The 57,671-nt window shown below is 40.3% G+C and carries 54 protein-coding genes and 1 rRNA gene (1 of these 55 running past the window's edge); 19 read left to right on the plus strand and 36 right to left on the minus strand.

Translation table 11 applies throughout. The features are described 5' to 3' along the window. Positions 1–153 (minus strand): 16S ribosomal RNA (locus BLP92_RS06610); the annotation flags it as partial. Positions 154–1,355: 1,202 nt separating this feature from the next. Beyond that, on the minus strand, positions 1,356–2,246 hold the full coding sequence (locus BLP92_RS06615; RefSeq protein ID WP_090841844.1) for a nucleotidyltransferase-like protein: 891 nt from the start codon (positions 2,244–2,246) through the stop codon (positions 1,356–1,358). Positions 2,247–2,633: 387 nt separating this feature from the next. Here BLP92_RS06615 and BLP92_RS06620 point away from each other — a divergent pair, with 387 nt between their 5' ends. Further along, positions 2,634–2,996, plus strand: a complete 363-nt coding sequence (locus BLP92_RS06620; RefSeq protein ID WP_090842365.1) for a YgzB family protein — start codon at positions 2,634–2,636, stop codon at positions 2,994–2,996. A gap of 66 nt (positions 2,997–3,062) precedes the next feature. Here BLP92_RS06620 and BLP92_RS06625 read toward each other — a convergent pair whose 3' ends face one another. The 4 genes from BLP92_RS06625 to BLP92_RS06640 all read right to left on the minus strand — a co-directional run bounded on the left by BLP92_RS06625 (position 3,063) and on the right by BLP92_RS06640 (position 5,366). Continuing rightward, the gene (locus BLP92_RS06625) at positions 3,063–3,443 is read right to left on the minus strand and encodes a Fur family transcriptional regulator (protein ID WP_425284441.1); all 381 of its coding nucleotides are present in this window, start codon (positions 3,441–3,443) and stop codon (positions 3,063–3,065) included. A 203-nt stretch (positions 3,444–3,646) separates the two neighbouring features. Then, on the minus strand, positions 3,647–3,946 hold the full coding sequence (locus BLP92_RS06630; protein ID WP_090841847.1) for a cyclic-di-AMP receptor: 300 nt from the start codon (positions 3,944–3,946) through the stop codon (positions 3,647–3,649). Positions 3,947–3,962: 16 nt separating this feature from the next. Continuing rightward, entirely contained in the window at positions 3,963–4,913 is a 951-nt protein-coding gene (locus tag BLP92_RS06635) for a D-2-hydroxyacid dehydrogenase (protein WP_244516697.1), read from the minus strand. Positions 4,914–4,937: 24 nt separating this feature from the next. Then, entirely contained in the window at positions 4,938–5,366 is a 429-nt protein-coding gene (locus BLP92_RS06640; protein WP_090841850.1) for a hypothetical protein, read from the minus strand. 305 nt (positions 5,367–5,671) lie between these two features. Here BLP92_RS06640 and BLP92_RS06645 point away from each other — a divergent pair, with 305 nt between their 5' ends. Together BLP92_RS06645 and BLP92_RS06655 are read left to right on the plus strand one after the other, a co-directional pair. Continuing rightward, positions 5,672–6,961: a glutamate-1-semialdehyde 2,1-aminomutase gene (locus tag BLP92_RS06645; RefSeq protein ID WP_090841852.1), complete on the plus strand. Its 1,290-nt coding sequence runs from the start codon at positions 5,672–5,674 to the stop codon at positions 6,959–6,961. Between the two features lie 280 nt (positions 6,962–7,241). Then, positions 7,242–8,321: an FUSC family protein gene (locus BLP92_RS06655; protein ID WP_090842369.1), complete on the plus strand. Its 1,080-nt coding sequence runs from the start codon at positions 7,242–7,244 to the stop codon at positions 8,319–8,321. Between the two features lie 718 nt (positions 8,322–9,039). On the opposite strand, the gene BLP92_RS06660 is transcribed toward BLP92_RS06655, so the two are convergent. The 11 genes from BLP92_RS06660 to mutY all read right to left on the minus strand — a co-directional run bounded on the left by BLP92_RS06660 (position 9,040) and on the right by mutY (position 20,444). After that, the gene (locus tag BLP92_RS06660) at positions 9,040–10,287 is read right to left on the minus strand and encodes an ABC transporter permease (RefSeq protein ID WP_090841856.1); all 1,248 of its coding nucleotides are present in this window, start codon (positions 10,285–10,287) and stop codon (positions 9,040–9,042) included. After that, positions 10,280–11,182 carry an ABC transporter ATP-binding protein gene (locus BLP92_RS06665; protein WP_090841858.1) on the minus strand — a complete coding sequence of 301 codons (903 nt, stop codon included), beginning with the start codon at positions 11,180–11,182 and terminating at the stop codon, positions 10,280–10,282. The genes BLP92_RS06660 and BLP92_RS06665 overlap by 8 nt, the downstream gene beginning before the upstream one ends. 341 nt (positions 11,183–11,523) lie before the next feature. Beyond that, on the minus strand, positions 11,524–13,263 hold the full coding sequence (locus BLP92_RS06670) for an ABC transporter ATP-binding protein (protein WP_090841860.1): 1,740 nt from the start codon (positions 13,261–13,263) through the stop codon (positions 11,524–11,526). A gap of 89 nt (positions 13,264–13,352) precedes the next feature. Continuing rightward, entirely contained in the window at positions 13,353–13,880 is a 528-nt protein-coding gene (ntdP, locus tag BLP92_RS06675; protein WP_090841862.1) for a nucleoside tri-diphosphate phosphatase, read from the minus strand. A 17-nt stretch (positions 13,881–13,897) separates the two neighbouring features. Then, positions 13,898–14,362 (minus strand): DUF3939 domain-containing protein, encoded by a 465-nt coding sequence (locus tag BLP92_RS06680; RefSeq protein WP_090841864.1) that lies wholly within the window; start codon positions 14,360–14,362, stop codon positions 13,898–13,900. A 152-nt stretch (positions 14,363–14,514) separates the two neighbouring features. Further along, entirely contained in the window at positions 14,515–15,261 is a 747-nt protein-coding gene (gene fabL, locus BLP92_RS06685; RefSeq protein WP_090841866.1) for an enoyl-[acyl-carrier-protein] reductase FabL, read from the minus strand. A gap of 250 nt (positions 15,262–15,511) precedes the next feature. Further along, on the minus strand, positions 15,512–16,042 hold the full coding sequence (locus tag BLP92_RS06690) for a chromate transporter (protein WP_090841868.1): 531 nt from the start codon (positions 16,040–16,042) through the stop codon (positions 15,512–15,514). Then, entirely contained in the window at positions 16,039–16,593 is a 555-nt protein-coding gene (locus tag BLP92_RS06695; protein ID WP_090841870.1) for a chromate transporter, read from the minus strand. Before BLP92_RS06695 ends, BLP92_RS06690 begins: the two co-directional genes overlap by 4 nt. Positions 16,594–16,874: 281 nt before the next feature. Continuing rightward, positions 16,875–18,488, minus strand: a complete 1,614-nt coding sequence (locus BLP92_RS06700; RefSeq protein WP_090841872.1) for a gamma-glutamyltransferase family protein — start codon at positions 18,486–18,488, stop codon at positions 16,875–16,877. A gap of 144 nt (positions 18,489–18,632) precedes the next feature. Next, positions 18,633–19,391, minus strand: a complete 759-nt coding sequence (locus tag BLP92_RS06705) for an SDR family NAD(P)-dependent oxidoreductase (protein WP_090841873.1) — start codon at positions 19,389–19,391, stop codon at positions 18,633–18,635. Beyond that, positions 19,392–20,444, minus strand: coding sequence for an A/G-specific adenine glycosylase (gene mutY / locus BLP92_RS06710; RefSeq protein WP_090841876.1), 1,053 nt, complete (start codon positions 20,442–20,444; stop codon positions 19,392–19,394). A gap of 80 nt (positions 20,445–20,524) precedes the next feature. On the opposite strand from mutY, the gene BLP92_RS06715 reads away from it, so the two are divergent. Then, positions 20,525–21,511, plus strand: coding sequence for a metal-dependent hydrolase (locus BLP92_RS06715; RefSeq protein ID WP_090841877.1), 987 nt, complete (start codon positions 20,525–20,527; stop codon positions 21,509–21,511). 85 nt (positions 21,512–21,596) lie between these two features. Here BLP92_RS06715 and BLP92_RS06720 read toward each other — a convergent pair whose 3' ends face one another. From BLP92_RS06720 to recX, 3 genes are all read right to left on the minus strand, one after another. Beyond that, positions 21,597–21,863: a YfhJ family protein gene (locus BLP92_RS06720; protein ID WP_090841879.1), complete on the minus strand. Its 267-nt coding sequence runs from the start codon at positions 21,861–21,863 to the stop codon at positions 21,597–21,599. 14 nt (positions 21,864–21,877) lie between these two features. Beyond that, complete coding sequence (locus tag BLP92_RS06725; protein WP_090841881.1) at positions 21,878–22,195, minus strand: YfhH family protein; 318 nt, start codon at positions 22,193–22,195, stop codon at positions 21,878–21,880. 148 nt (positions 22,196–22,343) lie between these two features. After that, positions 22,344–23,159, minus strand: coding sequence for a recombination regulator RecX (gene recX / locus BLP92_RS06730; protein WP_090841883.1), 816 nt, complete (start codon positions 23,157–23,159; stop codon positions 22,344–22,346). Positions 23,160–23,247: 88 nt separating this feature from the next. Here recX and BLP92_RS06735 point away from each other — a divergent pair, with 88 nt between their 5' ends. Then, on the plus strand, positions 23,248–24,150 hold the full coding sequence (locus BLP92_RS06735) for a TIGR01777 family oxidoreductase (RefSeq protein WP_090841885.1): 903 nt from the start codon (positions 23,248–23,250) through the stop codon (positions 24,148–24,150). Between the two features lie 47 nt (positions 24,151–24,197). On the opposite strand, the gene BLP92_RS06740 is transcribed toward BLP92_RS06735, so the two are convergent. Continuing rightward, a complete protein-coding gene (locus tag BLP92_RS06740; RefSeq protein ID WP_090841887.1) occupies positions 24,198–25,328 on the minus strand; it encodes a GntR family transcriptional regulator in 1,131 nt (376 codons plus the stop codon). A gap of 990 nt (positions 25,329–26,318) precedes the next feature. On the opposite strand from BLP92_RS06740, the gene BLP92_RS06745 reads away from it, so the two are divergent. Next, positions 26,319–26,537 (plus strand): hypothetical protein, encoded by a 219-nt coding sequence (locus tag BLP92_RS06745; RefSeq protein WP_090841889.1) that lies wholly within the window; start codon positions 26,319–26,321, stop codon positions 26,535–26,537. 46 nt (positions 26,538–26,583) lie between these two features. Here the strand turns inward: BLP92_RS06745 and mmsB are convergent, their stop codons facing one another. The 3 genes from mmsB to chvE form a co-directional block, all read right to left on the minus strand. Next, positions 26,584–27,750 (minus strand): multiple monosaccharide ABC transporter permease, encoded by a 1,167-nt coding sequence (gene mmsB / locus BLP92_RS06750; RefSeq protein ID WP_090841891.1) that lies wholly within the window; start codon positions 27,748–27,750, stop codon positions 26,584–26,586. Beyond that, positions 27,750–29,285 carry a multiple monosaccharide ABC transporter ATP-binding protein gene (gene mmsA, locus BLP92_RS06755; RefSeq protein ID WP_090841893.1) on the minus strand — a complete coding sequence of 512 codons (1,536 nt, stop codon included), beginning with the start codon at positions 29,283–29,285 and terminating at the stop codon, positions 27,750–27,752. Before mmsA ends, mmsB begins: the two co-directional genes overlap by 1 nt. A 106-nt stretch (positions 29,286–29,391) precedes the next feature. Continuing rightward, a complete protein-coding gene (gene chvE / locus BLP92_RS06760; RefSeq protein WP_090841895.1) occupies positions 29,392–30,495 on the minus strand; it encodes a multiple monosaccharide ABC transporter substrate-binding protein in 1,104 nt (367 codons plus the stop codon). A 505-nt stretch (positions 30,496–31,000) separates the two neighbouring features. Between chvE and BLP92_RS06765 the strand changes: the two genes are divergently transcribed. Both BLP92_RS06765 and BLP92_RS06770 read left to right on the plus strand, forming a co-directional pair. After that, positions 31,001–31,231 carry a PLDc N-terminal domain-containing protein gene (locus BLP92_RS06765; protein WP_244516699.1) on the plus strand — a complete coding sequence of 77 codons (231 nt, stop codon included), beginning with the start codon at positions 31,001–31,003 and terminating at the stop codon, positions 31,229–31,231. Between the two features lie 38 nt (positions 31,232–31,269). Further along, entirely contained in the window at positions 31,270–32,136 is an 867-nt protein-coding gene (locus BLP92_RS06770; protein ID WP_090841897.1) for a hypothetical protein, read from the plus strand. Positions 32,137–32,763: 627 nt separating this feature from the next. Here BLP92_RS06770 and treR read toward each other — a convergent pair. The 5 genes from treR to BLP92_RS06795 form a co-directional block, all read right to left on the minus strand. Then, a complete protein-coding gene (gene treR / locus BLP92_RS06775; RefSeq protein ID WP_090841899.1) occupies positions 32,764–33,480 on the minus strand; it encodes a trehalose operon repressor in 717 nt (238 codons plus the stop codon). An 18-nt stretch (positions 33,481–33,498) separates the two neighbouring features. After that, positions 33,499–35,175: an alpha,alpha-phosphotrehalase gene (treC, locus tag BLP92_RS06780; protein WP_090842373.1), complete on the minus strand. Its 1,677-nt coding sequence runs from the start codon at positions 35,173–35,175 to the stop codon at positions 33,499–33,501. A 280-nt stretch (positions 35,176–35,455) separates the two neighbouring features. After that, a complete protein-coding gene (locus BLP92_RS06785) occupies positions 35,456–36,784 on the minus strand; it encodes a (Fe-S)-binding protein (RefSeq protein ID WP_090841900.1) in 1,329 nt (442 codons plus the stop codon). After that, positions 36,781–38,202 carry an FAD-linked oxidase C-terminal domain-containing protein gene (locus tag BLP92_RS06790; RefSeq protein ID WP_090841902.1) on the minus strand — a complete coding sequence of 474 codons (1,422 nt, stop codon included), beginning with the start codon at positions 38,200–38,202 and terminating at the stop codon, positions 36,781–36,783. The genes BLP92_RS06785 and BLP92_RS06790 overlap by 4 nt, the downstream gene beginning before the upstream one ends. Positions 38,203–38,271: 69 nt before the next feature. Then, positions 38,272–39,360 (minus strand): CdaR family transcriptional regulator, encoded by a 1,089-nt coding sequence (locus tag BLP92_RS06795; RefSeq protein WP_090841904.1) that lies wholly within the window; start codon positions 39,358–39,360, stop codon positions 38,272–38,274. A gap of 629 nt (positions 39,361–39,989) precedes the next feature. Between BLP92_RS06795 and BLP92_RS06800 the strand changes: the two genes are divergently transcribed. Then, positions 39,990–41,135 carry a glycerate kinase gene (locus BLP92_RS06800; protein WP_090841905.1) on the plus strand — a complete coding sequence of 382 codons (1,146 nt, stop codon included), beginning with the start codon at positions 39,990–39,992 and terminating at the stop codon, positions 41,133–41,135. Positions 41,136–41,246: 111 nt separating this feature from the next. Here BLP92_RS06800 and BLP92_RS06805 read toward each other — a convergent pair whose 3' ends face one another. The 4 genes from BLP92_RS06805 to nadB form a co-directional block, all read right to left on the minus strand. Continuing rightward, positions 41,247–42,116 carry a methyl-accepting chemotaxis protein gene (locus BLP92_RS06805; RefSeq protein WP_090841907.1) on the minus strand — a complete coding sequence of 290 codons (870 nt, stop codon included), beginning with the start codon at positions 42,114–42,116 and terminating at the stop codon, positions 41,247–41,249. A 95-nt stretch (positions 42,117–42,211) separates the two neighbouring features. Further along, on the minus strand, positions 42,212–43,318 hold the full coding sequence (nadA, locus tag BLP92_RS06810; protein WP_090841910.1) for a quinolinate synthase NadA: 1,107 nt from the start codon (positions 43,316–43,318) through the stop codon (positions 42,212–42,214). Then, a complete protein-coding gene (gene nadC, locus BLP92_RS06815; RefSeq protein WP_090841912.1) occupies positions 43,305–44,192 on the minus strand; it encodes a carboxylating nicotinate-nucleotide diphosphorylase in 888 nt (295 codons plus the stop codon). Before nadC ends, nadA begins: the two co-directional genes overlap by 14 nt. Next, positions 44,179–45,663, minus strand: a complete 1,485-nt coding sequence (gene nadB / locus BLP92_RS06820) for an L-aspartate oxidase (RefSeq protein WP_090841913.1) — start codon at positions 45,661–45,663, stop codon at positions 44,179–44,181. The genes nadC and nadB overlap by 14 nt, the downstream gene beginning before the upstream one ends. 96 nt (positions 45,664–45,759) lie before the next feature. On the opposite strand from nadB, the gene BLP92_RS06825 reads away from it, so the two are divergent. The 3 genes from BLP92_RS06825 (at position 45,760) to BLP92_RS06835 (ending at position 48,075) form a co-directional block, all read left to right on the plus strand. Continuing rightward, positions 45,760–46,902 carry a cysteine desulfurase family protein gene (locus BLP92_RS06825; protein WP_090841915.1) on the plus strand — a complete coding sequence of 381 codons (1,143 nt, stop codon included), beginning with the start codon at positions 45,760–45,762 and terminating at the stop codon, positions 46,900–46,902. Continuing rightward, complete coding sequence (locus tag BLP92_RS06830) at positions 46,899–47,447, plus strand: transcription repressor NadR (protein WP_090841917.1); 549 nt, start codon at positions 46,899–46,901, stop codon at positions 47,445–47,447. Before BLP92_RS06825 ends, BLP92_RS06830 begins: the two co-directional genes overlap by 4 nt. 136 nt (positions 47,448–47,583) lie before the next feature. Then, positions 47,584–48,075, plus strand: coding sequence for a hypothetical protein (locus BLP92_RS06835; protein WP_090841919.1), 492 nt, complete (start codon positions 47,584–47,586; stop codon positions 48,073–48,075). 608 nt (positions 48,076–48,683) lie between these two features. Here the strand turns inward: BLP92_RS06835 and BLP92_RS06845 are convergent. Both BLP92_RS06845 and BLP92_RS06850 read right to left on the minus strand, forming a co-directional pair. Beyond that, positions 48,684–49,148, minus strand: coding sequence for a hypothetical protein (locus BLP92_RS06845; protein ID WP_139148929.1), 465 nt, complete (start codon positions 49,146–49,148; stop codon positions 48,684–48,686). Between the two features lie 58 nt (positions 49,149–49,206). Beyond that, positions 49,207–49,914, minus strand: a complete 708-nt coding sequence (locus BLP92_RS06850; RefSeq protein ID WP_090841925.1) for a YwaF family protein — start codon at positions 49,912–49,914, stop codon at positions 49,207–49,209. 74 nt (positions 49,915–49,988) lie between these two features. Here BLP92_RS06850 and BLP92_RS06855 point away from each other — a divergent pair, with 74 nt between their 5' ends. The 3 genes from BLP92_RS06855 to BLP92_RS06865 all read left to right on the plus strand — a co-directional run bounded on the left by BLP92_RS06855 (position 49,989) and on the right by BLP92_RS06865 (position 51,811). Beyond that, positions 49,989–50,351, plus strand: coding sequence for a hypothetical protein (locus BLP92_RS06855; RefSeq protein ID WP_090841927.1), 363 nt, complete (start codon positions 49,989–49,991; stop codon positions 50,349–50,351). Further along, a complete protein-coding gene (locus BLP92_RS06860) occupies positions 50,348–51,343 on the plus strand; it encodes a Gfo/Idh/MocA family protein (RefSeq protein WP_090841929.1) in 996 nt (331 codons plus the stop codon). Before BLP92_RS06855 ends, BLP92_RS06860 begins: the two co-directional genes overlap by 4 nt. 285 nt (positions 51,344–51,628) lie before the next feature. Then, positions 51,629–51,811, plus strand: a complete 183-nt coding sequence (locus BLP92_RS06865) for a hypothetical protein (RefSeq protein WP_090841931.1) — start codon at positions 51,629–51,631, stop codon at positions 51,809–51,811. A 589-nt stretch (positions 51,812–52,400) separates the two neighbouring features. Here the strand turns inward: BLP92_RS06865 and BLP92_RS06870 are convergent. Next, positions 52,401–52,751, minus strand: a complete 351-nt coding sequence (locus BLP92_RS06870; protein ID WP_090841933.1) for a hypothetical protein — start codon at positions 52,749–52,751, stop codon at positions 52,401–52,403. A gap of 729 nt (positions 52,752–53,480) precedes the next feature. Between BLP92_RS06870 and BLP92_RS06875 the strand changes: the two genes are divergently transcribed. From BLP92_RS06875 to BLP92_RS06890, 4 genes are all read left to right on the plus strand, one after another. Beyond that, the gene (locus BLP92_RS06875; protein WP_090842375.1) at positions 53,481–54,464 is read left to right on the plus strand and encodes a Gfo/Idh/MocA family protein; all 984 of its coding nucleotides are present in this window, start codon (positions 53,481–53,483) and stop codon (positions 54,462–54,464) included. 463 nt (positions 54,465–54,927) lie between these two features. Further along, positions 54,928–55,290: an ArsR/SmtB family transcription factor gene (locus tag BLP92_RS06880; protein ID WP_090841935.1), complete on the plus strand. Its 363-nt coding sequence runs from the start codon at positions 54,928–54,930 to the stop codon at positions 55,288–55,290. A gap of 31 nt (positions 55,291–55,321) precedes the next feature. Further along, positions 55,322–57,433, plus strand: coding sequence for a heavy metal translocating P-type ATPase (locus BLP92_RS06885; RefSeq protein WP_090841937.1), 2,112 nt, complete (start codon positions 55,322–55,324; stop codon positions 57,431–57,433). Positions 57,434–57,594: 161 nt separating this feature from the next. Next, positions 57,595–57,671, plus strand: partial view of an NADPH-dependent FMN reductase gene (locus BLP92_RS06890; RefSeq protein ID WP_090841939.1) — the beginning only. The gene runs 475 nt beyond the window's last position; only the first 77 of its 552 coding nucleotides appear in the window; it begins with the start codon at positions 57,595–57,597; its stop codon lies off the right edge, out of view.

Genomic DNA, 57,671 nt, shown 5'->3' on the forward strand with positions numbered 1-57,671 from the left:
CTGGAAGGCAGGTTGCCCACGTGTTACTCACCCGTCCGCCGCTCATTCCACAGGCGTCCCCCCGAAGGGTTCTGCCTGTTTCCTGCGCTCGACTTGCATGTATTAGGCACGCCGCCAGCGTTCGTCCTGAGCCAGGATCAAACTCTCCAATAAATGGTAGAAGTCTGAACTTCTGACGTTCAAAACTGAATCTGGCTAAAGATTCTTTGCTTGCTTAAAAAAATTGACAGAGAATGATTCATTCTCTTTACCTTCTTCTTCGTCTTTTGTTTAGTTTTCAAAGAGCAAATATGAATGCCGCTCGTTTTTGGCGACTTTATTAATATATCACTAACTTAATATAGAGTCAATAAATTTTATTAATAAATTCCGCTGATCAACTTTGTTAATGTTGTATCTCGTTTGCGACGATTATTAATATATCATAATAATTTTCAGGTTGGCAATAGATTTATAATATTTTTTTATAATTTCCTTGTTTATCAAATTTATAAACAAAAAATTTAACAGCGCAACGATCCTGCCTCCAGTTTGGTTCGAACCTTTCCCTTAAGATAGACTCTTTTTCAGAAATCCTCATTATAAAGTCAATAGATTCTTACGCAAACTTAGTGAAAAGAAGATTCATCTTACAAATTCACTTTTTACGTAAGAGCCCAGTCTGATATCGATATAAAAAAGGTACGTCTGTCAGGGAGAAATCCTTCAGCTTTCCTCTTCTTCAGATTCACAAAAGGGAAAGCGAAACATAAACCGAAGGGCACTTTTTTAGGAAGAGCATAACAGTCATCCTAAAAAGACCATAAAAATGACTTCAGGATCATTTAAACGGCTGCACCAATGTTTCCGGCTTTAATAATTCACCCACCTCGGGAAAAAACTTCGCTGCGGACTCTTCCCAGCGAAGTTTTTTCCCGTAAACGATGAACATTAACAGAGACACTCATTCAAAATTTTTGCACCATGAAGTATGAAAATTAATACTGCTGTGTAACAAAGGAGAGGACGCCCAAAGGACTAGCGCAGTTGGAGAATACAAGTAATCTTCTGTAAGATAACGAAGAATTAGCGGAATCGATGCTGGTTCTTAAAAACATCATGGCGGTCTTCGTCCTGCTGTCTGTGGATCGATGGAAGCCGTGCCTTTAGAGAAATTAATCGAGAACCATCCCTTGGGTAAGTATCTTCGAAAGTTCAGCGGTATTACTTCTTTTTTTAACAAAACTTTATTTTCAAGACAGCTAATTAAAAAGAAACTGTATAAATCGATATAGAGCCTTTAACAAATTTATTTAAGAAATAATTCAATAACAAGGTTAGAAATCACATAACAGTCCTCTATATAAATGAAATTATTATAAAGCAGCATGCTGCATAAATTTATTCACAAAATACTTTCTGTGATTAATAGTTTTCCCTCTGGTTTCTTCAAGCTTTATGTCTACCAGTCCTTTTTTAACAAGAAATTCCAACAGCATGCTTAAGTCCAGAGAATAATCATGAAAAGAAACTCTCTCTTTAAGTTCTTCCACACTCCATGCTTCTTCTTTTTCTTCCATAATCGATAATAAATGCGCGCTGCCCAATTTTAATTTAGTAGCCAGTTCAAATTCATTGGCCAGCAGCAGCAGTTCCAATCTTTTTTCAATAGGTTCCCGGCCTGTTACTAATTCAGAGTATAGCTTGTGAATTTCCGGCTCCACCTGTTTCACCTGCTGCCAAACTGTAACTTCAGGATAATATCCTCTTTCAATAACAGCCAGCCTTGCAAGATGATGAAGTGCATGTACAATTTGATTAAAGGAATCGAGATAATGCCCTTCATAATAAAGAGACTTTCCATCTGCGAATCTGCGTACAAGCTTTGAAAATTCCATTCCTATACGAATTTGTCGTTCATTTTCCGGAAAATGGATCAGTCTTTCTTTAAAATTTTTCATGTACTCATTCCGGTCAAAGATAACCTTGCCGTTCATTAACCAGTTAACTGCTCTTCTATTGGTACTCTGGGAAAGCCATTGCTGAATTTGTGTGGTATTCACAATGTGCATCGCTGCTTTTTGGTCTTTATACTCATAATGCTTTATTTCCCAGTTTTTACTTCGTTCATTTTTAATAACAAGCAGTATCCCATCAAAGTAATCTGTGGCTGCATCTTCCAGAGCACTCTTTTTCACCACAATTACTGCAAGAGTATCCGGGTCTCCTGTACGATCCTGATAAAGCTCGCGCATAAATTCATCCATAGCGCAGCCCCCTTCATTTAAAAACTGTAAAAATTATTAAGGTACTGATATACCCGCTGATTAAAAAGCCTTTGCATTTCATTCGGTTTGCTGTACCGCAGGTTAATAACATATACTGCTGAAACATACCAGGTCTTCATTTGTTCAAAAGTCTGTAAATATAAAGCCTGAAAGCTAAAAAGTTTTGCCCGCATCAGTTTTGAGTTCTCTTTCAAATAACACCATTACTAACATTATTACGACCGTCTGCCTCAAACACTGCTAACTTAAATGTTCGACAGCAGTATTGAAATTCCTGCTGTATCGTAACAAATGTTCAATACTTTTTCATATATTTCACTTAATTTATTATGCTATACTATTCTGGTAGAAAGGCGTGATGAATTATTGTTAAACTTCACAAGTAAAATAAATAAAATACGAACTTTCGCTCTTGTTTTAATTTTCGGCGGTATTATCATTATGTATGTCGGTTTATTTTTCCAAGCTCATCCGTTAGTGATGACTTTGTTTATGCTGCTCGGTTTTCTCGCTATTATTGCCAGTACCGTAATCTATTTCTGGATAGGAATGCTTTCTTCCAAAGCAGTTCAGGTTACATGTCCTGAATGCAATAAACCTACAAAAATGCTGGGGCGGGTAGATGCCTGTATGCATTGTAATGAACCATTAACACTGGATCCTGATCTCGAAGGAAAAGAGTTTGACCAGGCTTATAATTCAAAGAAAAAGAGTAAGGACGGGGAGTAATTCTCCTTCCTTACTCTTTTTAAATATTTAAGGGCTGATAAAAATGCTGCGCGGAAAGGCTCAGCTTTAATTCGCCAGTTTTTTTTGGCAGTCAGGGCATGTACCGTAAACTTCCATACGATGATCACGTACATTGAAACCTGCAATATGCTTAGCTAGTGTTTCAACTTCATCCAGACCTGGATAATGGAAGTCGACAATTTTTCCGCAATCATCACAGATAACGTGATAATGGTCAGAAGTATTACTGTCAAATCTGCTGGAAGAATCCCCATAGGTTAATTCCCGCACCAGTCCTGCATCTTTGAAAACACGCAGGTTATTGTAAACGGTAGCCACACTCATGTTTGGAAACTTATCTTCAAGCGCTTTATAAATTTCGTCAGCTGTCGGATGCTGCTCACAGTCGAATAAAAATTCCAGAATAGCATGTCTCTGCGGAGTCATCCGAACTTTTGTGCTTTTTAATGATTGAAGTGCTTCGCGTAGTTCTGTATTTTCCAATGTTCTCACCTCTCTATTCTCTATGACTCTTCTCTTTCAAGCAGGTGAATTAACGGGATGGCAATAGTAGATATTTAGCAGCAAGAAGAGATTCTTATATAATAATGGTTATAAACAGTATACCGATAACAAGCATATTCTGTCAATTAGTGTGGTTGGGTGACAAAAGGCATACTGTCCTTAACATCTATCATAAATGAAATATATCGGTGTGAGCTGTCTTTCGATTTTCCTCTTTTAGCTTCATAATCGAGACAGATACTTCTCATTTCCTGACTCAGCTGTTCCACATCTTCTTCTGCGACTCCGATTAAAAAGGTCGTACTTCCTTTTTTAAGGAACCCGCCGCTGCTGGAAAACTCTGTCATACGGTAGTTTGCCTTTTTTAATCCTTCCTCCATAATATCCCGGTAACGATTCTCTACGATACATATCATTAACTTCATGGTCTTCTCCCCCTTTTTAATAACCTTTGGATGGATCTACTTTGTTAATGTATTCCCCTTTACCTGAACGATATACCTGCAGGTTATGATGAAAGATTTCCATTGCCCTCGGCTGATATTGAGGAGAGATACCTGATAGATGCGGTGTTACTGTTATCTTCTTATGAGACCAGAAAGGGTGCTCCGGAGGCAGTGGTTCTTCATTAAACACATCCAGTACCGCATGTTTAAGCTCCTGAACATCCAGCGCCCTGAGGAGAGCTTGCTCATCCACTACATTTCCTCTGCCCATATTAATGAAGACAGCTTCACTGTTCATACTTTTAAAAGCATCCCGGGAAAAAATATTGTTAGTTGCTTTCATTTTTGGAAGGACCGAAACCACAAAATCAGCTTTCCCCAGGACATCATGTAAATTTTCAATAGTGCTGATTTCGCAAAAAGGATCAACATTTCTTCCAGATTTATTTACACCAATTGTATACATGTGAAACGCGTTGGAGAGCCTTGCAACTTCAGCACCGATAGCTCCTGCACCGATGACGGCCAGCGTCTTTCCGTGCAGCTCTGTCATTACAGGGGAACGATCCCATTTATGTTCTTTTTCCTGTTCCTGCACTACCTGCATCTGCCGGGCAGTATGAAGCATCATATGAATTGCATATTCTCCCATCGGCACAGCATGTATGCCGCGCGCATTTGTAACAAGAATATGCTTTTCTGCTATTGCCTGAAACGGCATTTCATCCATTCCCGCTGAGACAACCATGATCCAGCGCAGATTTTCCGCTTTATAAATATGATCTTCCGTCAGATCTTCTCCATAAGTAATAATTGCCTCAGCTTCATATAGAGACTCTTCTGCTTCTTCTATATTTTTATACCATCGAAAATCCACATCGCTGAACTTTTCTGTGAAATTTTTAGTAATGCTATATGCAATGTTTCCAGTAGATACTACTATCACTTTTTCCTCACCTTTCAACTGCTTTTAATCGTCTAAATTCAGACTGAACTGATACTGCGCGGATCTGCTTTCCTCTCCCCGCCAATTCACAAGAACCCGGGCTTCTATTTGATTTAGATTAGCACAGGGAAGGCATTCTTCAGAATAATCTACAGTCCCATCAAAATCAGCAAGCTCCAGTTCCTGATAGAAAAAGCCAATGGTAGAGCTGTCTACAAAAAACTCTATGGCCTCTATATCTTCAGGATTAATAGTTTCCTCATTATGTTCCAGTCTGACGCCGATCTTATATTCGTCATTATCTTCGTCCACGTACAATACTGCATTCCAGAAGTCATCTGAACTTGAACTCCTGTATTCAGGATTGAAAGGACCCTCATAATCATCCTGCATAAAATACATTACTGCTCCAACCAGGAGAATAATTAATATAAATGGAAGAAACTGCTTCAAGCAAATCCCACCCTTCTACCACTATATTATCAGACAAACAGCAATATTTCAGGTTTTTTCATTAGCTGCATATAATAAATATGCATATACACAATAATTAACAGTCCCTGTAAATCTGCCTCTTAAAAAACTTTCATTTTGAGGTGATCAACTGAAATTATCACTTGTAAAATTTACAAATCAGCTGCCGATATTAATTTATTTATTGGGAGCTGTGATACAATTTATCTAAAATACTCAGGCTGGCAAAGTTTCCAGTAACATATTCCAGTCTTGTATTAAGTTAATTAAAAGGAGTTTTCTATATGGAATTTACAAAATCTGAACAGTTATACAAAGAAGCAAATGAAGTGATTCTGGGAGGCGTAAACAGTCCTTCCCGAGCATATAAAGGTGTTGGCGGAGGCACACCTGTATTTATGGAAAAAGCGGAGGGCGCTTACTTCTGGGATGTGGACGGAAATAAATATATTGACTATTTAGCAGCATACGGACCGATAATTACAGGACACGCGCACCCTCACGTAACTAAAGCGATTCAGGATGCAGCAGCTGACGGCGTTCTTTACGGCACCCCTACGGTTTACGAAAATAAATTTGCTGCCATGCTTCAGGATGCTATGCCGGCACTTGAGCGTGTTCGATTCGTTAACTCCGGTACGGAAGCAGTGATGACTACGATACGGGTAGCCAGAGCTTATACAGGCAGAAATAAAATCATTAAATTTGCAGGCTGTTATCACGGACATTCTGATTTAGTACTCGTTGCAGCCGGATCTGGTCCCTCAACCACAGGAAACCCTGATTCTGCTGGAGTAACGAAAAACATAGCAGAAGAAGTAATTACGGTTCCCTTTAACGACCTAGATTCTCTGGAAAAAGCAATCGGACATTTTCATGATGAGATCGCTGCCGTTATGCTGGAGCCTATCGTTGGGAACTTCGGTATTGTAGAACCGGAACCGGGATTTTTAGAAGCTGTTAATGATTTAACACATGCAAATGGCTCACTGGTGATTTATGACGAAGTAATTACTGCTTTTCGATTCATGTATGGCGGAGCGCAGGATTTACTGCAGATAAAACCTGATCTTACCGCAATGGGCAAAATCATCGGCGGTGGGCTTCCAATTGGAGCCTATGGTGGAAGAAAAGATATAATGGAACAAATCTCCCCTCTTGGACCGGCGTATCAGGCAGGGACTATGGCTGGAAATCCGGCTTCGATTCGTGCAGGAATTGCCTGCCTGGAAGTACTTCAGCAAAAAGAAACATACCAGGAACTGGACCGGCTTGGACAGAAACTGGAAGAAGGAATTGTAAAAGCAGCTGACAAATATGAAATACCGGCTATTGTTAACCGTCTTCACGGAGCACTGACAGTATTTTTTGACGTTAAAGAAGTTAAGAATTTTGCTGACGCGGAAGCGAGCAGCACAGAATTGTTCGCCTCTTTTTTCAAAAAACTTCTTCAACGAGGGATCAATCTGGCTCCTTCTAAATTCGAAGCACTTTTTCTTACAATTGCTCATACAGATGAGGATATTGATTATACAATCGAACAGATTGAACAGGTTTTCTCCGAAGGTCTTTAATTCCTTCCATTTCCTCCGCACAGCTGCGGAGGTTTTTTTATTTAATCTTTATCTGGCCGCAGAATTGCTTTTCCTCCTGTATTAATAATACATCTGAAAATATGAATTCAGCTGTCTTAACAATGAAAGCGATTCTATGAAAACTATAAAAAATTTCACTTTTCTGATCATATTTTTTAAATTTTTTATCTCCTTGAAATAGAGGGTTAAGAGGTGTATTATACATGGAGACTCTTACCAAATAAAATAATTTTAAATGAAGAAAGGAACATTATTTATCATGAGGCTTGGAGCCCGAATATTTAAAACTGGGTTATCGGTTACATTTGCCCTCTATGTAGCAATGTGGCTGAATTTTGAAACCCCGGCCTTTGCAGGGTTAGCTGCCTTTTTCACAGTACAGCCTTCTGTATACAAAAGTTTAACTTTAATCTGGGATCAAATACAGGCAAATATCATTAGTGCTGTTCTTGCGATTACGTTTGTACTGGCATTTGGCGCGGAACCTTTTGTGATCGGAGCAGTAGTGCTGCTTATCATTGCAATTCATATCAGGTGGAAAAAAGAAGCCATTATTCCGCTGGCAGTGGTGACAGCAATACTTATTATGGGAAGCCCCTCAGATGACTTCTTTAACTTTGCTGCTGACAGATTTATATTAATCATGGTTGGAGTATTTTCTGCATTTGCAGTAAATATGGTGTTTCTCCCGCCGAAACATGAAAATCAGCTTTACCACAAAGTATCCGGAATAAACGAAGAAATTATTCAGTGGATCCGTTTAATCCTTCATCATGAAATAGATTATGGAACACTCAAAGAAGATCAGAATAAAATACGTTCTTCCATTGTAAAGCTGGAGACCCTCTATACGCTTTACAAAGAGGAGCGCAGCATTTTCCGAAGATCGGAATATTCAAGAATGAGAAAAATTGTTTTGTTCCGCCAGATGATCCGTGCAACAAGAAAGGCAGAAGATATTTTAAAAAGCCTCGCAAAGCACGACCATGTTACGCATCAGCTTCCGAATGAAATAGAGGAAATAATTCGTCACCAGCTGGATGATTTAACGAATTATCATGAACGTGTCATTTTGAAGTATGCAGGTAAAGTAAGAGCTCACTCTACCTCTGAATATTATGATGAAGTGATGGATGGAAAAAAGAAATTAGTGCAGATATTTATGACTTATCAATCAGATAAAGAGTTTGATTATGAGGCCTGGATTCACTTCCTCCCGGTCATTGCTCTTGTTATTGAATACTCGGAGGAACTGGAACACATGGACAGACTGGTAGATGGATTCTTTACCTTTCACACCGAAGATAATGAAGTTGATATCGATAAGAAAGAGCTGTAAACGCTATGTTTACAGCTCTTTCCAGGCTGTTGAAAAATATTTTTTCTGTATAAGTATGCGCTTTTATGCTTTGTCTTCGAAGGTACGCTTTCCGGAGGGAACTCTCTCAGCTAACCTGCCTCCGGCAGGTGGATCTTCGAATCGTCCTAAATCCTCCCGGAGTCGACCTTTTGCGACTGCAGCATAATTAAGAGAGGCAATGATTTTTATACGAAACCGCAGAGATACGAACACTTTTTCTTCGGAAATAACTTTTCTCCATAGCGCCCGGCGGTGACAGCGGGATTCAAGCGCAGTCTGTGAGAGAATGCCCCAACGATTTTTCTGGACATTCTCTTAAAACATGAGGGAAGCCAGCCAGGGTTTTGCATTCATCTCGTATGCTTTTTCCGAGATGGATGTGGCTGCGTGGACACATGCTCTTCTTATTTGGTTGTATCCGGCAGGCATTGAAAATAGCTGAAGACCGGTCGGCAAGCTTCCGCCGGAAAGCGGAGGAGAACCCATCCACAGCAAATCATAAATATACAAAATTTCTTACTTTATAAACACTCTGGAAAGAGCTGTAAACACTATGTTTACAGCTCTTTCCAATGAGTATTGAATATCGAACATCTTTAACTATGGATTTAACTTCTTCTTACCTGTGGAAGCTTAGGGGCGTAGACTTTATAAGTTATATAAACAATGCAGTATAACTGAGATGAAAAGATACTGTTTAAGCTTCTTTTTTAGAAAGCCGCAGCGCTTGTTTAATTCCATTTTTAAAGGAAAATTTCCCGTACATCAGTACCCCGCCTTTATAAACGCGTGCAGCAAGGAGGTTAATAAGTACAGCGCTGACAATTAAAATAGAAATAATCACCCATATTTCCCAAACAGGCACTGTTCCCATTCCGATTCTAAGGAATAAAAGCTGCGGAGTGAAAAATGGGATATAGGATAGAACGCGGAATACAGTAAGCTCAGGCGCGTTTAGTGCAACGATCGACAAGAAAAAAGCAATCATCGCTAAGAAAATAAGCGGCTGAATCGCCTGATTTACTTCTTCTGCTCTGCTTACCAGAGCACCGACCATTGCTGCCATTCCCCCATACACAAAGTATCCCAGGAAAATAAATAACAGCGCGTAAAGAATTAAAGAAACTTCAATGACTTCAGTAAAAATAAAGTTGAAAACCTCTTCTCCGCTCATAAATGCTCCAACTGCTACTGCTGCTACTAAAATTAGCAGGTTCAATGCTCCGGCTGCACCAATTCCAAGAAGTTTACCAAACATCTGTGTGACAGGGCTTATACTGGATACGATCAGCTCCATTACCCGGGAAGACTTTTCCGTAGCAACTTCGGTGGCAATCATCGAACCAAAAGTAATCACAATAAGATAAATTGCGAAGACCAGTCCGTACACCATCCAGTAGGAAGAAGAAAAAGCTTCTTCCGGCTCAGCACCTGCTTCTGCAGTAATTTCAGTAGAAAAAGTGACCGGAGCTGCTAACTCATTTACTTCCTGGTCAGATAAACCCAGCTGCCCCGCTGCCGTTGACATCTTAGCAGCCTCCACTTCTTCCTGCACCTGGCTTGTAAGCGCCATGCCTGGGTCTTCTCCGGAAAGTACTGCTTCAGCAGAGGCTGCACTGCCTGATAGCTGAAGTATATATGTACTGCTTTCCTCTTCTATTTCCTGCAGCGTTTCGATAGTATCTCCAGAACGGTTCTCGTAAATTGGATTTATTTGTTCCAGCTCTTCCGCTAATGCTCCATTGAATTCAGTTTCATCCAGTACATAAATGATGCGGTCTCCTCCAGCATCTTCTGAATCATCTCCACTAAATGTATCTATTAGTGTAGGAATATTAAAAATACCGATGATCAGCACTGCCATAATCGCCGTTGAAATTGCAAAGGACCTGGATTTTATTCTTTTTACCACCGTATGGCTGAAAGTCGTCCAGAAATTACTCATTTGATTCACCTCCTGCCTGATCTATGAAAATGTCATGAAGTGATGGCTCTTCAACTTCAAATTTACGAAGGAATCCTTTTTCTGCTGCTTCCCGAAAAATCACCTCTGCGATTTCTTCGCTTTCTACTTTTATATCTGTTTCAACTTTCGAGTTATGTAAATCTAGAACTCCCGGAATATTCTCTAAAAACTGCAGGTCAAAATCGGCCTTAATTTTTACACTTTTCATTCCGTAGGAACGCTTGATGTCCTTTAAGTTCCCTTGCAGCAGTGCCTCCCCATGCTTTAACATAATTAAGTCATCGCATAATTCTTCTACATTTCTCATTTGATGACTTGAAAAAACGATCGTAGTGCCCTGCTTCTGCAGATCCAGTACTGCTTTTTTCAGCATATCGGAATTTACAGGATCGAGGCCGCTGAAGGGTTCGTCTAATATAAGCAGCTCAGGTTTATGGAGCACCGCGGCCATAAATTGGATTTTCTGCTGGTTCCCTTTTGATAATTCTTCTACTTTTTTGTTTTCATATGATTCAATTTGAAAACGTTCCAGCCATTTGCGTAATTCCACAATAATATCCGGTTTTTTCATTTTATTCAGTTTCATTAAATATATGAGCTGATCTTTCACAGTAAGCTTGGGATAAAGTCCTCTTTCTTCAGGCAGATAGCCAATCAGGTGTGTTCTGCTGTAATCTATGCGGGCTCCGTTCCAGGCCGCACTTCCGGAGGTAGGGTCAAGCAGTCCGAGGATCATTCGGAAAGTTGTAGTTTTGCCGGCTCCATTCGAACCAAGCATTCCAAACATCTGTCCTTCCTTTACAGACAAATTTATTCCTTTGACTGCTGTATGTTCGCCAAATTTTTTATGCAGATTTTCCAGTTCCAGTGTCATTTTGCAGTTCGCTCCTTCAAAATTTTCATCTAATGTTCTTAATCATTTATGTACAAGTCAGATACAACAGGCTATTCTTTAAGTAACCTTTAATTAATTCCTATATATTTACAGTAGCACACCAAAAACAGCAGAGCAATAAGACTTCTGTTTATTGTGGTTCACCAGCTCGATAAACTATTACAGTTTTTAAAAACGGGATCTGACGAGTCCCAGGAGATATAATATCTAATTTTGGTATTTTACAAATCATACTTTGGAACATAAAAAAGAAACTGCCTTCGAAAAATCGAAGACAGTCCTCAGGCGGACGAAATATTATTTTTAATAACATTTCCGGATCAGCTTAATTTTTGAATGCTGAATAACTGCTTATACTTTCCTTCCCGCTGCATTAATTCACTATGTGAACCAATTTCAGCGATTTTCCCATTTTCCATAACGATAATTTTATCTGCATGCGTCACTGTTGATAACCGGTGTGCTACGATAAAAGTCGTTCTGTTTTGCGCAAGCCGTTCAATTGATTCCTGAATCAGCTTCTCACTTTCAAGATCCAGCGCACTCGTTGCTTCGTCAAAAATAAGAATTCTCGGATTTTTCAAAAATACTCTGGCAATCGCAATTCTCTGCTTTTGACCACCTGAAAGTTTTACTCCCCGCTCTCCTACTTTCGTTTCATATCCTTCCGGCAGCTCTGAAATAAAGTCATGCGCATTAGCAGCTTTTGCCGCTTCATAAACTTCTTCCTTTGTTGCTTCCGGTTTCCCCATTTTAATGTTAAACATGATGGAGTCGCTGAATATGATATTATCCTGCAGCACCATTCCAATTCTGTCCCGAAGCGAACGCACCTGATAATCACGCACATCTTTACCGTCTACTTTCAGTGCGCCCTCATTCACTTCGTAAAAGCGGGGGATCAGACTCATTATGGTACTTTTCCCCCCGCCGCTCATACCTACAACTGCCACAGTTTCTCCGCTGTAGGCACGGAAACTTACGTCATGCAGGACTTCTTCATTTTCGTATGAGAAGGACACCCGGTCAAATTCGACTTCTCCTTCACCAAACGTATATGGAACAGCGTCTTTTCTGTCGGTAATGTCATAATTTTCGTCAATTAGTTCAAATACACGGTCCATAGAAGCGATGGACTGTACAAGCTGTGTAGAGGAATTCACCAGACGCCGCAGCGGACTGTAGAGTCTTTCCATATACGTAGCAAATGCTACCATCGTTCCCACTGTCAGATCAGCTTGAATTACCATTACCGCCGCAGCAAAAATAACAATCAGCGGTGCCAGGTCTGTAATAGTATTTACTACTGCAAAAGTTTTCGCATTCCAGCGTGTATGATCGATCGCTCTATTTAAAAAATTATCGTTTTGATCGTTAAACTGCTTTTGTTCATGGTTTTCCAACGCAAAGCTTTTAATTACACTGATTCCCTGCAGCCTTTCATGCAAATGTCCCTGTACATCCGCAAGCGCCTGTGACCGTTTTCTTGTTAAATCCCGAAGTTTTGCAAAAAAGAACTTAATGGAAAATCCGTAAAAAGGAAGCAGCACAACAGCTGCTAAAGTCAGCCACGGGTCCATTGTATACAGAATGATAATTGTTACGATGATCGTAAAGGAATCGATCCATATATTCATCATTCCGGTCATAATGAAATTTTTTGTCTGCTCTACATCATTAATTACACGGGAAATTACTTCTCCTGCTTTTCTATTCGCATAAAAACTCAGGCTCAGCTTTTGTAAGTGGGTAAACAGCTGCTCCCGGATATCATATAAAATTTTATTTCCTGTCCACTGCGCAAAATACTGTCTGTAGTATTCAATCGGAGGACGCAGGAAAATAAAAATGAAAAATGCCCCTCCCATAACCCAGAAAAGCATATTCATCTGTTCTGCCGTTGTCAGATTCTCTCCCCCAATAACATCATCTATTACATAACGTAATATTAAAGGTATCAGGAGAGGGATACCGAACTTCAGCATTCCGATGAAAACAGTGATTAATATCTGCTTCCAATAAGGTTTCACAAATTTTAAATACCGCTTCATACTTTCCATTTTTATCCCTCCTTTATACTGCATGAGAAAAGAGATGTCTTAAAAAGCCGGTAAAACGACTTTTCTGAGACATCTCTTTTCATCACTTTTTATCGATGCTGTAAGAAACGTTCATACCAGTACTCAATGAATCCTGGCTCAAATGGTCCCTTTTGGGAGCTGATCCATGAAATAAGTTCATCTACAGCTTTCCTTAAAATAATTTCCACTTCTGCCGGATAGTTCATTTGTTTTTTATGAAGCGCAAATTCATCTTCATCTAAAAGTTTGTAGGTCATATCTGGAAAAACCTTTATATCGAGGTCGTAATCAATATATTTTAAAGCTTCGGAGTCGTAGGTAAAGGGCGTTCCAAGATTACAGTAATAATAAATACCGTCGTTACGAATCATTCCTATTACGTTAAACCAGCTGTTCGCCGTAAAATAGCAGATAGCCGGCTCTCTTGTGCGCCAATGCCTGCCGTCAGACTCCTGAACTAATATACGATCATTGCCTCCGATGACTTCCTGCGTGGTTCCTTTCAAAATAACCGTCTCTTCCCACACACGGTGGAGACTGCCGTTATGTTTATAGCTTTGCACTTCAATAGTGCTTCCTACCGTCGGAAAATCCACATGACATCTCCTTTCCTTTACTTTTCCGCCGGCTTTCGGTGTGTAACCATCCGGTCTTCCGGATGAAGAAATAAGTCAAATGGGGGTTCTTCCTTTAAATAATTTTTTAATTTAAAATAATTAATTTTCCCGGAACTGTCTCCCGGGGCTACCGGATGCTCACCCTTTTCCAGAAAATATTGGTCACATGCTATCTGCGCACGATCAATGTGTCTCGCAAAATCCGGATCTGCGAATATGTCAAATGTTTCTTTTGACATATAGAAAGGTCTGTCCGGAACTCCACCTAAGTAGTCGTGGAGAAAAGAAAAATCAATTTTATTATCCGCGTTAATGATAGCTCTTAATGACAGTCTGTCATCCGCATCCTTCATAAACAGGCTTACTGCCCCGCGAACGTCATCAATTGAGCATTCAATGATATCCGGTTCCTTGTTTTCCTGATCTTTTTCCGGATTCCCCTTTCTTTTTCGTCCGAACATCTGGTTCTTCCCCCTTGTACAAAAGACTTTTGTCACCCGATTGCCAACAGCGAAATATAAATTTATCTGTGCTTTCTCATCATCTATTATACTATTCTTTTGCTTAATGTACACGGGAGACTTCTGAACCACTCTTATAGAGGGAAATTGTATTATGCCAGCAGTGAAATTCCACCATCTACAATAATCGTCTGGCCCCTTATCATATCAGCATCTTCCGAGACCAAAAACCGCACTGCTTTTGCGAGATCCTCCGGCTGTGTAATTCTTCCCGCAGGTGTCCGTTCGGCTGCATCGCTCAGCAGCTCTTCCCGGTTTGGAAAATGTGTCAGTGCATCAGTATCTACCGCACCTCCAGAAACTGCATTAACCCGGATCCCCTTAGGGGCAAGTTCTACCGCCATGTATCTTGTTAAAGCTTCTACTGCAGCTTTGGAAACTCCTACTGTTGTATAATTCGGGAGATATCTGATGGCTCCAAGTGAGCTTAAACTGACAATCGCCCCTCCGCTTTCCATTCGGGCTGCAGCCAGCTGGGAGGTAAACAGCATCGCTTTATTGTTGATATCCATTGTCCAGTCCCAGTGACTTTCCTCCAGTTCCATTAAGGGTCTTAATACTCCTGAAGCAGCGTTGTTTATCAGTACATCCAGTCTGCCGAAATGTTCATCTATTTCCTGAAACATAGCTTCCAGCTTTTCTTTTTTTGCAATATTAGCTTTTACAGCGATCGCGTCCTGGCCCAGTGCTTTAATTTCTTCTACCGTATCGAGCGCTTTCGTTTTGCTGCGCGCATAGTTAATAACAATATCGTATCCCTCTTTTGCCAGCGTCAACGCAATTTCTTTTCCTATTCCCCGGCTGCTTCCAGTAATTAATGCAACTTTATTTTTTTCCATCTTATATTCCTCCGATTTTAGATTTGGCTGTTTTGAAAATGTAAATTTTGTTTAAAAGAAATGATAACGGGCCGCGCTTTGGGATAAGCCTGCCTGGGGCTTGTTTCCGCCTGATTTCTCTCAAAGTACTGCACCCATCGATGTACAGCAGAGCTTATTTTCATCTTTTAAGGAGCAGCTTTTTCTGCAGGTAAGTTTTTTGATATATTTCGCTGTTATTATAGGAGACTCCGATGCAGCTTCACTCTATCTATGACAAAAATAAAGCGCCGTACAGTAACGCTCCGGCAATCACAAACGCCGGATGAATTTTTCGTATTTCAAGCAAGTAATAACTGAGGCCCAGTAAGAAAATAGTCTGCATAATGCCGCTGTCGTCATAAGAAACCGTCATAAAACGAAGCGTCATTACTCCTAAAAGTACTGCTATAGTAGGTCTTACAATAGAAGATAGTTTTTTAACCTTCGGAGAATCCTTAAATCTAAGTAATATACTTAACAATACGATCATCAGAATCAAGGAAGGTGCGACAGTGGCAAAAAGTGCAACAAATGCTCCCAGAACTCCGCCTTCCACAAATCCTATATAGCCGGCCATTTTAGTTGCTATTGGTCCGGGCAGCGCATTTCCAAGCGCTAACACTTCTCCGAATTCTTCAATACTCATCCAATCATACCGATGGACAACCTCATATTCAATGAGAGGAATAGTTGCCGGACCGCCCCCGTAACCGACAATTCCCGGAATGAAAAAAGCTAGGAATATTTCCCAATAGATCATATAGGCTCCTCCTCTTTCGGCTGAGGCTTTAAAAATACAAAAATAATCAGTGCAGCAATAAGAATGGCAGGGTGAATGTTTAAAAATTCAATGAATGCAATGGAAATTATAAGAAGAAAAATTACGTAGGACCACCCGAGATCCTGTTTTGATTTTTTAATAAATCCCCAGGTAAGCATACCGAGCATTACAGCTACTACAGGCAGGACGCCCTGGGTCATTCCCTGTACCCAGGCATATTCACGAAAAGCTGAAAGAGAAACAAGAAAAATAATCATTAAAATTACTGTAGGGACAATCGAGGCAACGATTGCATTGATAAGACCAAGCACACCTGCTACTCGATACCCTATATATCCTGCCATCTTAGTAATAATTGGTCCTGGAAGTGTATTTCCTATCGCCAGAATATCTGAAAATTCTTCATCTGTTAACCATTTATATGTATCTACCGCTTCCTTTTGAACCAGGGGAATAGCTGCCGGTCCACCTCCAAAACCAAGCATACCGACACGCATAAATGCCCAAAATATGTCATAATGTGTCTTCATTATCACCCCTCCCTTCTTAATTTATCCTTTATTCGTTTAATAACAAAGTACGATATTGAGTATTTTATCTATATACATTCTGTCTACCCGCTGGACTTCACTAAAAAACAACTGATCAAACAAGAATCACTCGCCATTTAGAACAGCTTCCATATTTAGATTAAATCCTGCTTGCTTAAGAAAGATGCCCAGTATTTTAAACATTAAAAGAAAACGCCCTTTCCAATATACAGGAAAAGACGCTTCATAAGAACATTCATCTTCAAAAACATTATACTTAATTAATATACCGCCACAGCACCATCAGCTCTTGGCTCTGTTCCCCCAGCCAGGACTCCGGTATGAGGGTCCCGCCAGATAATCTGCCCGCGGCCGAAATGACCTGCCTCGTGTGTTACCTGGATGTTATGCCCTCTGCGGGTAAGTGCCATGGCAATATGATTTGGTACCTCTTGCTCCAGCAGCACCTGCATTCCTTTCATCCACTGCCAGCGTGGTGCATCTAAAGCTGACTGCGGATTCATCCCAAAATCAATTGAATTCATTACTACCTGAAGATGCCCCTGCGGCTGCATAAAGCCTCCCATTACTCCAAAAGGACCAACCGCTTCATTGCCTTTCGTCAAAAAACCGGGAATTATTGTGTGATATGTTCTTTTCCCTGGTGCCAGTGCATTATCGTGGGAAGGATCCATACTGAAATTATGCCCTCTGTTTTGAAGAGCAATACCCGTATCCGGCACGACCAGACCGGACCCAAAACCTATATAATTACTTTGAATAAATGAAACCATGTTTCCTTCTCCATCCGCTGCTGCAAGGTATACCGTGCCTGAAGAAGCTGGGTCCCCCGCTTCAGGAATCAGCGCATCTTCTCCAATTTCGGCTCTTCTTTTCTTCCCATAAGCGTCACTCAGCATATCTTTCACCTGCTGGGACATATGCTTTTTCTCGGTAATATACTTTTCTCCGTCTGCAAATGCTAACTTTATCGCTTCAATCTGCTTATGATATGTATCGTCATTTTCCCGGGAAGAAAACGTGTCGTCTTTCAACGTATTCAACGCCATTAATGCAACAAGGCCTTGTCCATTTGGGGGAATTTCCCACACGTCATATCCTTTATAATTTACAGAGATAGGATCCACCCACTCGGGCTTGAAAGATGCTAAATCCTCTTTTCTTATATACCCATCATATTTTTTTGAAAAAGCGTCAATTTTATCTGCAATCTTTCCCTCGTAAAAGGAAGTTCCATTTGTATCCCCGATTTCCTCCAATGTCTGTGCGTGGTCTTCCGACTTCCAGAGTTCTCCTACAGAAGGCACCTTGCCGTTTGGCGCAAATGTTTCGAACCAGTGCTGGAACTCTTCCCCGGTCAGCGTTTGTTTAAAAACTTTCGCAGCTTTTTCCCAGAAATATGCGAGTGTGGGAGTTAAGGGGAATCCTTCTCTTGCATATTGAATTGCAGGCGCTAATGCTTCTTTTAAAGATAACTTTCCGAATTTTTGAGAAAGCTCAGCCCAGGCTGCCGGCGTTCCGGGAACCGTGACAGGAGTGAAACCGAACTTAGGAATTTCTTTGATTCCTTTTTCTTTTAACGCATCTATCGATAGCGAAGCAGGAGCAGGACCGCTTGCGTTTAAGCCGTGCAGCTTGTTATTTACCCAAACAAGCGCAAAAGCATCACTGCCGATACCATTTGACGTGGGTTCCACCACGGTGAGGGCTGCGGCTGTGGCAATCGCTGCATCAATTGCATTTCCTCCTTGCTTCATGATATCTATTCCTGCCTGGGCAGCCAGGGGCTGGGACGTGGCTACCATTCCATTTTTGCTGTACGTTACATTTCTTTGTGAGGTATACGGATAATTCATTGCACTCTGATGGTCCATATAAACTAATCATCCTTTGCAGTAATTTTTAGTTTAGTGTAACATACTTCGACAGGCGAAATAACGCCTTTCCTTAATTTCCTTCAGTTAAAAGAGGCGTTGTTTTTATCCTTTTTAAGCATGCTTACCTGCGCACTTCTTCCATTAGAAATTTGATTTGGACTGTCCGCCGTCTACATTGATGGAAGCCCCGATAATCCAGGAGGCCTTTTCAGAAGCCAGGAACACTACTGTATTTGCTACTTCTTCCACCGTTCCGAATCTCCCTGCAGGAATCTGGTCTTCTACGAACTTATTTATTTGCTCTGGATTCTCATCGAGTTTCTTCTGCCAGTTGCCTGTCGGGTGCAGAATGGATCCTGGAGCAATACTGTTCACACGAATCCCATCTTTCACAACTTCATCTGCTAAAGATTTAGTTGTACTGATCATCGCTGCTTTTGCACTGTTATAAGTAGGCTTTCCGCCTGATTCCCGGCCAAAGATAGAAGAAATATTTACAATTGCCCCATTTTTGTATTTTTTCATATCAGTTACTGCAAGCTGCGATAAATGCACTGCAGAAAAATAATTCAGGAGCATTGCTTCTTCAAACTGCGCAATCGTAGTTTCCATTGTTTTACCACCGCTTGAGCCTCCGGCGTTATTTACAAGAATATCTATTCTGCTGAACGTTTCTAAAAATTCATTAAAAGCACGTGTGCGGTCTTCTTCTAAGGTAACATCAGCCTGAATTGTTTTAAGTGAAGGCATTTCTTTTTTCGCCTGATTAAGTGCTTCTTTTCCGCGTCCCAAAATAGCGACTTCTGCACCTTCTTCCAGAAACGCTTTTGCAATCCCTTTTCCAATTCCTTTCGAACCGCCTGTAACTAAAACTTTTTTTCCTTTTAATTGAAGATCCATTTAATATTCCTCCTCTATTTTTTCTACAATCTTCTGGTGTGAGACCGGAAATACAAGTTCCTTTAATAAGGAAGGAGTTAAAACCTGCTGATTTTCTGCTGGAGTCAGGTGATTTACTTCAACAGTATAAACATCAATTTCCCAGACAAGGTGAGTAAATGCCTGACGGATATGTTCTTTATACTCCACCTGCTCCAGATCGATTCCCCATTGTTGAAGAAATGCAGCAAATTCACCATCCTTTTCCGTTTCCAGGAATGGAAACTGCCAGAACTTTGCAAGAAGACCTGTATCCGGCCGTCTTTCCACTAAATATTCTCCCTGTGTATTTTTCAGCACAATTGCTTTCAGGAAAACAGACCTTGCAGCTTTTTTCTTTGCTTTGACAGGAAGCATCTCCTGTACCCCCTCTTCCCTCGCTGCACAGTGGGAGGCTACAGGACACAACAGACACGCAGGACTTGTCGGGGTGCATATTAATGCACCAAGCTCCATCATAGCCTGATTAAAGTCGGAAGCTCTTTCTTCAGCGATAGTATCTCTGACTATCTGCTCGAATTTTTTACGCGTTGTATCTTTCCCTATATCATCATATATCGTAAATATTCTGGAAAGAACACGCATCACATTTCCATCTACTGCAGGAGCCGGTACGTTGTAGGCAATTGAAAGAATAGCACCGGCAGTATAAGGTCCCACTCCTTTTAAGCTTTTAATTTCTTTTTCCGTATCCGGTACGATTCCTCCATACTGATCTCTGACTTCTTTTACAGCTGCATGCAGATTTCTCGCCCGGGAATAATAGCCGAGACCTTCCCAGGCTTTCAGCACTTCGTCTTCTTCCGCTTCTGCTAAATCAAGCAGCGTTGGGAATTTTTCCATGAAATTATAGAAGTAGGGAATCACTGCTGCTACCTTTGTCTGCTGAAGCATAATTTCCGATACCCAGATGCGGTAAGGATCATTTTCTTTCCGCCAGGGCAGATCTCGTTTTTCGTAATCGTACCAGCTCAGTAAATCTTTTTGAAAAGAAATTGTATCTAATACTTTCACTTGCAAAACTCCTCTTTTGAAACATTAAAAAAACGGGTAAAATGTATGTATTGCTATAAATCGATGGAGGGACATTTCTTATGGACACAGCTACTCACGTAGTAATGGGCGTAGCAATCGGCGGATTGGCAACACTGGATCCAGTAGTGGCAGAAAATCCTGCGATGACACAGGCTGTCATGATAGGTGCACTCGTCGGCTCGCAGGCCCCTGACTTTGATACAGTACTTAAGCTGAAAAATAACGCTGTTTATATACGGAATCACAGAGGGGTGACCCACTCTATTCCATTCTGGTTTATCTGGCCGACACTCATTACCTTATTTTTATATTTTATCATGCCTCCTCTGAATTTGTTTCATTTGTGGCTCTGGACTTTTTTCGCTGTTTTTTTACATGTATTTATAGATATATTCAATGCGTACGGTACAAAAGCTTTTTCTCCTATATATGAGAAATGGCTGGCCCTGGGTATTATAAACATATTTGATCCGTTTATTTTCATTGCTCATATAGCTGCAATATTAGCCTGGAGATTCGGTGCTGATCCCGGGTGGACATTTTTAATTATGTTCGCGGTTGTTTTCGTTTATTATTTATGGCGGATCCACGAACAGAGGAAAGTGTACAAAAGCGTGCACGAAAATCATCCTGATGCTACACACATATTCACCTCACCTACGTTCCGATGGAACCGGTGGCACATTGTAGTAAGAACCGAATCACTGATGTATGTTGCGGAAGCGAAAAATGGCTATATCAATTATTTTGAGACTTATCCATTTGAACCCATACCGGATGATCCGGTAATAGATGCTGCGAAAAAAGACAAAAATCTGGAAGCTTTTCTTTCTTTTTCCCCTGCCTACAGGTGGGCAGTATCTATTGAACCTCATGGGTATTCCGTAAAGTTTATTGACCTCCGTTACAGGAGTAAAGGGTATTATCCTTTCGTTGCTATAGTCCGGCTGGACGAAGACTTAAATATTTTAAGTTCCTATACTGGATGGATTTATAATACGGATACGCTTAAACGTAAACTCACCTATGCGTCCTCTTCCGGATAAATCGATTCAGCGCATAAAAGAGAGCTGGAATTGCAATTCCAGCTCTCTTTTAGTATATCAAATTCAATTTAATTTAAAACATATTTTAATGGTAGAATTTTTTCTGATCAAACCATTTCTGGTAGCGCGGATTGTTTTTTAATACTTCGTGAAGCTGTTCCCCATAATTATCAATCCACTGCTGCAGCACCTTCGCTGTCATATCCTGTCCTTTATACTTATGTCCTGCTTTCGCATATGTTGCTTCAAAGTCTTCCCACAGCAGTTCTACCCAGGTCCGGGCTTCCGCATAGGAAAGCTGATCATTTTTTTCAAGCAGGCGGTTTGTAAGGTTCTCGATACGTTCATGCACCGGTCTCCCCTCCTTTACTGCATTCTGTTTTCCAGAATAGAAATAGGAACTGCTTCCAGCTTCGAAGCATCATTTCTATGACCCCAGGCAAAGACACCATTTAGATATCTTATCGTAAACACTTCTTCAGGAGTACCTTTAATCTGATATTTCTCTCTGGGCTTAAACATTGCCGGATCAAGCAGATAAGCTTCGGCCATAATTATTTTTCTTTCGTGCACCGCATATTCATTTATCATTCCCTTTGCTTCTGCTTTTTGGGCAAGAACACGAAGCTCAGCAATTTCTTCTTCAATTTCCTTCGGGCTCATGCGGCTGTACTGCTTATCCATATATAGCCAACCTTTCTTATATTCCCGTAATGATGAGTATAGGAATTTCATAATTCTAATCTCTTTAATAATTTATAAAAATTCCTTATAAATTCAATGCAGTGGTCTTACTTATATTATATAACGATCTCTCGTTCTTTCAAAGAATCTATTCTTCTTCCATCTCTTTTTCATCTATCCATTGATCTATCAGATCTCCTGGAAAACCTCTTCTGTACAGTGCCTGCTTAATTTTCTGCCGACGTTTGTACGGCGCTTCTGATTCGAATTTTCTCCAGGATTTTTCTCCCCACCCGCTGATTGCCTCCTGCTGTTCGTCTTCATCATTATCAATATCAGCTTCTTTTAAAGCTTCTGCAGCTACGCTGTGAGAAAAACCTTTTTGAACCAAAAACTGCACCAGTTTCTGTTCTTTCTGCCTCGTAGATTCTTTTTTGTAAGACCGCTGCTTCTTTTCCGCAAGCTCAATTGCAAGATCCAGCTGTTCTTCCGGGGTATACTGATCAAGGGATTTATTCATAATATTTTCTTCCACTCCTTTTTGTTTTAATTCCTGCCGTATAATATTCGGTCCTTTTTTCGACTGATCGCGTTTTGTCCTGACAAAAGCATCGGCAAAGCGCTGATCATTTATAAAGTCCAGCCTCCGGAGTTTCTCAATCATATGAGAAATTTCTTCTTCCGGAACTTCCTGCTCCTTCAGATAAACGGCTACTTCTTTTTCAGAACGCATACGGTAAGAAAGATAATTTAAAGCTCTCTGATATGCTTTATCCAGTTCATCAGAATGACGCAGCCGGTCTATATCTTCTTTCGTTAATTCTTTTCCTTTAAACAGATCTTCCTGAATTAAAATATCCTCGGAAACAGAAAAGCTGTATTCTGCTCTGCCTTCCTCTTCCAGATGTATATGATATCTGGCTTTCGTTTTTTTTGCAGCTTGAATTTTATCTATTTTTGGCATCTGATATCTCCTTTCTCTCTATACTACACGTTTCAAGACCTTTGATAAAAGGAATACTACCCACAAGATTAAACCAGGAGGGGTTATAATGAAAGTGGCAATCGCTGGAGGAACAGGATTAATAGGAACATCACTTACTAAACAACTTATAAATAAGGGACATGAGGTACTTATTCTTACCCGGAACCCTGCTGATAAAAAATCAGGAGAAGGTGTCAGTTATATAGAATGGCTCACTCCGCAGTCCGCACCTGAAAAAGAATTGGAAGGTATTGATGCATTTATAAATCTCGCTGGAGAAAGCCTGAACAGCGGCCGGTGGACCGATCAGAAGAAACAGGAAATTCTGGACAGCCGCATTGATGTAACCAGAGAATCAGTAAGAATTCTTCACGTATTGGAGAAAACGCCTCAGGTGCTTATCAATGGTTCAGCTGTTGGATTTTACGGTACTTCTTTCGAAAAAGCTTTTACAGAAGCGGATACTACTCCTGCAGAAGATTTTCTTGGAGATGTAGTAGTTCAATGGGAAGAAGAAGCCGATAAAGCCCCGAAAAATGTAAGAGTGGTGAAAAGCAGATTCGGTGTCATCTTATCCGGGGAAGACGGAGCATTAAAAAAAATGCTTCCCCCCTTCAAAATGGGGATAGGCGGAAAGCTTGGCACAGGAGAACAGTGGATGTCCTGGATTCATGTAGACGATGCTGCAAAAGCATTAATATACTGCCTGGAGCATGATGATATGGAGGGACCTGTAAACGTTACGTCTCCTACGCCTGAAAGAATGAAAGTATTCGGACGCACTCTGGCAGATGTACTGAACCGCCCTTTCTGGGCACCTGTACCATCGAATGTATTAAAGGCAGCGCTCGGAGAAATGAGTGTATTAATATTGGAAGGCCAGCAGGTAGTACCGCAGAAGCTTCTTGATCATGGATTCGAATTTAAATATCCTAATCTTTATGAAGCGCTGTATGAGCTGGTTGGTTAGCATAAAAAAATTCCCTCTTTTTATTTTTATTAAAAAGAGGGAATTTTTTATATGCTCTGTATACTTGTGTTTACTTTCGATGCATAAGGAGCAGTAGAATTTCTTATTATTAATTTTGTCTTATAGGTAACAGATTCCATAACAGTAAGTTTGACTTTATTTTTATTTATAATCATTTGATGAATAAGCTCTGCTGCCTGGAGCCCCATTTTTTCTTTTGGATGTGAAATTGTAGTGAACTTCACTTCTGAAGCAAGTGATAAAATTGAATCATCAAATCCAATAATAGAAATATCATCCGGCACAGTCAATTTATGTTCCCTGAGGGCATCCAGCAGTTTCAATGCCAGTTCATCATTATAGCAGACAATTGCAGTAGGAACTGATGATATACTCTTCAACCTTTCCTTCAATTCAATCATAGGCTTTACATTTTTATCTTCCGTTGAATAAGCTATGATACTGTCTGGCTTCACAGGGATTTTTTTATCCCTGTGCGCTTGAATAAATCCCTTCATTCTCTTAGAGCCCTGCGCATCATCATTTTTGAAAAATCCAATAATTCCCCGATGGTTTAAATTCAGTAAATGCTCTGCTTGCAAATACCCACCTTCAAAATCGTCAGCAATTAAATGAGGAGGCTCCAGTTCTTCATAATAAGCATTTATCATTAAGTAAGGGATATTTAAACGTTCGAGGTCCAGATAGTAATTGATGTTCGGATTAGGTAAAGCGCTTTTTGTAGGTTCAATTATTAAGCCGTCAAATTGTTGAGAAATTACAGATTCCAGACAGCGCCTTTCCTGGTCCAGGTCATTATTTGTGCTAAAAACAGTCATTTGATAACCACTTTCACTTAAATGCTTCTCAATACCTCTAATAATAGATGGAAAAATATAATCTGAAAAATAAGTGGTGATCACCGCAATATTTTTTCCGTTTAAGGGTGGAGAAAAGGGAAGAGTATCTCGTTCTGCACAAAAAGTTCCAGCCCCTTGCTTTTTAAACAGCCAGCCATCTCTCACTAAATCTTCTACGGCTTTTCTAACAGTGTGACGGCTTACATTGTGGAGTCTCATCAGTTCACTTTCAGAGTCTATTTTTTCATTCACTTGAAATTTCCCGGATATTATACTGGATTTAATACCTTCTTTTACCACCTTATATTTTGCAGCCATTGTTACACCTCATTTGAACTGATTCGCAAGAGTGAACATTTATTCAAAATGTACTTTCAATGTTCAGTTTTTAAGTGAGATCCGATGTGAGATAAGATCAGCCTCTAGGGATTCAGCTTAGTCTGAAGATCCAATTTGATAAGAAGCCTCTGGACCTGTTTAATTGAAAAAAAGACTATAAAACTTATCCATTTAAAATAGAGATTCATCAATTACTTGTGCTTTTCCATATGCGTAAGTGTTTGTATTTTATTAATCAGTTTAATTAATAATACACTCCCACGTTACTGCCAACGAGAACTTTCCAGCGAAAAAAATGCTGCATATCGGGAACTTTTAAAGCAGGTTCGCTTTGAGTTAAGTTACTGCAGAATTTTTTCACTGGAGCAATCATTTGACCTATTTAAAAAGCATAGTTATTTTTGAACTTAACTATTGAAAAAATAAATTTGATTTTATAACATTTTTAAAAATTTTTATTAATAGTGCTCTGATAAATTATGATGTTGATGTTAGAAAAATACACCTTCGGCTCCTTTTTCTGTGCTTGCCGCAGAGAAACCCCACAGCTATCCCCTTCGAAATCATCAGGATTCCGCGCAGCCAATTCAAGCAAGACAAATTTCGTCTTGTTTGAATTTAAGGTCCCGGCTGGCTGCACACCTGCTTTACGAGTTCTTCTGCAGTTCGAGCCGAACTTTCGATCTTCACGCTTTCTTTTTCGGCAGGCGTCTACACCGCCTTGTCTTCATTTTGTTGATAGAAAAACTTGTATTAGAGACAATCTCTTTCTTTTATTACGCAAAGTGAAAACCGGCCCGTGGAAGAACGAGCTGAGAAGCTCGTTCACGGCAGGTCTGTGGCAGCGAAGTTTTCTCTTATCATCAATGAGCATTAACAGAGACACTCATGCAAAATTTTTGCACCATGAAGTATAAAAATTAATACTGCTGTGTAACGAAGGAGAGGACGCCCAAAGGATGAGCGCAGTTGGAGAATCCAAGTGACCTTCTGGAAGGTCACGAAGCACGAGCGGAATCGATCCTGGTTTTTAAAGACAGCATGGCGGTCTCTGTCATGCTGTCTGTGGATCGATGGAAGCCGTGCCCTGTGAGAGAAATTAGTCGAGAACAAGCCCTTGAGCAAGCCTCTCCGAAAGTGAAGCAGCAATATTACTTCTTTTTAGCGGAACTTTTATTTTCAAGGTAGCAATTAATATATACTGCTCATTTAAATATTGAAACTAATTTACCTTTTAAGAATTCCCCTTATTTTTATTTATGACATCGAAGGCTACCGCTCCTAAAAGTACTAAACCTTTAATTGCCTGCTGCCAGTCTGTACCAATTCCCATTAGCGACATACCATTATTTAATACACCCATAACTAATGCCCCTATTACTGCACCAAATATAGTACCAACTCCTCCTGTAAAAGAAGCTCCTCCAATAACTGCTGCAGCAATAGCATCTAATTCAAAAAGCTGACCCGCCTGAGGAGTTGCTGCATTCAGTCTCGCCGTAAAAACTACTCCGGCTAAACCAGCTAAAAACCCCATGTTTACAAATGCTAAAAACTTCATCTTTTTCGTTCTCACACCTGAAAGCTGAGCAGCCTTCATATTTCCTCCGACCGCGTAAATGTGTCGGCCAATTATGGTTTTATTCATTACAAAGGTGTAGCTTATAATTAGGACTATTAAAATAATCAACACGATCGGCACTCCCTGGTACTGAGCTAGTACATATGTAAAAGCATTAAGCGTTAATACGAGCAGTACCAGTTTGGTAACAAATAGTCCAAACGCGGGAACTTTAAAGCTGTAGAAACTTGCTATCTTTCTTTGTCTAATTTCATAAGTTACATATAATAACGATGCTGCAATCCCAATTATTATTGTTAATAGCTTTAATTCTCCTCCTGTGAACACTTCTGGGAGGAACGCTGAACTTAGTCCTCTGAACTCATTAGGAAAAGGAGCAATAGTTCTTCCTCCCATAACTACTAAAGTTAACCCCCTGAAAATCAGCATTCCTGCGAGAGTAACTACAAAGGAAGGGATTTTCATATAAGCAACCCAGAAGCCCTGCCATGCACCTATTAACGCTCCTAAGATTAAACACAGAAAAACACCCAAAAATACAGGCATATTCATCGTAGCAATCAAAACACCTGCGATGGCTCCTACAAAAGCTGCAACCGAACCTACAGACAAGTCTATTTCTCCGGTGATAATAATAATCATCATACCAATTGCAAGAATAATAATATAACTGTTCTGCATAATGATATTTGTAACATTTAACGGTGTTAAAAGAGAGCCTCCTGTTAAAATTTGAAAAAGTATTATTATACCTATTAAAGCAATAATCATACCAAATTTTTGTAAATTATTAGTTACAATTTTTTTTACTGCATCCATTAGTTTGACCCTCCACTTTTAGTCATAAGTGTCATTAACTTTTCTTGATCTGCTTCTGCAGCTGGCAACTCCCCAGTGATTTTCCCTTCATTTAATGTATAAATCCTGTCACTTATCCCAAGTAACTCAGGAAGTTCTGATGAAATTACAATAATACTTTTACCACTTTCCGCCAGATCATTTATCAATTTATAAATTTCGAATTTAGCTCCCACGTCGATCCCACGGGTAGGTTCATCAAGAATAAGTACATCCGGGTTAGTGTTAATCCACTTACCTAGTACGACCTTCTGCTGGTTACCCCCGCTTAAGTTCCCTGTAATCTGCTCTATAGAAGGTGTTTTTACATTCATTTTTTCCTTTAAAGATTCAGCGAGCTTTACTTCTTTATGGAGATTTAGAACATTTCTTTTTGCTATGCTTTTTAAATTAGCAATAGATAAGTTTTTTCTGACACTGTCCATTAAAATTAAGCCAAATTCTTTTCGGTCTTCCGATACGTAAGCTAAGCCATTTTCAATTGCTTTATCTACTGTACTTACATTGATTTCCTTACCATCTTTAATAACTTTTCCGGTAATTCCACGCCCGTATGACCTTCCAAATACGCTCATAGCCAATTCGGTTCTTCCAGCTCCCATTAAGCCTGCAAGTCCTACAATTTCACCTTTGTGAACATTCAGATTAATGTTTGTTAACAATGGGCGGTCTCCATCCAGTGGATGAAAAGCCGACCAGTCTTTAATTTCAAAGTTAATTTCGCCGATTTGAGGATGTCTTTCCGGATATAAGTTTGTAAGTTCCCGACCAACCATGTTTTTGATTATTACGTTTTGATCTACTGTTTCTTTTTTAGGATCAAGTTTTGCCACAGTCTGACCATCCCGAAGTATCGTGAACTCATCTGCAATACTTAACAGCTCTTTTAATTTATGAGAAATTAAAATGGATGTCATTCCCTGCTTTTGAAATTCTCTTAACAACTGCAATAGATTTTTACTGTCAGTTTCATTCAAAGAAGCAGTGGGTTCATCCAGAATTAAGAGATCTACATTTTTAGATAAGGCTTTTGAGATTTCTACCAGCTGCTGCTGGCCAACACCAATATCCTTAACTTTTGTAAGAGGATCAATTTTCAGTCCTACTTTTTCTAATAATCCTACTGTTTTTTTTATAGTTTCATTCCAATTCACTATTCCTTTTGAAGCCTGTTCGTTCCCTAAAAATATATTTTCAGCAATTGATAATTCAGGAATAAGTGCTAATTCCTGATGAATAATTACAATCCCTTTTGCTTCACTTTCATTTATATTTTTAAAAGTACATACTTCTTCATCGTACAATATATCGCCTTCATATGTTCCATAGGGATATACTCCACTTAAAACCTTCATTAACGTAGATTTACCAGCCCCATTTTCTCCTATAAGTGCATGAATAGAGCCTTCTTTTACTTGTATATTTACATTGTCTAATGCTTTTACTCCTGGAAATCTTTTTGTGATTTTTTTCATTTCTAATAGTGTCTTTGTCATAGGAAGGCATCCTTTCTCCTAAATCAATAAAAACATTTCCTATCAAAAAATTAGCAGGTAGAATAAATAAGTTGCTAATTATTCTGCCTGCTAAAACCATTTTAAATTACTGAAGATCTTCTTCTGAGTAATAACCTGTTTCTACTAGCACTTCTTCGTAGTTATCAATATCTACTGAAATTGGTTCTAAAAGATAAGCAGGTACAACTTTAGAATTATTATCATAAGTTTCTGTATCATTTACTTCAGGCTCTTCATCGTTTAAGATTGCGTGCCCCATATTTACTGCTTGTTCCGCTAAAGCTCTCGTATCCTTAAAAATTGTCATTGTCTGCTCTCCAGAAATAATAGCTCTGACAGATGCTTCTTCTGCATCCTGCCCAGTGATTATCGGCATTGGCTGACTATCGCTGCCGTAACCAATGGAAGACAGGGAAGAAATAACTCCTCGGCTGATTCCATCGAATGGAGAATAAACTACATCCAGGTTTTCATCTGAGTAATTTGCGCTTAAAATGTTGTCCATTCTTTCCTGAGCTAAGGATGCATCCCATCTCATTGTAGAAGCCTGCTCAAAATCTGTCTGACCACTTTGAACTACTAATTGTCCTTCTTCAATGTAAGGTTCTAATACTGACATAGCACCATCCCAGAAGAAATAAGCATTATTATCATCTGGTGATCCTCCGAATAATTCGATATTAAAAGGACCTTCACCTTCATCCAGACTTAGAGCACTTTCAATATATTCCCCTTGCTGAACTCCCACTTCGTAGTTATCAAATGTGGCATAATAACTCACGTGCTCACTGTTCATTATTAATCTATCATATGCAATAACTGGAATGTCAGTAGCTTCTGCCATTTCTAGTACTGAGGTTAAAGCTTCTCCATCTATAGAAGCAATTACAAGTAGATCCACTTCCTGTGTAATCATATTTTCAATTTGAGAAACTTGATTTTGGACGTCATCTTCTCCATATTGCATTTCTACTTCATACCCTAATTCCTCAAATTGTTCAGCCATATTTTCCCCATCTCTCACCCAACGTTCTGATGATTGTGTCGGCATAGCCAAACCAACAGTTAAACCGTTTGCTTCTGTTCCACTATTATTTGCCGTTCCTTCTGCTTCGTTCTCAGAATTACCACCGCAGGCAGCCAACAATCCCAGTCCAGCAAAAGCTAACACACTTAATTTCTTCTTCACGATAAATCCCCCTTATAATTTAGTAAGCGCTTACTTGTTAATAAAAAAATTATACGAACAAGTTACACAAATAATGTTCATCAATGGATTGCTTGTTCGTATAAGAAGTTTAACTTATTATATATTTGCCAAACATGTAAAAGCAAGTTATTTTTTTGAAAAATAACAAATTTTCAGACTTTATTTATACGGACCATTGTCCCAATACAACTTTCCCAAAATTTATTTACGTACATTATAAATTTTCTTCAAAAATAATGTTCCAAATACACATACAGTGAGTCCTATTTTAAATTTCTGCTTTATAATTCATTTGCAATTTCGATATCACTAAATTGAAAATATGTGCTTTCAAATTTAAAGTTTAATTTATTATTAATTTTGAAGTTCTACTGTTTAAATTATGTATTGTCTCTTCTTTTTCAAACAAAATATATACTATCCTACACATTCTCTCCTATTAACGTTAAGATAGAGATAGACCTTCAAAAGGAGTCGAGTTAATATGACGGGTACGATGATGGAAGGGTTTAATTTATTCAATTCCGGTTTTCTCGTGATAGTTCTACTTTTCTTCGCTCTCATATTTATTTTAAATATCATCACCAGCATATGGGCGTACCGCGATTCTCTGCGAAAAGGAAACAGTAAAGAATTTGCTATTGTGATACTACTCGGAACACTTTTCTTTCCAGTCATCGGATTGATTATTTATTTAATTATTCGAAACGATTAAGCACAGGGCACCACCTTACGAAAGGAGAGGAGCTACACATGCCAGTATTACCACCACCATGTTTTTTAGGAAAAAAAGTTTTCACAGATGAGGCGCAGAAAGAGCATTATATCGTAAAATATGAGGATAAAACCGGTAAAAGATCGGTTGATGTTCTGCTGTTTGACCATGAGAACCCAATTATCTTTGCCACCCTTGACTATGAGGGGAATTTTTTGGAGTCCTTTTACCTTTCAAGTAAAACCACAAAAGCTTCAGGAGAAGCGACTGAAGCGTATAAGCTGCTCAATGCACGAAAAAAAGAGCACCGCATTACACAGGATGATTTAAAGGATGCACTGAAATCACGGAAAAATGCGAAGAAAAAAAATAAAAAAATCTTAAAGCTGCTTCGGGATGAGCATCTGGAGGATATTAAAAACCGCTGGCCCTCCCGCATGATTACGTTACAGCGTGAGCAGGAGGGGGAAGAAGATTCGCTTATTATGGAGACTTTGGAAGAAGCGGTAGAAACAGCGAATCCTAAAAAAGCTTATATCTTCCTTAAAAACCACCGGGTAGATTCTCTTATTCCAAAGCTTGGTTCAAGCATGGACGAACACCCTGAGCTTTTGGAGAAGATGGCCAAGGATTATTTTGATGTACAGGACGGCTTGATTTTTCAATCATTCCTTTTAAATGCAGCACCTGTAGTGCCGCTGGAAAACTACAAGCTGATTGAAGAACTCCTTTATCATGCGGAACAGATAGATCAGGTGTATCATACAGATACATTAAAGCTTCTTCTTAAGAAAATGTCACGCAGAGTAAAAGAGGAAAGTGAATTTTCCATGAGAGAATGGCTTTCCAAAGTTACAGTAGATAGAAAGCTTAAAAGAGCAGTAGTAGATTCATTAAAAAAATAACCTTTTAAAAAAAGAGCTGCTTTTGTGCAGCTCTTTTTTCAGCGTGTTTATAAAGTAAGAAATTACTCATATTTATTATATGCTATGTATAAGGTTCTCCTTCGCTTGCCGGCGGAAGCTTGCCTGCCCGTCTTCAGTTATTTTGCAACAACAAAATAATAAGAGCATGGGTCCACGCAGCCACATCTATCTCGGAAAAAGCATGGGGGATGGATGTAAAACCCTGGCTGGCTTCCCTCATGCTTTAAATCCCGCAATCACCGCCGGACGCTGTGGAGAAAAGTTATTTTCGAAGAAAAAGTGTAACTTCTTCAGCTGTTTCCTACAAAAACCATTGTTTCTCTCATATATGCTGCAGTCGTGGAAGGTCGACTCCGGGACGAATCAGGACGAGCAGAAGATCCATTTCTTCCGGCAGGAGGGAGGAAGAAATTAGCTGAGGCCGGCCCGCCCGGAAAGCGTACCTTCGAAGGCAAAGCATAAAAGCGCATGCTTATACAGAAAAAATTTTGTTTCAATAGCCTGGTAAAAGAGCTGCTATTAATGCAGCTCTTTTTTAATGGAATCCATAAGAGCATATTACTGCGAGGCAGCAATATGCTCTTTCTAAATACTTATTTTAATAAGTTAAACGGAACTTCTTCTGGCAAAATCAACAAATTTAAAGCGATCCGGCCGGTGCCTGGATTCTGTGTACTGAAATAAACTTGCATCATCAAAGTACACATAATTCTTCACTACGACTATATTCGAAAACCCTTCTAGATCCAGATATTTTCTGTCCTCATCAGTTGGCTCCCCTACGGTAATTTCTTTTTTAGCAAAGCTGATCATCATATGCAGTTCATTCTCAATATAATCATATATAGAGTTCCGGCAGATCTCTTCTGTTAATTTTTCCACATACATCTGCTTAAAAAAGTCTTTATCAAGGATAATTCGTTCGTTTTCTATCTCCCGCACCCTGTGAACTTCCCATATTCCCTCCTGGGGCAAGGCATGAAGCTGCGTTTGCAGAAAATCGTCTGGTTCTATTAAAGCCAGCTTCTCTACATACGTTTTATGGGACTCCCCGAGGTTGTCTGCCAATTCTTTAAAACTGACCAGACCCGATACTGGAAAATCAAATTTCTGCGTGTCCAGTACGATGGAACCCTTCCCCTGCACTTTTTGAATATATCCATTCTGCGCTAACTGGTTCAGTGCTTTGCGGATGGTTTCCCGGGAGGTCGAATAAGTCTGGACGAGTTCGTGTTCAGAAGGCAGCTTCTCTCCTGCTTTGAAAGTGCCTGCTTGTATTTTATCTGCGATCTCTCTGTAAATTAACAAATATTTATTCTGCATTTTCTCACCGTCTTCGGATTATTTCTTTTCAGTCAGTCGATAAACGAAGGATTCATAAGGTCTTAGTTCCATTTTAGTGTCCCACGCTGTATCCTGATAATTTGAGATAAGTTTTTCTGCATCCATGTGCTGGAGTTCTTCTGGAATTTTAAAATCAACCTCTCCCGAATAAAAGTGATTTACTACGAGGAGTTTATCATTCTTCCATGACCGCAGATAAACAAATAAATTCGAATCTTCTGCGAGGAGTAATTCATAGTCTCCAAAAGTAATGATGTCAAATTCTTTTCGCAGCTGGATAAGCTTTTTATAATGGTAATAGATGGAATCATAATCTTCTACAGCTGCTTTAGCATTGATAGTATTGTAATTTGCAGCTACTGGAATCCAGGGGGTCCCAGTGGTAAAACCGGCATTTTCCTCACTTGTCCACTGGACAGGTGTTCTCGAATTATCACGGGATTTTGCCTGAATTAGAGGAAGAATTTCTTCATCAGCCCAGCCTGCTTCTTTTTTTGTATTGTAGAAATTTAATGTTTCCACGTCACGATAGGAATCGATGGAGGTGAATTTTGGATCTGTCATTCCAAATTCTTCTCCCTGGTAAATATACGGGGTACCCTGCATCATATGAATGGTGGTAGCAAGCATCTTTGCTGATTTATTATGATATTCTTGATCGTTTCCGTAGCGGGTTACTACTCTCGGCTGGTCATGGTTACACCAGAACAGTGCATTCCATCCTCCACCTTCATGCATTTTCACCTGCCAGGTTGATAAAATATCCTTTAGCGCCAGAAAATCAAAATCAGCAATCGCCCACTTTTCCCCCTGTGGATAGTCCACCTTTAAATGATGGAAATTAAAGGTCATACTTAGTTCATTTCGTTCAGGCTTTGTATACTTTATACAGTGTTCGATAGTAGTAGAGCTCATTTCCCCTACTGTCATTGCATCGTACTCCGAAAAAACTTCCCTGTTCATTTCATGCATAAATTCGTGTACACGGGGCCCATCCGTATAAAATTTCCTGCCGTCTCCCGGAGCTTTTGATCCGTCATCATTTGGAATATCCTGATCTTTGGAAATCAGATTAATTACGTCCAGCCGAAAACCATCTACACCCTTTTTAAACCAGAAGTGCATCATTTCGTAAACATCATTCCGTACCTGTTCATTCTCCCAGTCAAGATCTGCCTGCGTCACATCGAATAAATGCAGATAGTACTGACCGGTTTTTTCATCATATTCCCAGGCATTTCCTCCAAATTTCGACTGCCAGTTTGTTGGTTCTTTCCCATCCACAGGATCTTTCCAAATGTAATAATTACGGTAAGGGTTATCTTTTGAAGACTGTGATTCCTGAAACCAGGCATGTTCTGTAGAAGTATGATTCACCACTATATCCATAATGACTTTGATATCCCGTCCATGCGCTTCTTCTAAAAGTGCATCAAAGTCCTTCATTGTTCCATATTCTTCATGAATGTTATAATAGTCACTGATATCATAACCGTTATCTTTCTGCGGAGAAGTATAAGGCGGCGTCAGCCAGATCACGTCTACTCCCAAGTCTTTTAAATAATCAAGCTTTTCAATAATTCCCTGCAGATCTCCTACTCCAGTTCCCATTGTGTCATTAAAGCTTTTAGGGTATATCTGATAAACTACCGCTTTTCTCCACCATTCCTGCATCGCACTCATGAATCTGCCTCCTTTTAATTCCATATTGGTATTTTATTAATTATAACTTGTATATACAAGATAGTAAACCGAAGCAATGACAGTATAGAAAAAACCCTGGCATCAGCAGGCCAAGGTTTTTTTAGTATACAGCCGGGAAACTTCGCGACTCTATTCATAGGTCGTTTGCGAAGAACAGAATTGTATGCACAAAACTGTTTTTTGTGTTTCTTTTCCTCTTGGAAAGCAATTTTAAACTTCGCTGAAGTTAGCTGTTTTCCCGGAAGCGCATTTAATTTGTATCTGGTGCATCCTGTCCTTTTCGTACAGCTTCTGCCAGAAAATCCACGATGTGAAGAGCTTCTATTTCGCTGTGCATACCTTCCCGTTCAATACCTGCTTTCATCTGAAGCAGACACCCAGGATTGGAAGTTACCAGCTTGGAAGCTTTCGTTAATTTTACATCCGTCATCTTTTTATCCAGAATCTGCATTGCCATTTTTGGCTGGACGAGATTATAAATTCCCGCCGAGCCGCAGCAGTGCTCTTTTTCAGGCATTGCCACATATTTTACTCCATTTACCTTTCGGAGAAGCTCTTCTACATAGCCTTTTTCCTTCATAACATTTTCCAGATGACAGGAAGGCTGGTATGTCACAAGTGTATCTTCACTTTTCATATCTGGTAAATCAAGACTCGCTAAGAGTGTACAAATATCCACTGTTTTCTCTGAAAAAGCTTTGGCTCTCTCCACCCAGCCGGCTTCTTCTCTTAAAAGGAAAGGATAGTTCTTTAAGCCTGCTCCGCAGCCCCCGGCATTTGAAACTATGGCGTCTACTTCTAATTCTTCAAAAGCCGCAATATTCTTCTTAGCCAGCAGTTTCGCCTGCTCAGTTTCGCCGCCATGTGCATGAAGAGCCCCACAGCATTCCTGCTTCTCCGGCGTGATAATATCACAGCCTGCCTGTTTTAATAAATACCGGGTGGAGTCGTTGGTTTCAGAAAACATTGTACTCATCAAACATCCTCTGAAGAAAGCTACCCTTTTTACCGATTTTTTAGGGGAAGGCTCAAATTCTTTCTCTCTTTTTATTGCCGTTGGTGCTGCAGCTTTTGGAAGTACTCTTTCCATTAAAGCGGCTTCTCCTGGGAGCAGCTGAAGCATTTTTGTTTTTCTCATCACCTGCTGTGCTGGTGTTTTTTCATACCAATAACGAAGGGTATGCATTTTTTGCATACGTTTATGAGACATAAACATCCAGTCAAACACGGCTTTCCTTACTATTTTTACCCCGGGCGAATGTTTTTTATGTTTCTGCACCACGCTTCTTGCCTGTTCCAGCAGGTGTCCATAATTTACACCGGACGGACAGGCAGGTTCACAGGCACGGCAGCCTAAACATTCATTCAGCTGAGCTTCTACTTCTTCGTCGGGCGCTTTCCTGCCGTCGGCAACTGCTTTCATTAAAGCGATCCGGCCGCGTGGCGAACTCGCTTCGTTGCCTCCTGTCTGCAGATACGTAGGGCAGGCCGGCAGACAAAAACCGCATCTGGTACAGTTCATTATTTCTTCATAATCAATTGTTTCCTGAAAAGACTGCTGGAGTTTTCCTGTTTTCATTGGTTTGCTCCTCCAATCGTCACCCGTTTACGAGTTTCTTTTGCAAATATCTTTCCGGGATTTAATATGTTATGCGGATCAAGTGCCTGCTTTACAGCAAGCATTGCTTCTACTCCCGCATCTCCCAGCTTCCATGCTAGATATGGGGATTTCATTTCCCCCACCCCATGTTCTCCCGTAATCGTCCCTCCGAGAGAAACAGCTTTAGAAAATATTTCTGCAAAAGCTTCTTCGACTCTGTGCATCTCTTCCTTATCCCTGACATCGGTCATACAGGTAGGATGAAGGTTTCCATCCCCTGCATGACCGAAAGTACAAATCTCTACACTGTACTTTTCTGCAGTCTGCTCTATAAAACGTACCATTTCAGCCAGTTTTGACCTGGGAACGGTAGCATCCTCCAGCATGGTCGTCGGACGTCTTCTCGCAAGTGCTGTAAGTGCAGACCTTCTTGCTTCTGTAAGCGCTTCCGCTTCTGCCTTGCTTTCTGCTTTTCTTATCGAAACAGCACCTTCCTCTTCACATATCTGCTTCATTAAATTCATATGTTCTGAAACTACCTGTTCATTCCCATCCTGCTCTATTAAGAGAACTGCTCCCGCTTCAGTAGGCAGGCCAATTTTTGCATACTCTTCCACCGCTGCGATCGTTGGCTGGTCTAAAAATTCCAGCGTTGCAGGTATAATCTTTGCGGCAATAATAGCCGAGACGGCTTTTGCAGCAGACTCCATATCATGAAAAAGTGTAAGCATCGTCTGTTTCGTCTCCGGTGGTGGAAGGAGTTTCATAACAGCTTCTGTAACAATTCCCAGTGTTCCTTCCGCTCCTGTAATAAGCTTAGTGAAATCATATCCGGCAACGTCTTTCGCAAGCTTCCCACCCGTACGTATAACTTCACCATTCGCAAGTACTACTTCTAATCCAAGCACATAATCTTTCGTAACACCATACTTCAGACCACGCAGCCCTCCGGAATTTTCATTTATATTTCCTCCGATGGTGGATATTTTCATGGAACTCGGATCCGGCGGGTAGAAAAAACCCTCCTCCTCTGCCCGCTTCATCACCTGAAATGTTGTAACACCCGGCTGCACAGTCAGCGTCATATTCTCCTTATCCACTTCTATGATTTTATCTAATTTTGAAAATAACATTACGATTCCACCCTGGGTTGGTGTAGTTCCAGCACATAAATTCGTTCCGGATCCCCGAGGAATAATCGGAATGTTAAACTCCGAACATACTTTCACGATTTCCTGGATTTCCACTGTGTCGGCAGGACGTATAACACCATCAGGTTCTGCCTGAAATCCCGGAGTGGCATCATAAGAGTAAACAATTTTCTGTTCTTCCGTATCAGAGAATCCAGCTTTTCCAACGATGTCTATCAGCTTTTGCTTCACTTCTGCTGTAAGCATATAAAAACGCCCTCCTTCTGCTATTTTTATTATAAAGCAGAGAAGGACGAATTTATATGTATGAATCAACTAATAATTAGAGATAATAAAATCATTTTTTGTATGATCATCTAAAATCTTTGACGATATCAGCAGCAAGCTTAAATGATTTACGTTTTTACAAGAATATCCGCTCAGCTGTTCCAGCTTTTTTAAACGGTAATGCAGCGTATTTACGTGGATATGCAGCGCTTTTGCAGTTTCTTTCACCGATAACTGATTTTCTGCAAATTCCCGGAACGTAGCTAACAGTTCAGGATCCCGAAAGGCTTTTACGTCCTTAAGTAATTTTCTTTTCGTTGTCTCTGACAAATCTTTAATAATTAACTCCAATGATAAATCCTGAAAATAAACCGGATGCTGAATAGAATATGTTAACGCGGCTTCTGCTTCTTCATACGCCCGGGGGAGATCATGAGTAATATTACTTACCCCTATTTTATCTACAGCTGCTCCATGCTGATGAAAATAATTACTCATTCTTTCCAGAAATCCTTCTAAAAATGATGCTTCAATTTCCGGGATTAGAAGTATAAATTGACGTGCGCCCCATTTTGATAAGAGAGCATCCTGCAGAAAATCAGGATAAGGCACATCCCGCTCCAGATTTTCTTTTGCCTCAATAATTACCAAAGAATACTTCTCCCCTAGCTGAAGACCAAGCAGTGCCGCACGATTCCTGGTATCCTCCGACCATTCTTTCGTATGAAATAATTCGTGCAGCATTCCTTCTAGTGCTCGCCATTTGGCACTTGTGGTTTCAGCTGCATACACCTGTTCTATAATCAGTTCTGTTAATCGCTGCAGCAGCAGAGCGTAGGCTCCTACCTTTGACTCGGTGCCAGTTATACCGATTACACCTATAGTTTTTTCCTGAAATTTCAGAGGAAGTACAATCCCCGCCCGCACTTTCTCATATAATTCTGCCTCTTCACTCGATATTACACGTTTTCTTCCATCAGTTATTACCATCGAGGAAGGCGGATGGTAATCCCCTATTCGTGAGGGAACAGTAGCTGCAATAATTTCCGCATCTTTATTGATTACTACTATGTCTTCTTCCATTACCTGGGATGCTTCCACCACAATTCTTTCTGCCAACGCTGCTGATAATATCATTCTGTTTCCTTCTTTCTTCGTCCTATATTAGAGTAATTCAATTATTTTCATTTTAATTGGAAACAGCAGGCACTGCTGCTATCAAACCTGTGTGTGTTTACAGTACACTATAACAAATTACAGCACAGTTGAAATGACTATTACTTATATCGACATAATTATAGGTAAATTCAAGGCTTACACCTGATTATTTTCAATAAATTTACTGCCAATATCGCTTCAATGCTTTTGTCCGGCTGTGTTTAAACTGTATTTTTCTTTTAATAAATCCTTTAATATGGAAATAAGACTTTTTCAAGAGGCGCTTTCAAACGGTAAAGTACGGATAATAAAGAGAATCTCGGCAGCAGACCGATGACTTTGCAGACAATCTTAAGCGAAGTAAACTAAGAAAGTATCAGGTATTCCTCGATATTCAGACTGCCCATATATTATTAGTCCTTATCACGACTTTGAAGATTTTTGTAAAAACTGTCTTAAAAATAAAATCTTCGTTAGAGAAACGTAATACCACTGCTTCACTTTTAAACATTAATAAAGACACTTATACAAATTTCCGCACCATAAAGTGTGAAAAATAATATTGCACTTGGCTCAAGTAAACCTCTTATATGAAAGGCTGTGAAAACATGAGAATAGTAATCGCTGCTGATTCTTTTAAAGAAACTTTATCTTCAAAAGAAGTCGGGGAAGCAATTTCAACCGGCCTGAAAAGATCCATTCCTTCATCCACCATCACTGTTCGCCCAATGGCTGACGGCGGCGAAGGTACTCTTGCCGCATTAATAGATGCTTCCCATGGGAAATACATATACAAAAATGTTACTGGCCCTTTGGGAAATAGCCTGGAAGCAGTGTACGGAATTTCTGGAAATGAAAAAGAAGCTTTTATTGAAATCGCTTCAGCTTCCGGAATTCATTTAACTAATAAGAAATCTAAAGATATAAATATTGCTACTACTTACGGCACAGGCGAACTAATTCTGGACGCACTTAATAAAGGGATAAGATCTTTTATAATAGGAATTGGCGGCAGCGGTACAAATGATGGCGGCGCAGGTATGCTGCAGGCATTGGGTGCTTCTTTTTTAGACAGTTCAGGAAAAGAACTTTCGTTTGGAGGAAGCTCACTTAAACAATTAGCGAGAATAGATCGAACCAATTTTGATAAGCGGATAGAGAATTCTTTTTTTCGCATTGCGTGTGACGTTGATAATCCTTTAACAGGTGAATTAGGTGCTTCGGCTGTTTATGGCCCGCAAAAAGGTGCAGTTCCAGCAGATGTAATAAATTTAGATCTCGCCCTTGCTCATTATGCCGGTATGGTAAAAAGCACATTCGGAATAGAAATAGACAACATTCCTGGTGCTGGAGCTGCTGGAGGTATGGGAGCCGCGTTCCTCGGGTTTTTCCCTGCCAGGCTGGAAAAAGGAGCAGTTATAGTGTCTGAGGTGACAAAATTAAAATCTTATCTTGAGCAGGCGGATCTTGTTATTACAGGAGAAGGTGGAATAAACAATCAGTCAATTTTCGGGAAGACGCCTGTTTATGTGGCTCAGCTCACAAAAGCCGTGTCTCCTTCTATCCCGGTAATTGCGGTATGCGGAAGCATCGGTGAAAATTATGAGGCTGTATTTGATGCAGGAATAGATGCGGTTTTTAGTACCATTTCAGAAATCACTTCATTTGAAGAGTTAAAAAAGAATTCAGGAAATAATGTGGTACAGACTGCAGAGAATATCGGCAGGTTAATTCAATTAAATATTCATGGTTGATTACACTTGATTTTGAGCTGAAATTCCCTAAAGCTTACGAACGAAAAACATTAAAAAGAAGCAGACCACATTATTAAGCGGCTGCTTCTTTACACGTTTTGAAATAGTTAATTAAGAGACATCAAGCATCGTTCTTACAGAAGTGTTCATTTCTTTATTTAACTGATCCAGCTCCTCACTTACTCTGGAAAAATTATCGACCAGCTCTGCATTGCTGTCCACTGATTGATCTACAGTGTTAAAGGAAGTAATTAACTGATCGATTGTTCCTTTAATCGCTTCCACATAATTCTTTATCTTTTCAGAAGCTTTCACTGTTTCACTGGCAAGCTTTCTTACTTCATCCGCCACAACACTGAATCCTCTTCCGTGCTCCCCTGCACGGGCAGCCTCGATGGAAGCGTTCAGCCCGAGAATATTTGTCTGGGACGAGACTTTATCGATAATCTGCAGAACTCCATCTATATTTTTAATGCTTTCATTTACTTCTTTCGTTTGATTTTCAAGGCTGTCATTAGACCTTTCCAGCATAGAGGCTGATTTTTCTATTTCTTCAATGTAATTTTTCACTTTAGAAAGCACAGCTTCCGTCTGGACCAGTTTTTCTTCAATCTGAATCAAACCTTCAATGTTGTAGCCTATCCCCAGTACTCCGATTACTTTCCCTTTTCCATTTTTAATCGGAAGTGTTTTTCCCAGAAAGTGAGTATTATAAACTTCAAAAGGAGGTCTTCCCACCTGAGGCTCTCCCTGCAGGGCACGCTGCACGACAGGATCGTTTGCAGGGACAGGCCCGCCGACGTCCCCTTCAACATCTATTGTTTTCCCAGGAAAATGTGCCAGCCAGGTATCCTGCGAAAAAATATCCATCATAAAGTCATCTTTTGAAATTTCCTGAAAAAATGGGGCAGCCACCTCTAATGCTTCAAATATTTCCTCATCTGTCATTGTATTTAATTTACTCTGCGCTAAACCCAGCATATGTAACACTCTCCCGTCGTTATAATTACCTATTTAGATTATAGTATATTAGAAGGAGATGTGTTAGTTTTTTCTCTAGGTATATTCCACCTTTTTTACACAAGTTTCATCATTCGCTCAATTGCTTCCCTGGCGAAATAAGCAGTTTCCTCTTTGACTTTTATTTGATGCACCATCCTGCCACTAACAATCTCATCCAGCACCCATACAAAATGAGGGAGATCAATCCGGTTCATAGTAAGGCAGGGACACATCTGCGGATTCAGCGAAACAATTGACTGCTCTGGATGATGCAGAGCCAGCCGCTTCACCAGATTCATTTCGGTTCCAATTGCCCATTTCGTTCCCGGCGCTGCATTTTTCACCTGATCGATAATGTATTTTGTCGATCCGGATTTGTCAGAAGCCTGTGTTACTTCCCAGGAACATTCCGGATGTACGAGAATTTTTCGGTCAGGTTCATAACGCCGGATATTTTCCACATGAATCATGCGGAAGTTTTCATGCACGGAACAATGCCCTTTCCACAGCAGAAGCTTTGCTTTACTTATCTCTGTGCCAGCGATGTCCGGCTGTAATTCATTCGTTATCTGATTCCAGACAACCATTTCTTCCCGGGGCATCCCTGCAGCATAAGCAGTATTTCTGCCCAGATGCTGATCAGGCAGAAACAGCACCCTTTCTTTTTGAGTATACGCCCATTTCATTACTTCAGCTGCGTTCGATGAAGTAACTGTTGCTCCCCCGTGCTTGCCTACAAAAGCTTTCACGTCCGCTGAAGAGTTGACATAAGTGACTGGAATTATCGTTTCCCCGTAAAACTCAGTCAAAGTTTCCCAGGCAGCTTCACACTGCTTTTGTGTAGCCATATCCGCCATGGAACACCCGGCTCTCAGATCAGGGAGAATAACCTTCTGCCTCTCCGGCGTAATAATATCTGCTGTTTCCGCCATAAAATGTACACCCAGAAAAACAATAACTTCAGCTTCTGGTCTGCTGGCCGACTGCTGCGCCAGCTGCAGGGAGTCCCCTGTCACATCTGCAAATTGAATAACTTCTTCCCGCTGATAATGATGTCCTGGAATAAATACTTTACTGCCCAATATCTTTTTTCGTTCACGTGCCTGCATTATAAGATCTTCTGTTGCGGCGTTCTTCCACGTATCCGGCAATACAGGGGGAAGTGTGTCAAATAAATTCATAGTTTTTCTTCCTTTCTGCATCAGCATGTTGTGAATCATCATTTCGCATGGTCAGCAATAGACTCATATCTAAAATTCCGGCTGAATGGGTAAGAGCACCGATGGAGAGAAAATCCACCCCTGTCTCTGCTGCTTCCCGCAGCATTCCTGGTGCAAGCCCTCCGGAAATTTCAGTGTTAATTTCTTCAGGGACGAGCAGTGCCCATTTTTTAGCCTGTGCAGGTGTACAGTTATCAAACATAATGACGTCTGGAGAAGCTTCCACTGCTTCCAGAACTTCTTTTTCATTTTCCACTTCCACTTCTATTTTCAGCATGTGCCCAGCTCTTTTTTTCGCTTTATAAACAGCTTCTTTTATGGAACCCGCTGCAGCAATATGATTTTCCTTAATTAACAGTGCATCATCGAGCCGTGCTCTATGATTTTTTCCCCCGCCTGCCCGGACTGCTGCTTTTTCCATCATGCGGAGTCCCGGAGTTGTCTTTCTCGTATCTGTGATTTGCACTCCGGTGCCCTCCACTTCCTCTACTGCAGCACGAGTGAAGGTAGCAATACCGGAAAGGCGCTGAATAAGATTTAAAATTACTCGTTCCCCCGTTAATATGGAACGGCAGGAGCCGGTTATTTCTGCAACAGCCTCATGGGATACCACCTCTTCTCCATCTCTTTTATAAAATTGAATTTCCAGAGAAGGGTCTATCAGTGCAAATCCTTCCTTGATTATTAATTCACCAAAAAACACCCCTGGTTCTTTTACAATAATCTGCGCTCCGCCTATTTCATTATTTAACACTGCTTCTGCAGTTATATCTCCAAAGCCAATATCTTCATTAAAATATTCTTTTAATTTTTCCCGCAGGCTAATTAAGTTCATGGGTAACCTTCTCCTTTGTGTTTGTACTATCTGCCCTGAAGTGCGCCCCCAGTGATTCAGTGTTCTTCAAAGCAGCTTCACAAATAATATGTGCACTGATGATCATGTTTCTTTTCTCCTGTACCTCCGGGCTTGCTGCCAGAGATGGTATATATAAATATGGGTCTGACCATTTTAAAAATTCTCTCAGTTTCCCGCTGTCTCTTATAACCCCAAGTGCTTCTGTTACTTTATTTTTAATTTCTTGTTTCTCCGGCAGCTCCGCTTTATTTTCTCTGCTCCTGAAACTAAGAAATTTCTCCCTGTTTATTGGAGCTTTTTCATTTATGTTGTTTTTAATAACCAATGCACATCTTCTGGCAAAAACTAAGGCCTCCAGCAGAGAATTGCTTGCGAGTCTATTTGCTCCATGTACACTTGTACATGCAGTTTCTCCGATCGCATACAAATTATTTAAAGAAGTCCTGCCCCACTTGTCAGCCTGTATTCCGCCCATATGAAAATGAGCACCAGTCTCTACAGGTATTTTTCCGTTTTCCAGGATTATTTTTTCTTCCATACACATCTTGGCAACCTGGGGGAACCTTGTTTTAAAATGAGGGACATTCGATATATCCAAATATACTTTTTTCCCCGCCAATGTGTGCCGGAATACTTCTCGCGCAACAACATCGCGTGCAGCAAGACTCCCGCCGGGAATATGTTTCATCAGTCTTTCTCCGTCTTCGAGTATCAACTCTGCGCCTGCACCACGGATAGCTTCTGTAATCAGTCCCCTGCCTCCAGCCAGTAATGTAGGATGAAACTGTATGTATTCTAAATCCTGCAGTTTCACACCTGATCTCCAGGCCATCGCCAGGCCATCTCCAGTAGATTGAATATCATTGGAAGTATTTAAAAATAAGCCGCCGATCCCGCCTGTTGCTAAAATCACTGCGTCCGCTTTCAGCCAGTGACAGACGTTTTGTTTATCCTGAACAATAAGCCCCCTGCACTGCCCTTTTTCTGTAAGAAGATCCATCACCATTGTGTCCTCCATTACAGAAACTGCCGGGTTCAGTTTGGAAGTTAAAAATTCCATCAGCTTTCTTCCCGTCTGATCCCCTCCCGCGTGAAGCACACGTGGGAAGCTGTGTGCACCCTCTTTGCCCAGCAGTACATTTCCTTCGTTATCTCTATCAAATAAACTTCCCGCCTGTTCCAGCTCCTGGAGCAGTTCACGGCCTTCCTTTATAAAATCTTTGACCATCTGCAGGTCATTCAGGAAACAGCCTGCCTTCATCGTATCCTGCACATGACTTTTCAAGCTGTCTTCAGGAGAAACTGCACCCGCTATTCCTCCCTGAGCAAGCCATGAGTTTCCCCTGTTGCGTTTTCCTTTCATTATCAGCGTAACGTCTGCATACTCCGCTAGATAGTTTGCTGCAGTAAGCGCCGCTGCACCGCCTCCGGCAATATAAATTTTATGCATTATGTTTCACCTGTCTTTATAAGTGTCTTGACACTTATATTTACACATTATTAAACTAATAACAAGATATTATATTAAAAACTGAAGGAGATACTAATGATATATTTAGATTGTGCAGCTACTGCTCCAATGAGTACGGAAGCCAAAAAAGCATGGGTTTATGCCGCAGAAGATTTTTTCGCAAATTCCAGCAGCCTTCACGAACCTGGAGAAGCAGCAAGAAATTTACTGGAATCCAGCCGCAGCTCTATTGCGGAAGCACTGGAAGCTGAACCAGATGCAATACATTTTACAAGTGGAGGTTCTGAAGCGAATCTGCTCAGTCTGGAAAGTTTATTTGCTGCAAATCCTGGAACTCATTTGATCACATCCGTTGTAGAACATCCCTCTGTAATGGGTTTTTTTAAGCGGAAAGAGACAGAAGGGATACGTGTTACCTATGTGGGAGTAAACAAAGAAGGCAGGGTTTCTGCAGAAGAAATTATTTCCCTTGCTGAACAGGAAAAAACTGCCTTGATTTCGATTCAGTATGTAAATAGCGAGACAGGAGTTCTTCAGCCAGTAAAAGAAATCGCAACCACCCTTCAAGACAGTGGTACCATTATCCATACGGATTTAGTGCAGGGATTTGGAAAACTTGTTTTTAGTGTAAAGGACTGTCCGGTCGATGCCCTGTCTGTTTCCGCCCATAAAATTGGAGGTCCAAAAGGCAGCGGTGCCGTTTATTTTAAAAATCCTTCTATCTGGAAAAGCCTTTATCCGCTGACGAGCCATGAAAGTGGCTTTCGCCCCGGGACACCGGACACTCCCTCTGCTGCAGCCTTTGCCACTGCTGTAATGAATATAAAAAATAAAGATCAGTTACTATTGGAGGCCTGGAAAAAGCGAGAAGAATTTTTACGTTCTCTTTCTTCCTTAGCAGAAATTATGACAATTGAAGGTGGAGCAGCGCAAAAACACCAGTCCCCGTATATAATAGGCTTAGGCTTTGAAGGGGTGCAGGGCCAGTATCTGCTTGCCGGACTCGACAGGTACGGAATATGCATCTCTACTGGCAGTGCCTGTAAACAGGGGGAAACCGATGCCTCGCCAATGATGCATGCGCTTTACGAATCTCAAGATGAAAGAAACAGATTCATCCGCATCTCTTTTAATATTGAGACTCCCGTATCAGATTTAATCACTGCCGGGATAAAAATAGTGGAAATCGTTAATGCTGCAAGGAGGATAAGTATATGAAGAAAAAGTGGTACGGGGAGGAAAGGCGCCTGAAAATGGTGAGCCTCCTGAAAGAAAACGAGGAAGCGATAAAAGGGGGCGCTCTGGCAGATCTCCTTGGTGTGAGCCGGCAGGTAATTGTACAGGATGTAACGCTGTTAAAAGCTCATAACTATCCCATTACTGCTACAAGCCAGGGTTATCTCTGGACAGAGGAAGACCTTAAAACAAGCAGCTTCACTAAAGTGGTAGCCTGTATTCATACCCCGGAGAGGACAGAAGAGGAATTAAATATGCTTGTGGATAACGGAATCCGTGTAAAAGATGTACTTGTGGAACACCCGGTTTATGGAGACCTGCGTGCCAGCATCGGGGTGAAAAACCGGAAGCAGGTACAGCAGTTTCTTACCCGTGTAAAAGAAACGCAGGCCAGCTATCTATCAGAACTCACGGGAGGAGTACACCTACACACGCTGGAGGCTGATTCCAAAGAAGATATCGATGATGGCGTAAAGGCGTTAAAAGAAGCAGGCTTTCTTGTAGAGGACAAACAGGACATGAAATAATGAAAAATTAAAAGATAATTATTCTCTAAAGACCGTGTTATCTTCTTTTGAGGCCATTCTTATGGTTCAGTATTTTATTCTGTTCTCTCTTATGCTAATCTTAGAGACGGAATGAAAAATAAAGGAGACCAGCTTCATGAAATCACGCTTAACGGCGATAGGAATCTATGCGGTTCTTTTAACAGCTGCGATAGTTTTTTATCTTACGAATATTATTGAACACGTACATTATATCGAAGGAACTGCGGCAGCAATAGCAGCTTGTATTACTACTGCTTTTTTTCTTACCATTGTTTTTACTCCAAACAGAATGAGAATATTTAAGTTAATTACCGGGAGTTTATTTGCTGCGCTGGTGCTTGTATCTATTACTGCCATGCTCGTCCGTCCCTATCAGGCGATAAACACAGAAATCCCGGAAAGAATGGCACTGTTAGAGGAACACCTTGCAGAGCAGTATCCTGAGCGTGAATGGGAAGTGGAGAGATCAGCTCCTGGAGAACATTCGCTTTATACTATGCTCGTCACTTTTGAAGATGAGCCGGAGCAGATTTACTTATATGACATGAACGATGCAGTCGTAGATGGTGATGAAGAAATTCACGCAGAGGAAACGTTAGAAAACTAACATACTTCCTTCTTTTAATTCTCAGCATTTTTTCAGTGCTGAGAATTTGTTAACTTAATTTAAGGCTCTGTTAAAGCTGGGGTTGATATAAGAAAGGTACGCCTGCGGCTCTTTTTTCTTCGCTTGCCGCGGAGAAATCCTTCAGCTATCCCTTCCTTGCGTCCAGGATGATCTTCACGCTTTCTTTTTCCGCAGGCGTCTTGAAAAATCACCTTGGCTTCGTTTTTTATGAAGAAGAAAGTAAGAAACAGCCCCTTTCTTTTGTTTTACAAATTAAGAACGAAGCGGAAACCGGCGGACGCCTGTGGAAGAAGGAGGTCGGAAGATCCCGGAAGACGTTAGTCTGAGGAAGCTGGAGATCTCCTCCACGGCAAGCCTGCCGAGTTGCAGCGATGTTTTCTAATACCAACAATGAACATTAACAGAGCTTAATTTAAAGGAGCTGCCCTGCATCAGCGGGGACAGCTCCTTTTTTAAAATCAGCTCTATTAAAGTGAACCATTGATAAAAGAACAGATGGTTCTTTTGCGCTAACTTCCGAGAAGCTAAACTTTCTCACAGCTTATATAGAGAAATAATCTGATCCGCTGATAGTGAAATTACTCCTCTCAGGACAGCTGCTGCATTTGATCGAGTGTAGTTCCTACCACGCTTAACATTTCTGCATAGCTGACAAACACGTATACACCGATAAATAATGCAATACCATAAGTAGCCACTAATCCAGCTATTTTAAGTGGAGAAGATGCCTCCACGCGGGCCACATAAAGTGATACCCCTGCAGCGATAAACAGCAGCAGCACACTCGACCCTGCTGCCCTGTCCATCTGGTCTATTTGTGTAAGACCGACATTTACCAGGATCAATTCGCTTTGATCCAGTTCCGCACGGTTGATTTCAAACGTTTCTGTATTCCATGCCCCTCTATCTACAGTAACAATTTCCTCATTCTCCTCATAGGAAACAGCTCCAGGATATATATTGCCTGCCTGCACGAGCAGCAGCATAATTAACCCTAATAAAGTTACTGCACAAATAAGTGTAATATACAATTTTCTGCTCTTAATGATCATTATTTTAAGCTCCCCTGCTGTATGTTTTCCATCAGCTACTTTATCACGAACTTTCCTTTCAAGAAAGCCTCTTTCTTCTCTTCCCGTTTCCAAAAAGAAATACAAGCAGAAGGAATATAACAACAGCCGATGCTTCCATACCTAAAATATACCATGGATGATCTCCAAAAAAGTCCACAAGACTGTCTCCCTCCGGCTTTTCCATAATAAACCAGTAGTTGCCGCCCGTGAGCACATTCACCATCCAGATAAACGGAAGCAGTACATTTAAAAATACCATTGCCTTCCACACACTGCTGTAGGTTAATGTAAAACCGCGATTCCATAAGAAGTAAAATACTGCCCATATGACAGCTATATGCGTATAAAAAAAGTGAACAAAGCGAAAATGCGGCCAACCAAAGCTTAACACCGGAGTGATTACCGCTTGAATTGCTCCTCCTATTCCTACGAGAAATGTTATTTCAAAAAGTAATTTATTTGGTTTTATTAATAATACCACCGCGAGTATCACGCTGATATTGCTTAATTCCAAAGGAAGTGCATGATGAAGCGCCCATCGGTCTGTGAAAATCAGCCATGCCTGGTACCATGCCTCGAACAGCAAAAGGGACACTGCAAATAATATTTCTGCAGAACGGGGCACTGATAATTTTCTTATTAAATAAATTATGAAAATTCCTGTAAAAAGCAACAGTATCATCAAGATATGCTGTAAACTGAACATAGAAAATGGTGCTGCTGAGGCGTCTCCTCCAAATAACATTTAATTCCTCCTTTATTATTCATAATAATTAACTTTTACAACACTAACTGCTATTGAAAGAAAGGTGTATTATTTTGTCAAAACCGATTATATGCTCCTACTGCGGGAAACCTGTGGGCTCCCGCGCAGAACTAACAACAGCCGCAAAGCTCGGTAAAATTAATGCTTATCATAATAAGTGCTACGCTGACTATATTCCCGGCCAAAAGACATTCTTTTTAAATGAGTATCCAATCAACGGCTTTTCCGGCAATGTCAGCATACTTGTTTCTTTTGGCGCAGTCATATTTTTATCTGTATATTTAGAACCCTGGCAGACAGCTCTCATCGCCGCAATCGCATTTCTCACTCTTGTATACAGACTTCTTTCTTATTTTATTCACGAAAAACCTTTACCTAAAACAAGAGAAATCCCTTCGGAAGGAGCCGAACAATGAATATTGCCACAATTGGAACCGGATTTATTGTAGAAAGATTTTTAAAAGCTGCTGCTCTTACTGATAATGTAACTATTACAGCTATGTATTCACGAAAACATGAAAATGCCAGGCCGCTTGCCGAAACATTTAATATTCCTTCTATCTTTACCAGTCTGGAAGAAATGCTTACAGATCCTTCCATTGATGCTGTATACATAGCATCACCGAACAGCATGCATTTTTTACACACAGAGAAAGCGCTGCTTGCAGGAAAACATGTACTTTGCGAAAAGCCGTTTGCTTCCAATCAATCGGAAGCAGAAAAAATGATCAGGCTTGCAGAGGAAAATGAACTTATTTTAATGGAAGCAATTACTACAATACATTTACCGAATTTTTTAGAACTTTCTCCTCTCCTTAAAGAAGTGGGCCCTATCCGCCTTGTAAAATGCAGTTACAGTCAGTACTCCAGCCGCTACGACAAACTGCTGAATGGAGAAACAACCAATGTGTTCAATACAGAGTTTTCAGGCGGCGCTTTAATGGATATCAACGTATACAACCTCCATTTTGTAATTCGTCTTTTCGGAGCTCCTGAATCTGTAACCTATCATGCCAATAAGCACGAAAACGGAATTGATACCTCGGGCATTGCATTATTAAGCTATCCTTCCTTTCAGGCAGAGTGCACTGGCAGTAAAGATACAGCTGGATTTAATGCTGCTTTTATTCAGGGCGAAAAAGGATGGATCCATGTTATTGATGGAGTAAACGGCTGCCGCAGAATTGAGCTGCATGCTAAAGACACTAACAAAACGGTAGAAGTAAACAGAGAAGAAAATCTTATGTACGAAGAATTACTTGTCTTCAAAAAGCTTGTCACTGATCATAACTTATCTGCCGCAATGGAGCTTCTTTCACATTCACGCAAGGTGATGAAAGTCCTTGATCAAGCTAGAAAAAGTGCAGATATTCGTTTTCCTGCAGATAAATTAAATGGTTCATTATAAAAACAGCAGTGGGCTGCTTTTCTTTCAGCGATGGCATGCCAAGTTCTTGTATCCTAAAATGCTGTACGAGCGAAATTGATACTGCTGATGGCTATGCTCCAGGATCAATTCCGCTCGTGCTTACGAATGCTGCTTGGATTTCCAGACTGCGCCTGATCTTCGCTTCTGCTCTGCAGCTTTAATGAATTTACTGTATGAAAGGCAATTTCATGTTTTAATTTTACCGTGAATGGTTATAGTGTAACATCAGTGAAATATTACAAACATCATGAAAGGAGTGGTCACATGGAAAAGCAATACTCGCTAATTGTGCTGGACGCTGAAGGTGAAATGCAAGATATTATGGACCCTCGAAACGGAGAAGCACTGGATGAAATTATGACAAAAGATCTTGACTCTGCAAAAAATTATTACGATGAATTAAAGAATTCTTATAAAGACTTCTCTGTTAAAATGCTCCTTAAATAAAGTTGAGCATAAGGAATCCTTTTATATTAATGCACTTATTGATTCCATCGAGGGACGCCACTTGAAGAGATTTCAGGCAGCGTCCTTTTTTCAATACCCGTTATTATTAAAGCAGCAAACAAATGCCCTGTACGCTTATTAGTCCGCACAGGGCATTTGTTATTTGTTAAGCTCTATTATAGTCTGGTTTTGCTATGAAGAAGTACGCTGCGGCTCTTTTTCATTGCTTTTTATTGTAGAAAGTTCGCCATCGAAACAAGTATCTGCTTCAGTTCTCCAAAGGAAAGAACGAAGCACGATCGGAATTTCAATCCTGGTTCTTAAAAGGCAGCAGCGCAGTCTCTGCCCAGCTTTCTATGGTTCGGTAGAAACCGTGTTCTGCAGAAGAACAAGCCTTTGAGCAAGCATCTCCGAAAGTGCAGCAGCGCTTTCACTTCTTTTATACTAAATTTTATTATTAAGGCAGGCATTAATTAAAAATTTTAGTATTGAAGATCATACTAACAGTTTTTGAATGCAGAAATTATTACGGGAGTTTAATCAATTATATGGAAAAGAAGTGTGTGAAATAACCTGGTTAAATTTCAAGCTAATCGTTTACAATCAATGTATCTATCCCGCCCTGTGGAGGATTGGTGGTAATGATTTCTTCATTCACAAGCCAAACTTCTACCTCCATGCCTGCTCTTAAAGCTTCAAGAGGGATTTGTTCTTTATTGCTGTCATACATTTCTGCTTCCACATGTTCCCGAAGCCATACATTATCTATATCCTCTATGCCTTCACTTATTTCAACTTCTACTCCCCCATACTGGACGCTCACCTCTTTAATTATCCCCTTTACCTCAGGTTCACGATCCGGCATCATTGGCGAAGAAGAAAGATATCCACATCCACTGAGTACAATCAACATAAAAATACAGTAAAAACAATTCCGCATATTATTAAACCCCCCTTACACTGTTTTAGGATTCCCTTAATCATCTTCTCTTACACATGCGCTGCTCAAGTGCTCATATTATGTAATCCCGCCTGTTTATTTATTATTCCAGCAGTCCAATATAAAGAACTTTCTTATCCCCTGTTATCACAATCAGCTGCTTAATACCGTCTTCATTTGACTCAAAAATTTCCGCACCAATCGGACGCATATTCGCATCCCCCCCCTTCAGACAACCGGGAACTATGCTTGGATTTCTTAATAGTTTCTAATTTTTCTCCTGTAATATACGCTTCTTCTTTCATCCAGTTAAACTTTCTGCATTTGCCTTAACAAGACCGTTACTTTATTAAAAATCATTTACCCCGGGCTAGTTATAAAGAATCTCTTCTGCTGGAGAATGGGACTTTGCTGACTACAGGCTCCTCCTGTCAGACTCAGCATTATTAAAAATTGAAATGCAAATATAATCTGAGCCCTTTCAAATAAGTTCTGCTATATATAGCAACGTATGAATTTCCAAAAAGTTTCAATTTACAGGAAATTTGTTTCCATTGTTTTAAATTTTTCTGTTTGGCCGCATTAATATTTCTTTTACTAATCAAAAAAACATAAATAGATGGATCTTTGCTGCTTTTTAACTTTTTAAAGAAGAAAAGCAGGAGTTTTTATATTTCTATGGAAGAAAGTAATAAGAAAGAGAGAAATTTGGAAAGCGAGGAATTTAAAATGAGTCAAATCAGATGGGGTATATTAAGCAGTGCAGGGATAGCAAAAACACAAATGGTACCTGCAATTAAGGAAGCAGATAATGCAGTTCTCCAGGCAGTAGCAAGTGTAAGCGGGAAAGCACAGTCTACAGCTGAAGAATGGGGCGCAGCTTCTGCCCACGATTCCTACGAAGCTTTATTAAACGATCCGGAGGTAGATGCTGTCTATATTCCCTTACCTAATAATATGCACAAAGAATGGGTAATTAAAGCAATGCATCATGGCAAGCACGTGCTTGTTGAAAAACCGGCGGCACTTAATACTGAAGAGATCCGTGAAATCCGTGAAGCCGGAAAAGAGACAGGTATGACCTGGATGGAAGGATTTATGTATCAATTCCATCCGCAGCATGCTTATGTGAAAGAATTAATCGCAAATGGTGCCGTCGGTAAAGTGAAACGAATCCGAGCTTCATTTTCATTTGCTTTAGATTTAAATAGTGATAATATCCGGCTTGACGCTTCACTCGGTGGAGGAAGTCTGTATGACGTGGGGTGTTACTGTGTGCATGCATGCCGGTATATCCTTGAGCAGGAGCCTGAAAGAGTCATCAGTACAGGCAGACGCTTAACAGCAGATGGTGTTGATATTTCAACATCCGGGCTTCTGACGTTTAAGGACATAGACGGGGTTATTGACTGCAGTTTTAATGAGGCTGCTTTAAATCGATATGAGGTTATCGGAGAGGAAGGCAGGATCGAAGTACCTTATGCTTTCAGACCAGATCAAAATCCCAATGATGGTTTAGGCGAAGTTATTTTAAAAGACCAGCAGGGCGCTTTAAAAGAACAGAAAACATTTGCCGGCAACCAGTTTACGGAGCAGATTACACATTTTTCCCAGTCGATTATAAATGGCACAAAGCCTTTATATTCTCCTGAAAGCACCTATAATAATATGAAAGTAATCGAGGCGTTGTATGCTTCGCAGGAGCAGGCCTGATCCTGCGAAGTCACTTTTCATTTAAGTTCTCAAAACAAATGGTGCTCCCTTTTTATTTTTATAAGATTGTTAACTTCATCTCTAGTGAACCATTCGCCCTTTCACCGTACCAGCATTCAGGAAGATATCTTATTAATATATAATCATTAAAGTTTGTTAAGCTCCCAAAAAAAATTGGGCGATACTATCAGCTCTCACCAAATTGGTGAGAGCTGTTTTGTTGATAAAAGGGCCTTCTTTTTTCACTCTCAAAATGAAAATAACCCTTCAACAAACTCCGTCTGAATATAATCTGCACTTATCTGTAGAGCCGTTTTTAAATATCAGGTAATAAAACCCCGATTATATATTATTGCTTAAAAATGAAGCTCCTAAAATATTAACATTCAAATATACATTTGAATATAATGACTCTATAAGATATAATACAATCAAATATATATTTGAATAAGGATGGTGCTCTATGAAAAGGGATGACCAGTGTGAGATTTTTACTTTTGATGAAGCAAAGGTATCAAGACTGCAGGAAGAAATTTTATCTGAAGATGTAGATATGATGGCCGGGATGTTTAAAGCGCTGGCTGATAAAACCCGTATGCATATTGCTTATGCACTCAGTCTGGAACCAGAACTATGTGTATGTGATATTGCCCAGATCACAAATACTTCCAGTGCAACCGCCTCCCACCACCTCCGTACGCTGAAGAAGCTGGGTCTTGCCCGGCACCGTAAACAGGGAAAGCTTGCTTTTTATTCACTGGAAGATGGTCATATCCGGCAAATGATAAAAATGGCTTATGAACACAGCCAGGAAGAACGAGTTTAAATATATGAGCTGCTCGAAAGGGGGTTGAGACATGAGTGATCATCCTGTAACAACATATCGGATTGAAGGATTTACCTGAGCAAACTGTGCAAAAACGTTCGAAGAGAACGTGCAGCGCCTGGATGGTGTTGAAGATGCAAGAGTAAACTTTGGTGCTGCTAAAATAACCGTTTTTGGAGCAGTATCTAAAGAAAAAGTAGAAGAAGCAGGAGCTTTTGAAAATTTAAAGCTGCGGGAGCTCTCCGAAAGGTCTTCTTCCCGCAGACCTTTTTGGAAACAAAAACAAAACATCCGCCTTTACTTAGCAGCTTTGTTATTACTAATTAGTCTCGCAGCCAGCTATACCCTCCCTGCTGATCATGTTTTGCCTGTTTTTGGCTATACAGCTTCCATAATTATAGGAGGCTGGACGCTTTTTCAAAAAGGATTTAAAAATCTTGTTCAGGCTAAATTTGACATGAACACATTGATGACGATTGCAGTTATCGGTGCGGCTATTATCGGAGAATGGATCGAGGGCGCAGTAGTAGTTATTTTATTCGCTGTAAGCGAGGCGCTCGAACGTTATTCCATGGATAAAGCGCGACAGTCTATTTCTTCGCTTATGGATATCGCACCAGATAAAGCGCTTATCAAACGTAATAATGAAGAAATGACCGTTCCTACTGCTGATATTCAAATTGGAGATATTTTAATCATTAAACCAGGGGAAAAAGTAGCTATGGATGGCTCTGTGACAAAAGGAGACTCTTCGATTAACGAAGCTGCTATTACCGGCGAAAGTATCCCTGCTGCAAAAACACCAGGAGATGAAGTATACGCAGGCACTTTAAATGAAGAAGGTCTTCTGGAAGCAGTAGTAACAAAAAGAGTAGAAGATACGACCATTGCAAAAATTATTCACCTGGTAGAAGAAGCGCAGGCAGAAAAAGCTCCTTCGCAGGCGTTTGTAGATCAATTCGCACAATATTACACTCCTTTTATCATTATTATTGCTTTTTTCACTGCAATGCTGCCTCCCTTAGTAATGAACGCTCCCTGGAGTGAGTGGGTGTATTTAGGACTTGCAGTGCTTGTGGTAGGCTGTCCCTGTGCCTTGGTGATTTCCACGCCGATCGCAGTTGTTACAGCTATCGGCAATGCAGCTAAAAATGGTGTGCTGATAAAGGGCGGCGTCCATCTGGAAACTGCAGGTGCGATCAGCGCAGCAGCATTTGATAAAACAGGTACACTGACCGAAGGAGTTCCCGTTGTTACTGACATTGTCTCATTTAATACGAATGAGAAGGAAATGCTTTCAGTGCTGGCGGCGATCGAAAAAGGCTCCCAGCACCCTCTCGCCTCCTCGATTATTAAGAAAGCTGATTCATTAAAAATTAATTATCATCTCTGGGAAATCGATAATTTTCAATCCCTGACTGGCTTAGGCCTTCAGGCAACTGTGAACGGAACCATTTATTATGCGGGAAGCCCGAATTTGTTTAAGCAGCTTCACGGTTCGCTTTCCAGGGAGACCGAGGAATTAATTTCAGCAAAAGAAACCGAAGGAAATACGGTAATACTTCTTGGAGATACACACGAATTACAGTTAATAGTTTCTATAAGTGATCAAATAAGAGATACCGCAAAGCGCACTTTAACAGAGCTGAATAATATGGGTATAAAAACAATTATGCTGACTGGTGATAATGAAAGAACAGCGAAATCTATTGGCTCAAAAGCAGGCGTTACAGACATACGGGCAGGACTGCTCCCAGAAAGCAAACTTTCTTATATCAAAGAATACGTGAATGCAGACAAAAAGGTAGCTATGATAGGAGATGGAGTAAACGATGCCCCGGCCCTTGCAGCTGCTTCAGTAGGAATCGCAATGGGCGGTGCCGGTACGGATACTGCACTGGAAACAGCAGATATTGCTTTAATGGCAGACGATTTAGATAAACTCCCTTATACTATTAAACTCAGCAGGAAAGCTTTAAAAATTATCAAACAAAATATAACATTCTCTTTAGCTATTAAAGCAGCTGCGCTGCTTCTCGTTATCCCAGGGTGGTTAACGCTGTGGATTGCTATTGCTGCAGATATGGGCGCAACCCTGCTTGTCACACTTAACAGCCTGAGACTCTTAAAAACTAAAAAATAAATTATGTAATAGCAGAGTAAGGGAATCCATTCTGGGAGTCCTTACTCTTTCTTCTGTCGAATGTTTTTAAGACAACTTGACTTATTTAATTAACTAAATTATAATTACTTACATAAAGTTAATAAGTAATTAATTAATAGTTATTAAAAGGAGGAACTAACATGTCTACATTAAATATCGGAATTATTCTTGGCAGCACAAGACAGGGAAGAGTCAGTCCGCAGGTTGGTGCATGGGT

Origin of the sequence: Alkalicoccus daliensis, from assembly GCF_900103955.1 — a bacterium.
Classification (GTDB): domain Bacteria; phylum Bacillota; class Bacilli; order Bacillales; family Salisediminibacteriaceae; genus Alkalicoccus; species Alkalicoccus daliensis.

What these genes read in the sequence shown, in the direction of transcription:
- BLP92_RS06615 (WP_090841844.1), bottom strand. Translation starts at nt 2,246, where the DNA reads ATGGATGAATTTATGCGCGAGCTTTATCAGGATCGTACAGGAGACCCG.
- BLP92_RS06625 (WP_425284441.1), bottom strand. Translation starts at nt 3,443, where the DNA reads ATGACTCCGCAGAGACATGCTATTCTGGAATTTTTATTCGACTGTGAG.
- BLP92_RS06630 (WP_090841847.1), bottom strand. Translation starts at nt 3,946, where the DNA reads ATGAAGTTAATGATATGTATCGTAGAGAATCGTTACCGGGATATTATG.
- BLP92_RS06645 (WP_090841852.1), top strand. Translation starts at nt 5,672, where the DNA reads ATGGAATTTACAAAATCTGAACAGTTATACAAAGAAGCAAATGAAGTG.
- BLP92_RS06655 (WP_090842369.1), top strand. Translation starts at nt 7,242, where the DNA reads ATGAGGCTTGGAGCCCGAATATTTAAAACTGGGTTATCGGTTACATTT.
- BLP92_RS06660 (WP_090841856.1), bottom strand. Translation starts at nt 10,287, where the DNA reads ATGAGTAATTTCTGGACGACTTTCAGCCATACGGTGGTAAAAAGAATA.
- BLP92_RS06665 (WP_090841858.1), bottom strand. Translation starts at nt 11,182, where the DNA reads ATGACACTGGAACTGGAAAATCTGCATAAAAAATTTGGCGAACATACA.
- BLP92_RS06670 (WP_090841860.1), bottom strand. Translation starts at nt 13,263, where the DNA reads ATGGAAAGTATGAAGCGGTATTTAAAATTTGTGAAACCTTATTGGAAG.
- BLP92_RS06680 (WP_090841864.1), bottom strand. Translation starts at nt 14,362, where the DNA reads ATGTTCGGACGAAAAAGAAAGGGGAATCCGGAAAAAGATCAGGAAAAC.
- fabL (WP_090841866.1), bottom strand. Translation starts at nt 15,261, where the DNA reads ATGGAAAAAAATAAAGTTGCATTAATTACTGGAAGCAGCCGGGGAATA.
- BLP92_RS06690 (WP_090841868.1), bottom strand. Translation starts at nt 16,042, where the DNA reads ATGATCTATTGGGAAATATTCCTAGCTTTTTTCATTCCGGGAATTGTC.
- BLP92_RS06695 (WP_090841870.1), bottom strand. Translation starts at nt 16,593, where the DNA reads ATGAAGACACATTATGACATATTTTGGGCATTTATGCGTGTCGGTATG.
- BLP92_RS06700 (WP_090841872.1), bottom strand. Translation starts at nt 18,488, where the DNA reads ATGGACCATCAGAGTGCAATGAATTATCCGTATACCTCACAAAGAAAT.
- BLP92_RS06705 (WP_090841873.1), bottom strand. Translation starts at nt 19,391, where the DNA reads ATGGATCTTCAATTAAAAGGAAAAAAAGTTTTAGTTACAGGCGGTTCG.
- BLP92_RS06715 (WP_090841877.1), top strand. Translation starts at nt 20,525, where the DNA reads ATGGACACAGCTACTCACGTAGTAATGGGCGTAGCAATCGGCGGATTG.
- BLP92_RS06725 (WP_090841881.1), bottom strand. Translation starts at nt 22,195, where the DNA reads ATGGATAAGCAGTACAGCCGCATGAGCCCGAAGGAAATTGAAGAAGAA.
- recX (WP_090841883.1), bottom strand. Translation starts at nt 23,159, where the DNA reads ATGCCAAAAATAGATAAAATTCAAGCTGCAAAAAAAACGAAAGCCAGA.
- BLP92_RS06735 (WP_090841885.1), top strand. Translation starts at nt 23,248, where the DNA reads ATGAAAGTGGCAATCGCTGGAGGAACAGGATTAATAGGAACATCACTT.
- BLP92_RS06740 (WP_090841887.1), bottom strand. Translation starts at nt 25,328, where the DNA reads ATGGCTGCAAAATATAAGGTGGTAAAAGAAGGTATTAAATCCAGTATA.
- mmsB (WP_090841891.1), bottom strand. Translation starts at nt 27,750, where the DNA reads ATGGATGCAGTAAAAAAAATTGTAACTAATAATTTACAAAAATTTGGT.
- mmsA (WP_090841893.1), bottom strand. Translation starts at nt 29,285, where the DNA reads ATGACAAAGACACTATTAGAAATGAAAAAAATCACAAAAAGATTTCCA.
- BLP92_RS06765 (WP_244516699.1), top strand. Translation starts at nt 31,001, where the DNA reads ATGACGGGTACGATGATGGAAGGGTTTAATTTATTCAATTCCGGTTTT.
- BLP92_RS06770 (WP_090841897.1), top strand. Translation starts at nt 31,270, where the DNA reads ATGCCAGTATTACCACCACCATGTTTTTTAGGAAAAAAAGTTTTCACA.
- treR (WP_090841899.1), bottom strand. Translation starts at nt 33,480, where the DNA reads ATGCAGAATAAATATTTGTTAATTTACAGAGAGATCGCAGATAAAATA.
- treC (WP_090842373.1), bottom strand. Translation starts at nt 35,175, where the DNA reads ATGCAGGAATGGTGGAGAAAAGCGGTAGTTTATCAGATATACCCTAAA.
- BLP92_RS06785 (WP_090841900.1), bottom strand. Translation starts at nt 36,784, where the DNA reads ATGAAAACAGGAAAACTCCAGCAGTCTTTTCAGGAAACAATTGATTAT.
- BLP92_RS06790 (WP_090841902.1), bottom strand. Translation starts at nt 38,202, where the DNA reads ATGCTTACAGCAGAAGTGAAGCAAAAGCTGATAGACATCGTTGGAAAA.
- BLP92_RS06795 (WP_090841904.1), bottom strand. Translation starts at nt 39,360, where the DNA reads ATGATATTATCAGCAGCGTTGGCAGAAAGAATTGTGGTGGAAGCATCC.
- BLP92_RS06800 (WP_090841905.1), top strand. Translation starts at nt 39,990, where the DNA reads ATGAGAATAGTAATCGCTGCTGATTCTTTTAAAGAAACTTTATCTTCA.
- BLP92_RS06805 (WP_090841907.1), bottom strand. Translation starts at nt 42,116, where the DNA reads ATGCTGGGTTTAGCGCAGAGTAAATTAAATACAATGACAGATGAGGAA.
- nadA (WP_090841910.1), bottom strand. Translation starts at nt 43,318, where the DNA reads ATGAATTTATTTGACACACTTCCCCCTGTATTGCCGGATACGTGGAAG.
- nadC (WP_090841912.1), bottom strand. Translation starts at nt 44,192, where the DNA reads ATGAACTTAATTAGCCTGCGGGAAAAATTAAAAGAATATTTTAATGAA.
- nadB (WP_090841913.1), bottom strand. Translation starts at nt 45,663, where the DNA reads ATGCATAAAATTTATATTGCCGGAGGCGGTGCAGCGGCGCTTACTGCA.
- BLP92_RS06825 (WP_090841915.1), top strand. Translation starts at nt 45,760, where the DNA reads ATGATATATTTAGATTGTGCAGCTACTGCTCCAATGAGTACGGAAGCC.
- BLP92_RS06830 (WP_090841917.1), top strand. Translation starts at nt 46,899, where the DNA reads ATGAAGAAAAAGTGGTACGGGGAGGAAAGGCGCCTGAAAATGGTGAGC.
- BLP92_RS06835 (WP_090841919.1), top strand. Translation starts at nt 47,584, where the DNA reads ATGAAATCACGCTTAACGGCGATAGGAATCTATGCGGTTCTTTTAACA.
- BLP92_RS06845 (WP_139148929.1), bottom strand. Translation starts at nt 49,148, where the DNA reads ATGATCATTAAGAGCAGAAAATTGTATATTACACTTATTTGTGCAGTA.
- BLP92_RS06850 (WP_090841925.1), bottom strand. Translation starts at nt 49,914, where the DNA reads ATGTTATTTGGAGGAGACGCCTCAGCAGCACCATTTTCTATGTTCAGT.
- BLP92_RS06860 (WP_090841929.1), top strand. Translation starts at nt 50,348, where the DNA reads ATGAATATTGCCACAATTGGAACCGGATTTATTGTAGAAAGATTTTTA.
- BLP92_RS06865 (WP_090841931.1), top strand. Translation starts at nt 51,629, where the DNA reads ATGGAAAAGCAATACTCGCTAATTGTGCTGGACGCTGAAGGTGAAATG.
- BLP92_RS06870 (WP_090841933.1), bottom strand. Translation starts at nt 52,751, where the DNA reads ATGCGGAATTGTTTTTACTGTATTTTTATGTTGATTGTACTCAGTGGA.
- BLP92_RS06875 (WP_090842375.1), top strand. Translation starts at nt 53,481, where the DNA reads ATGAGTCAAATCAGATGGGGTATATTAAGCAGTGCAGGGATAGCAAAA.
- BLP92_RS06880 (WP_090841935.1), top strand. Translation starts at nt 54,928, where the DNA reads ATGAAAAGGGATGACCAGTGTGAGATTTTTACTTTTGATGAAGCAAAG.